48 protein-coding genes, 1 tRNA gene and 2 pseudogenes (1 of these 51 cut by a window edge) are annotated in these 56,705 nt (G+C 64.0%); 23 read left to right on the forward strand and 28 right to left on the reverse strand.

From position 1 onward, the window contains the following. Positions 1-284: 284 nt before the first annotated feature. The 3 genes from AC0L23_RS21345 to AC0L23_RS21355 all read left to right on the forward strand — a co-directional run bounded on the left by AC0L23_RS21345 (position 285) and on the right by AC0L23_RS21355 (position 5,608). Positions 285-1,667, forward strand: coding sequence for an HlyD family secretion protein (locus AC0L23_RS21345; RefSeq protein WP_143273909.1), 1,383 nt, complete (start codon positions 285-287; stop codon positions 1,665-1,667). After that, on the forward strand, positions 1,664-3,607 hold the full coding sequence (locus tag AC0L23_RS21350) for a glycosyltransferase (protein ID WP_085361226.1): 1,944 nt from the start codon (positions 1,664-1,666) through the stop codon (positions 3,605-3,607). The genes AC0L23_RS21345 and AC0L23_RS21350 overlap by 4 nt, the downstream gene beginning before the upstream one ends. Before the next feature lie 777 nt (positions 3,608-4,384). Next, on the forward strand, positions 4,385-5,608 hold the full coding sequence (locus AC0L23_RS21355) for an ABC transporter substrate-binding protein (RefSeq protein ID WP_085354376.1): 1,224 nt from the start codon (positions 4,385-4,387) through the stop codon (positions 5,606-5,608). Positions 5,609-5,839: 231 nt separating this feature from the next. Here the strand turns inward: AC0L23_RS21355 and AC0L23_RS21360 are convergent, their stop codons facing one another. Beyond that, complete coding sequence (locus AC0L23_RS21360) at positions 5,840-7,402, reverse strand: adenylate/guanylate cyclase domain-containing protein (RefSeq protein ID WP_085350683.1); 1,563 nt, start codon at positions 7,400-7,402, stop codon at positions 5,840-5,842. 178 nt (positions 7,403-7,580) lie between these two features. Here AC0L23_RS21360 and AC0L23_RS21365 point away from each other — a divergent pair, with 178 nt between their 5' ends. After that, positions 7,581-8,672, forward strand: a complete 1,092-nt coding sequence (locus AC0L23_RS21365) for an enolase C-terminal domain-like protein (protein ID WP_085350815.1) — start codon at positions 7,581-7,583, stop codon at positions 8,670-8,672. 68 nt (positions 8,673-8,740) lie between these two features. On the opposite strand, the gene AC0L23_RS21370 is transcribed toward AC0L23_RS21365, so the two are convergent. The 4 genes from AC0L23_RS21370 to AC0L23_RS21385 form a co-directional block, all read right to left on the reverse strand. Further along, positions 8,741-9,163 (reverse strand): RidA family protein, encoded by a 423-nt coding sequence (locus tag AC0L23_RS21370; protein ID WP_085361225.1) that lies wholly within the window; start codon positions 9,161-9,163, stop codon positions 8,741-8,743. A 67-nt stretch (positions 9,164-9,230) separates the two neighbouring features. Next, the gene (locus AC0L23_RS21375) at positions 9,231-9,464 is read right to left on the reverse strand and encodes a hypothetical protein (protein WP_162496402.1); all 234 of its coding nucleotides are present in this window, start codon (positions 9,462-9,464) and stop codon (positions 9,231-9,233) included. A gap of 94 nt (positions 9,465-9,558) precedes the next feature. Next, on the reverse strand, positions 9,559-9,819 hold the full coding sequence (locus tag AC0L23_RS21380) for a hypothetical protein (protein WP_018453352.1): 261 nt from the start codon (positions 9,817-9,819) through the stop codon (positions 9,559-9,561). Beyond that, positions 9,816-10,301, reverse strand: coding sequence for an L-2-amino-thiazoline-4-carboxylic acid hydrolase (locus AC0L23_RS21385; RefSeq protein ID WP_018453351.1), 486 nt, complete (start codon positions 10,299-10,301; stop codon positions 9,816-9,818). Before AC0L23_RS21385 ends, AC0L23_RS21380 begins: the two co-directional genes overlap by 4 nt. Positions 10,302-10,517: 216 nt before the next feature. Between AC0L23_RS21385 and AC0L23_RS21390 the strand changes: the two genes are divergently transcribed. Further along, positions 10,518-11,042 carry a Cif family virulence factor gene (locus tag AC0L23_RS21390; RefSeq protein WP_085361224.1) on the forward strand — a complete coding sequence of 175 codons (525 nt, stop codon included), beginning with the start codon at positions 10,518-10,520 and terminating at the stop codon, positions 11,040-11,042. 188 nt (positions 11,043-11,230) lie between these two features. Here the strand turns inward: AC0L23_RS21390 and AC0L23_RS21395 are convergent. Both AC0L23_RS21395 and cpdR read right to left on the reverse strand, forming a co-directional pair. After that, positions 11,231-11,305, reverse strand: a tRNA-Val gene (locus AC0L23_RS21395). 73 nt (positions 11,306-11,378) lie between these two features. Continuing rightward, positions 11,379-11,738, reverse strand: a complete 360-nt coding sequence (gene cpdR / locus AC0L23_RS21400) for a cell cycle two-component system response regulator CpdR (protein WP_007597092.1) — start codon at positions 11,736-11,738, stop codon at positions 11,379-11,381. 363 nt (positions 11,739-12,101) lie between these two features. Here cpdR and AC0L23_RS21405 point away from each other — a divergent pair, with 363 nt between their 5' ends. From AC0L23_RS21405 to AC0L23_RS21415, 3 genes are all read left to right on the forward strand, one after another. Beyond that, entirely contained in the window at positions 12,102-12,992 is an 891-nt protein-coding gene (locus AC0L23_RS21405; RefSeq protein ID WP_018453348.1) for an N-formylglutamate amidohydrolase, read from the forward strand. Positions 12,993-13,528: 536 nt separating this feature from the next. Beyond that, complete coding sequence (hisN, locus tag AC0L23_RS21410; RefSeq protein WP_018453346.1) at positions 13,529-14,311, forward strand: histidinol-phosphatase; 783 nt, start codon at positions 13,529-13,531, stop codon at positions 14,309-14,311. Positions 14,312-14,328: 17 nt separating this feature from the next. Continuing rightward, positions 14,329-15,294, forward strand: a complete 966-nt coding sequence (locus AC0L23_RS21415; protein ID WP_085361223.1) for a Bug family tripartite tricarboxylate transporter substrate binding protein — start codon at positions 14,329-14,331, stop codon at positions 15,292-15,294. A 42-nt stretch (positions 15,295-15,336) separates the two neighbouring features. Here AC0L23_RS21415 and AC0L23_RS21420 read toward each other — a convergent pair whose 3' ends face one another. Continuing rightward, entirely contained in the window at positions 15,337-16,227 is an 891-nt protein-coding gene (locus AC0L23_RS21420) for a LysR substrate-binding domain-containing protein (protein WP_018453344.1), read from the reverse strand. Positions 16,228-16,316: 89 nt separating this feature from the next. On the opposite strand from AC0L23_RS21420, the gene AC0L23_RS21425 reads away from it, so the two are divergent. Continuing rightward, on the forward strand, positions 16,317-17,069 hold the full coding sequence (locus AC0L23_RS21425) for a sulfite exporter TauE/SafE family protein (protein ID WP_018453343.1): 753 nt from the start codon (positions 16,317-16,319) through the stop codon (positions 17,067-17,069). A gap of 6 nt (positions 17,070-17,075) precedes the next feature. On the opposite strand, the gene AC0L23_RS21430 is transcribed toward AC0L23_RS21425, so the two are convergent. Then, positions 17,076-17,708 carry a LysE family translocator gene (locus AC0L23_RS21430; protein ID WP_473357426.1) on the reverse strand — a complete coding sequence of 211 codons (633 nt, stop codon included), beginning with the start codon at positions 17,706-17,708 and terminating at the stop codon, positions 17,076-17,078. 245 nt (positions 17,709-17,953) lie between these two features. Between AC0L23_RS21430 and AC0L23_RS21435 the strand changes: the two genes are divergently transcribed. Together AC0L23_RS21435 and AC0L23_RS21440 are read left to right on the forward strand one after the other, a co-directional pair. Further along, a complete protein-coding gene (locus AC0L23_RS21435; protein WP_162496403.1) occupies positions 17,954-19,750 on the forward strand; it encodes an adenylate/guanylate cyclase domain-containing protein in 1,797 nt (598 codons plus the stop codon). A 174-nt stretch (positions 19,751-19,924) separates the two neighbouring features. Next, positions 19,925-22,690, forward strand: a complete 2,766-nt coding sequence (locus AC0L23_RS21440; protein WP_085350689.1) for a di-heme-cytochrome C peroxidase — start codon at positions 19,925-19,927, stop codon at positions 22,688-22,690. 79 nt (positions 22,691-22,769) lie between these two features. On the opposite strand, the gene AC0L23_RS21445 is transcribed toward AC0L23_RS21440, so the two are convergent. Further along, positions 22,770-23,717, reverse strand: coding sequence for an alpha/beta fold hydrolase (locus AC0L23_RS21445; RefSeq protein ID WP_018453339.1), 948 nt, complete (start codon positions 23,715-23,717; stop codon positions 22,770-22,772). Between the two features lie 219 nt (positions 23,718-23,936). Between AC0L23_RS21445 and AC0L23_RS21450 the strand changes: the two genes are divergently transcribed. Together AC0L23_RS21450 and AC0L23_RS21455 are read left to right on the forward strand one after the other, a co-directional pair. Further along, the gene (locus tag AC0L23_RS21450) at positions 23,937-24,398 is read left to right on the forward strand and encodes an Hsp20 family protein (protein ID WP_007597127.1); all 462 of its coding nucleotides are present in this window, start codon (positions 23,937-23,939) and stop codon (positions 24,396-24,398) included. 316 nt (positions 24,399-24,714) lie between these two features. Then, on the forward strand, positions 24,715-25,485 hold the full coding sequence (locus AC0L23_RS21455; protein WP_085350691.1) for an alpha/beta fold hydrolase: 771 nt from the start codon (positions 24,715-24,717) through the stop codon (positions 25,483-25,485). A 241-nt stretch (positions 25,486-25,726) separates the two neighbouring features. Here the strand turns inward: AC0L23_RS21455 and AC0L23_RS21460 are convergent, their stop codons facing one another. After that, complete coding sequence (locus tag AC0L23_RS21460; RefSeq protein WP_018453336.1) at positions 25,727-26,476, reverse strand: hypothetical protein; 750 nt, start codon at positions 26,474-26,476, stop codon at positions 25,727-25,729. 492 nt (positions 26,477-26,968) lie between these two features. Between AC0L23_RS21460 and gltB the strand changes: the two genes are divergently transcribed. Together gltB and AC0L23_RS21470 are read left to right on the forward strand one after the other, a co-directional pair. Beyond that, a complete protein-coding gene (gene gltB, locus AC0L23_RS21465) occupies positions 26,969-31,702 on the forward strand; it encodes a glutamate synthase large subunit (protein WP_026232514.1) in 4,734 nt (1,577 codons plus the stop codon). Positions 31,703-31,847: 145 nt separating this feature from the next. Next, a pseudogene (locus AC0L23_RS21470) lies at positions 31,848-33,293 on the forward strand (glutamate synthase subunit beta); the annotation flags it as partial. A 214-nt stretch (positions 33,294-33,507) separates the two neighbouring features. On the opposite strand, the gene AC0L23_RS21475 reads toward AC0L23_RS21470, so the two are convergent. Next, the gene (locus AC0L23_RS21475; RefSeq protein WP_085361222.1) at positions 33,508-35,277 is read right to left on the reverse strand and encodes an outer membrane beta-barrel protein; all 1,770 of its coding nucleotides are present in this window, start codon (positions 35,275-35,277) and stop codon (positions 33,508-33,510) included. A gap of 190 nt (positions 35,278-35,467) precedes the next feature. Between AC0L23_RS21475 and AC0L23_RS21480 the strand changes: the two genes are divergently transcribed. Continuing rightward, the gene (locus tag AC0L23_RS21480; RefSeq protein WP_085385456.1) at positions 35,468-36,475 is read left to right on the forward strand and encodes a KpsF/GutQ family sugar-phosphate isomerase; all 1,008 of its coding nucleotides are present in this window, start codon (positions 35,468-35,470) and stop codon (positions 36,473-36,475) included. A gap of 95 nt (positions 36,476-36,570) precedes the next feature. Here AC0L23_RS21480 and AC0L23_RS21485 read toward each other — a convergent pair whose 3' ends face one another. Then, positions 36,571-37,128 carry a carboxymuconolactone decarboxylase family protein gene (locus AC0L23_RS21485; protein WP_018453330.1) on the reverse strand — a complete coding sequence of 186 codons (558 nt, stop codon included), beginning with the start codon at positions 37,126-37,128 and terminating at the stop codon, positions 36,571-36,573. Between the two features lie 72 nt (positions 37,129-37,200). Here AC0L23_RS21485 and AC0L23_RS21490 point away from each other — a divergent pair, with 72 nt between their 5' ends. Further along, positions 37,201-37,539, forward strand: a complete 339-nt coding sequence (locus AC0L23_RS21490; RefSeq protein WP_085350695.1) for a winged helix-turn-helix transcriptional regulator — start codon at positions 37,201-37,203, stop codon at positions 37,537-37,539. Between the two features lie 117 nt (positions 37,540-37,656). On the opposite strand, the gene AC0L23_RS21495 is transcribed toward AC0L23_RS21490, so the two are convergent. The 4 genes from AC0L23_RS21495 to hemH form a co-directional block, all read right to left on the reverse strand. Next, a complete protein-coding gene (locus tag AC0L23_RS21495; protein ID WP_007597152.1) occupies positions 37,657-38,103 on the reverse strand; it encodes an NfeD family protein in 447 nt (148 codons plus the stop codon). Positions 38,104-38,173: 70 nt separating this feature from the next. Further along, positions 38,174-39,175, reverse strand: a complete 1,002-nt coding sequence (locus AC0L23_RS21500) for an SPFH domain-containing protein (RefSeq protein WP_085350696.1) — start codon at positions 39,173-39,175, stop codon at positions 38,174-38,176. A 274-nt stretch (positions 39,176-39,449) separates the two neighbouring features. Further along, the gene (locus AC0L23_RS21505) at positions 39,450-40,424 is read right to left on the reverse strand and encodes an ABC transporter substrate-binding protein (RefSeq protein ID WP_018453328.1); all 975 of its coding nucleotides are present in this window, start codon (positions 40,422-40,424) and stop codon (positions 39,450-39,452) included. A gap of 25 nt (positions 40,425-40,449) precedes the next feature. Further along, positions 40,450-41,487, reverse strand: a complete 1,038-nt coding sequence (hemH, locus tag AC0L23_RS21510) for a ferrochelatase (protein WP_085361221.1) — start codon at positions 41,485-41,487, stop codon at positions 40,450-40,452. An 81-nt stretch (positions 41,488-41,568) separates the two neighbouring features. On the opposite strand from hemH, the gene AC0L23_RS21515 reads away from it, so the two are divergent. After that, positions 41,569-41,967, forward strand: a complete 399-nt coding sequence (locus AC0L23_RS21515; protein ID WP_085361220.1) for an MAPEG family protein — start codon at positions 41,569-41,571, stop codon at positions 41,965-41,967. A 153-nt stretch (positions 41,968-42,120) separates the two neighbouring features. On the opposite strand, the gene AC0L23_RS21520 is transcribed toward AC0L23_RS21515, so the two are convergent. The 3 genes from AC0L23_RS21520 to AC0L23_RS21530 are packed head-to-tail and all read right to left on the reverse strand — an operon-like array spanning position 42,121 to position 45,940. Continuing rightward, positions 42,121-43,230, reverse strand: a complete 1,110-nt coding sequence (locus tag AC0L23_RS21520; protein ID WP_085361219.1) for a nickel/cobalt transporter — start codon at positions 43,228-43,230, stop codon at positions 42,121-42,123. Beyond that, positions 43,221-43,859: a DUF1007 family protein gene (locus AC0L23_RS21525; protein ID WP_085350701.1), complete on the reverse strand. Its 639-nt coding sequence runs from the start codon at positions 43,857-43,859 to the stop codon at positions 43,221-43,223. The genes AC0L23_RS21520 and AC0L23_RS21525 overlap by 10 nt, the downstream gene beginning before the upstream one ends. Then, positions 43,859-45,940 carry a M3 family metallopeptidase gene (locus tag AC0L23_RS21530; protein ID WP_085361218.1) on the reverse strand — a complete coding sequence of 694 codons (2,082 nt, stop codon included), beginning with the start codon at positions 45,938-45,940 and terminating at the stop codon, positions 43,859-43,861. Before AC0L23_RS21530 ends, AC0L23_RS21525 begins: the two co-directional genes overlap by 1 nt. 135 nt (positions 45,941-46,075) lie before the next feature. Here AC0L23_RS21530 and AC0L23_RS21535 point away from each other — a divergent pair, with 135 nt between their 5' ends. The 5 genes from AC0L23_RS21535 (at position 46,076) to AC0L23_RS21555 (ending at position 50,889) form a co-directional block, all read left to right on the forward strand. Beyond that, on the forward strand, positions 46,076-46,330 hold the full coding sequence (locus AC0L23_RS21535; RefSeq protein WP_018453322.1) for a hypothetical protein: 255 nt from the start codon (positions 46,076-46,078) through the stop codon (positions 46,328-46,330). Positions 46,331-47,002: 672 nt separating this feature from the next. Beyond that, positions 47,003-48,145 (forward strand): type III PLP-dependent enzyme, encoded by a 1,143-nt coding sequence (locus AC0L23_RS21540; RefSeq protein WP_018453321.1) that lies wholly within the window; start codon positions 47,003-47,005, stop codon positions 48,143-48,145. Positions 48,146-48,277: 132 nt separating this feature from the next. Further along, on the forward strand, positions 48,278-48,865 hold the full coding sequence (locus AC0L23_RS21545; RefSeq protein ID WP_473357427.1) for a GNAT family N-acetyltransferase: 588 nt from the start codon (positions 48,278-48,280) through the stop codon (positions 48,863-48,865). Between the two features lie 143 nt (positions 48,866-49,008). Continuing rightward, the gene (locus AC0L23_RS21550) at positions 49,009-49,398 is read left to right on the forward strand and encodes a RidA family protein (protein WP_085350702.1); all 390 of its coding nucleotides are present in this window, start codon (positions 49,009-49,011) and stop codon (positions 49,396-49,398) included. A 48-nt stretch (positions 49,399-49,446) separates the two neighbouring features. Further along, the gene (locus tag AC0L23_RS21555; RefSeq protein WP_007615186.1) at positions 49,447-50,889 is read left to right on the forward strand and encodes a homospermidine synthase; all 1,443 of its coding nucleotides are present in this window, start codon (positions 49,447-49,449) and stop codon (positions 50,887-50,889) included. Positions 50,890-51,101: 212 nt separating this feature from the next. On the opposite strand, the gene AC0L23_RS21560 is transcribed toward AC0L23_RS21555, so the two are convergent. The 8 genes and pseudogenes from AC0L23_RS21560 to AC0L23_RS21595 form a co-directional block, all read right to left on the reverse strand. After that, a complete protein-coding gene (locus AC0L23_RS21560) occupies positions 51,102-51,437 on the reverse strand; it encodes a hypothetical protein (RefSeq protein ID WP_026232509.1) in 336 nt (111 codons plus the stop codon). Between the two features lie 122 nt (positions 51,438-51,559). Beyond that, complete coding sequence (locus tag AC0L23_RS21565) at positions 51,560-52,579, reverse strand: WD40 repeat domain-containing protein (RefSeq protein ID WP_085385463.1); 1,020 nt, start codon at positions 52,577-52,579, stop codon at positions 51,560-51,562. After that, entirely contained in the window at positions 52,579-53,619 is a 1,041-nt protein-coding gene (locus AC0L23_RS21570) for a CobW family GTP-binding protein (protein ID WP_085350704.1), read from the reverse strand. Before AC0L23_RS21570 ends, AC0L23_RS21565 begins: the two co-directional genes overlap by 1 nt. Before the next feature lie 54 nt (positions 53,620-53,673). Further along, positions 53,674-54,537, reverse strand: coding sequence for a metal ABC transporter substrate-binding protein (locus AC0L23_RS21575; RefSeq protein ID WP_085385465.1), 864 nt, complete (start codon positions 54,535-54,537; stop codon positions 53,674-53,676). A gap of 5 nt (positions 54,538-54,542) precedes the next feature. Continuing rightward, complete coding sequence (locus AC0L23_RS21580; protein ID WP_007597190.1) at positions 54,543-55,412, reverse strand: metal ABC transporter permease; 870 nt, start codon at positions 55,410-55,412, stop codon at positions 54,543-54,545. 6 nt (positions 55,413-55,418) lie between these two features. After that, on the reverse strand, positions 55,419-56,174 hold the full coding sequence (locus tag AC0L23_RS21585; protein ID WP_007597191.1) for a metal ABC transporter ATP-binding protein: 756 nt from the start codon (positions 56,172-56,174) through the stop codon (positions 55,419-55,421). 2 nt (positions 56,175-56,176) lie between these two features. Next, the gene (locus tag AC0L23_RS21590; protein WP_039798633.1) at positions 56,177-56,413 is read right to left on the reverse strand and encodes a hypothetical protein; all 237 of its coding nucleotides are present in this window, start codon (positions 56,411-56,413) and stop codon (positions 56,177-56,179) included. A 43-nt stretch (positions 56,414-56,456) separates the two neighbouring features. Next, positions 56,457-56,705 (reverse strand): annotated as a pseudogene (locus AC0L23_RS21595) (hypothetical protein) (it continues 251 nt past the right edge of the window).

Below are 56,705 nucleotides of genomic sequence, written 5' to 3' on the forward strand. Positions count from 1 at the left end.
CCCCCCCCCCCCCCCCCCCCCCCCCCCCCCCCCCGCCCCCCCCCCCCCCCCCCCGCCCCCCCCCCCCCCCCCGCGTGTTTCTCCTGCCACGAAGCTGCACCTCGTCAACACATCGGCTGAACGGTAGCACGGACCCGTGCCTCTATCGGCCCAATGCGACTCTTGGCGATCCGCTATCGCAGACAATTCTCATGTTTCAGTTAGCCTTTGCAACACCAACATCGCATTTGGATTCGGCCGGCCGTATCTCGCGCGGAGGTTGCGAGTTGACTCTCAGGTGTATGATGCAAAACAAAACGCGTTTCGATTCGACATTCGAAGGCGGCGGCGGTCCAGATATCGCAAAACCTCTCGCGGTGGACGGAAACCATGACGCGCACGGTTTGCAACGCGCGTTGGATGCGCGTCTCAGTCCCGGCAATGCCGATGCCCCCGCAACCGGCGGCGATGCCGCCGCGGATGTAGCGCAATCCAAGCCGAGCCGGACGCTTCTCCGATTTGTGAAGGCCGCGGCGGGCATCGCCATCGTCGCAGTATTCGGCTGGCTGCCGCTCAGAGCGCTTTTCCAGACGTCAAGCGTCGAAGCCGTCGTCAATTCGAGGCTCGTGACGTTGAGGTCGCCGATTGACGGGAAGATTTCAGCCGGGGCCAGTCTGTCAGGCGATTTAGGCACCGTCGGTGAGGGCACTTTCATCCTCCGTGTCGTCAATCCGCGCGGCGACCGCGTGCGGCTCGATGACCTGCGCAGTCAGATGTCTCGCCTCGAAAACGAAAGGCCGAGCCTCGTTTCGAAGATAGCTTCAGCCCAGGCGGGGCAGAAGGATCTGGCGCGTCAGGCGGCCCTGTTCACAGCGGGGCGCATTCGTCAGCTCGAGGCGCGCATCGCAGAAATCCAAACATCAATCGAAGCGGCCGCAGCGCGTCGTGAAGAGGCGGCAGCCGCGGTGGAACGAGCATCATCGCTCATCAAATCGGGCAGCGTTTCGTCTGTCGAGCTTGGGCGCCTGACGCGGGATCAAACCATTGCTCAGCAGACCGAAATCGGCGCGCGACGCCGTCTGGATGCAACCCAGGTCGAGCTCACCGCCGCGCGCGAGGGCACTTTCCTCGGCGACAGCTACAACGATCGTCCGAGCTCGGTGCAGCGTGAGGAGGAAATGCGGCAGCGGGCTGAAGGCCTCACCGCGGACGTAGCGCACGCCGATGCGCAAATCTCGTGGCTCGTCGGCGAGATAGAATCAGAGCGATCTCGTTACATCGGCCGCTCCGAGGCGGACATCAAGTTCCCCGTCGCCGGCCGAATATGGGAGGTCATGACGGCACCTGGAGAGGACGTCCGGGCCGGACAACCGCTCATTCGTCTACTCGATTGTTCCGGCGCCGTAGTGACGGCGAACGTCACTGAGAGCGTGTATAACGGGCTGCAACTGGGATCTCTCGCACATTTCCGGCCGAGCGCCGGCGGCCCCGAATTGACTGGCACCGTCGTCAATCTCACCGGCTCCGCAGGGGTCGCAGCGAACCTCGCCATTAATCCCGATGCGCTGAGCAAGGAACCGTATCGTGCGACGATTTCGGTCCCCGACCTCAACGATGGCTCCAACGATTGTCCAGTCGGGCGAACCGGACGCGTCATCTTCTCGCCAGACACTGCGAGAAAGCCATGATCGCCGCGCTGACACCGGGCCTTATTGCGCTCGGGTTCTGCGTTGCCGTCCTTCCCTGGTTGCGGCACGAGAACTCCACGGCGCGCTCGCTGATGATCTCAATCGCATTGCTGCTCATGATCCGCTATTTTGGATGGCGCATGACAGCCACGGTGCCGCCCGTCGGCTGGACCGCCGACTTCGCCGTGGGATCCGTGTTCCTCTTCGTCGAGGCTGTATCGCTTGCGGCGGGTGCACTGACACTGGTGTTTCTCAGCCGCTCGACCAATCGAACGCCGCAAGTCGAAGTCAACAGGCGGTGGCTTGCCGGACGGCAAGCTCCGCTGATCGACGTATTCATTTGCACCTACAACGAGGAAACGTCGATTCTGGAGCGCACAATCATCGGCGCCACGGGAATGAACTATCCCAACTACCGCGTCTGGGTTCTGGACGACGGACGGCGTGACTGGCTCGAAAAGCTTGCCGGCCAACTCAGCTGCCGGTATCTGGCGCGCCCGGACAACAAGGACGCCAAGGCCGGCAACATCAATCACGCCCTGAGGCATGTGGCGGAGCTCGCCGATCCCCCAGATTTCATTTCGATTCTCGACGCCGATTTCGTGCCTATGCCCGAATTTCTCAGCCGCGCGACGTGCCTGTTCCGCGACCAGGGCGTAGGCGTGGTACAGACACCTCAGCATTTCATCAATGCGGATCCGATCCAAACCAATTTGGCCGCGACCAAGGTCTGGCCGGACGAGCAGCGCTTTTTCTTCGATATCCTGATGCCATCGAAGGACGCTTGGGGCGTGGCGTTTTGTTGCGGCACGTCGTCGGTCATCCGATTCTCGTCCCTCGTGAAGATCGGCGGCTTTCCGACCGATTCCGTGACGGAGGACTACTTGCTGACGCTGCGGCTGACGGAAATTGGATCACGCACGGTGTACCTGAACGAGCGTCTGACCTTGGGGCTGGCCCCGGAGGGACTCAAGGAGTACATCACTCAGCGCAGCCGATGGTGTCTTGGCTTCATGCAAATCTTTCGGGGGCGCAGTGGTCCCTTTTCCCGAAGATCGCAGCTGGACGTTGTCGACAGGCTTTCTCTCATCGAAGCATTCATGAGTTGGACCTCGACCTATGTCGTCAAGGTCTTCGGTCTCGTCGTTCCAAGCCTTTATCTTCTCTTCGGCATCAAAGCGGTCCAGGCCGATCTTTTCGAACTCCTCGGATATTTCCTGCCGTTTTATGTCTGGTATTCGCTCACCATGGCCTGGATTTCCCGCGGACGCTCCATGGCGGTGATGTCGGATGTCGCTCAATACATTGCACTGCCGGCGGTTCTCAAGGCCGTGGCGGCGGGACTGCTCCAGACGCAGGGACACACATTCAAGGTCACGGCGAAGGGCGGGGATCGCGACCAACGCTTCGTCGAATGGCCACTGCTCAGGGTATACGGCACCGCATTGGCGATTACGCTCGCGGGTATCGTCTATGCCTTCGTGCTTCATGTGCAAGGTGACATGATCGCCTATGGCGGTCTGGCGCTCGCCTGGAGTTTGTACAACGCCATCATTCTGTTGATCGTCTGCCTGGTGTCCATCGAGCAGCCGCGGCGACGGAAGGCCGAGCGGTTCGAGCGAGATGAGCCTGTCCTTTTCAATATCGGTTCCCGGCAGTGCATCTACCGTTTGGCAGACATGTCGATCACGGGCGCTCGCTTCGTGAGCGACAATCCACCACCTGTCGGGACCGCGGTTCGCTGCACCCTCCAGGAGAGAAACGTCGCGGCCCTGGTCGTGCGACGCACGGGGAATGGCTTTGCAATCCGGTTTGATGAAACCCTCAACACCCGCATCGCTCTCATTCGCGCTTTCTATTCCGGTGACTACGTCAGCGCATTCACCGGCATCCACGCCGCCCCGATCGGCAAAGCATTAATGATGCGGATTTTCGGGTGACTACCTCTGCTGATGAAGCGCAGCACCAAGCTCGCTGAACGTCACCGTCGTTGCCAAGCCGAGCGCTGCAACCGGTTCTTCTCGACCAATGCCTACGTCCAGGCCTTCGGCGCTCGTTCGTTCCAGGTAGCGCGCGCCCTATGTAGGCGCCCGCAATTCGCCCTGAAACCAAGCCAAGGTATCAGACGATCTCATTGGGTCGACCAGCACGACCGCGATCTGGTCGACGAAATCGCAAGCGGGACATTCGAAGGTCCAAATCTCAGAACCGGCGGAGCTTGGCGTGATGCGCGCCAGCGTCGTTGTTATCCGGCATGTAGGACAAGGTGGTCGCTGAATGGCCATGAGGCTCGCCTGAATCCGGCGGGAGCGCGATACTCTCAGTCACCGATGGGCGCCGATGCGGGCGGTGATGGACCATCATGGAACCGAGAGCTCTGCCGCCACCGGTCAATATTGACCACCATCCAAATTACGGCCCGCTATCCCAAACATGATCTTTCACAGATCGGTTCATTTTTCATCGGACGAGTGCGGAACAGCGAGCGCACCCGCGCTATATCGCCCGATTTCACGACCGCCGGGTCGAGATGGAGTCCAATGTCCGCGGGCTGCCCTAGCGGCGCGCCACACTCGGCGCGTCAGCACGCCTGCCGTTTCGTCCGGCCCTCCAGCTGCGCACCGCGCCACAGCTTTGACAAACGCTTGACCTAGATCAAGCAGCCTTGGTGCGGATTGAGCCGACCTCGATGAGGGGCCAACGTCAAGGTATCGGGCATGCGCGTCTCCGGCAGGATGCTGTTCGTGTTGATGGTTGCCCTGGCATCGCTCGGGGCGATGTCGCAGGAGCGCGCCGATCAACCCACCGCCGACAACGAAATCCGTATCGGCAATGTCATGCCGTATTCGGGACCGCTGTCCGAATTCGGCGCCATCGGCCAGGCGGAAGCGGCCTATTTCGACATGGTCAACGCGCGCGGCGGCATCAACGGCCGCAAGATCCGCTTCATCACGCGCGATGACAATTCCGATCCGACGACCGCGCTGGAGCTGACGCGCAATCTGGTCGAGACGGACGACGTGCATTTGATGTTCGGATCGTTCGGCACGCCCGGTAATCTCGCCACGCGCTGGTATCTGAACGCGAAGAAGATCCCACAACTGTTCGTCGCCTCCGGCGACGAGGAGCTGAGCCAGGCCAAGGCGTTTCCCTGGACCATGGGCTGGCAGCCGTCGTTCCGGTCGGAGGGGCGCATCTACGCCAACTATCTCCAGGCCTATTATCCCAGGAAGAAGATCGTGGTGCTCTGGCAGAACGACCAGTTCGGGCGTGCGCTTCTCAAGGGCATGGAGGAAGGTCTTGGCGATCTGAACCGTCTCGTCCTCGTCGACATCGCCTTCGACATTGCCGATGAGCATCTCGACGGACACGTCTCGATCCTCAAGCGCGCCGGCGCCGATATCTTCGTCTTTCTCGGTGTACCGTCGACGGCGTCCAAGGTGATCAAGCTGGCGGCGGCAATGAAATGGCGCCCGGTCTTCATCGTCAACGACGCCTCCGCCTCGATCGCCAATGCGATGGCGCCCGCAGGCCTGGAGAATTCCTCCGGCGTGATCTCGGCGGCCTTTCTGAAGGACCCGAGCGATCCCGCATGGAAGGACGATCCCGCCATGAAGGACTGGTTCACTTTCATGGACAAATACCATCACGACGAAAGCACCAACAGCAGCGCCGCGCTCTATGGCTACGCCGCGGCAGAGGCGCTGACGCAGGTGCTGAAGCAATGCGGCGACGACCTCTCGCGCGAGAACATCATGCGTCAGGCGGCTTCGCTGAGGAATTATCAGCCTTCGGTCGCCCTGCCCAACATCAGGATGAACACCTCGCCGAACAGCTACCTGCCGATCCGGCAGATGCGGCTGGTCCAGTTCGACGGCCGCTCCTGGCAACCCTTCGGCGACGTGATCGAAACCGCCTTCACGGAAGGCGCGGCGCGGTGAGTTGACTCGGGCCCACCTATTGCTGGGCTACCCCTCTCCCCCGCCCTCCCCCACAAGGGGGAGGGAGCCGAGCGGAGAACGGAGCAGCGTCGCACCATGATCGACTTTCCGCGAAGTTGGACAAAGTCGCCACGTTAAAGATGTGTTTCCCTCCCTCCTTGTGGGGGAGGGCTAGGGAGGGGGTGCCACACGGCACACTCTCTCAATGAGAGACGGCAACGCGCGTGCTCCTCACGCCGGGTTCAGAGAGGCCAGCGCATTCTCCAGCAGCGAGCGCACCCGCGCCGCGTCGCCGGATTTGACCACGGCGGGGTCGAGATACAGCTCCAGCCCCGGCGCTCGCTCGGTGATGATCCCGCTCCTTTCGGCGGCCGCGTCGTTCAGCGCGTCGACCGAATAGGGAATGATTTCGCGGCTGATGCCCTTCATCGTGATCGCGGGCAGCGCGTGGGCGCGGACGATGTCGCTGACCAGCGCGAAGGTCTCGTAGCTCAGCACGATGCCGCCGGGCTCGGCGATCGATTGCAGGCGCGCGGCGAGGTTCGCCTCCGCGCCGATGATGGTGTAGTCCATGCGATCGCTGCTGCCGAAATTGCCGACATTGCAATAGCCGGAATTGATGCCCATGCGGGCCTTGAACGGCAGCTCGATGCCGGAGGCGCGCCATTTCGCATTGAGCTCGGTGAGCCGGTGCTGCATGCGCCAGGCCATCTGGAGACAGGCCTGCGCGTCGGCGCGGTCGCCTTTGGTCTCGGGGTCGCCGAAGAAGATCAGCATGGCATCCCCGATGAACTTGTCGATGGTGCCGCCAAATTCGTGGGCGACCGCCGACATCTCGGTGAAATATTCGTTGAGGAGCTGGGTCAGCAACTCCGGCTGCAGCCGCTCCGCCGTCGCGGTGAAATTCTGGATGTCGGAGAAGAAGATGGTGAGCTTCTTGCGCTCGGTGTGGATGGTAACGTCCTTCTGGCCGGAGAAGATGCTCTTGTAGACCTGCGGCGGGATGTAGCGCGAGATTTTCATCGATAGCGAAGCCAGGAAGTCGTTGGTGGATTCGAGCTCCTTGTTCATGCCCTTGATGCGGCTCGCCTGGCGGCGCTGCAGCGAGAGGAACGACAGGCCGCTGCCGGCGGCGATCAGGAAATAGGCCAACAGGAACTTGAACGAGAAGATGTTGGCGGCGATCGGCTGGGCGATGATCACCTCCTGGATGCCTCTGACGTCACCGACCTTCCAGTCCTTCTTCGGGCTCTCGGGGTGACTGTTGTGGCAGCTGACGCAGGCCGGGCCCATCGTCACCGGAGCGATCAGCCGGACCTTGTCGTTGAACAGCGAGGTCTCGGTCTCGACGATCTTCTGCTCGGGATCGTTGCGAAGCGATTCGAGCGCGGCCTTCTCGAACTTGTCGAGCTGGTGCGGGGCGCGGTTCTGGAACGGGAAGTCCGAGACGAAACGGTAGGTGATGTTTTCCTGCTGCGCCCCGATCACCCGCCCTAGCTCCAGCGACAATGTCGCCGGGATCGGGATCGCGCCGGGGATGGATTCGTAGTTGTGAATCACCCTGGTCGTACCGTTCGGATTGGCGATGATGCGCCCGACCACGTTGGTCGCGTAGTAGCTGCGCACGCTCGTGATCACCGAATTCAGGTCGATCGCCTGCCGGCGCAGCGCGGTCTTGCTGAGTTCGGTCAGGTCCAGCCACACCGCGAGCGGCAGGGCGAGCAGCAGGAAGGCGATCGCGGCACCGGTCAGGATGCCGCTCTTGCGCTGTTCTTCGGAGATCTCTTGCTTCACTCTTTGGCTCCGTGATGAGCGTTCTTGTCTCGAACTCGGGGGATTTGCGGAACAGAGCCAATAAACGCGCTCCCGCGCAACCCCATTTTATGGTGGTCGCGCCAAGCGGCTTTTCGTTTCATGGCGAATGTTTAAGATCGGCATTAATCTGCATTCACTCCGCCAGGAGATCCACCAAATGACCGAGACCATCTGCATCAAGCGCTTCAATGCGCGCTCCGTCATCGTGCCGATGAACCTCCCGCTCCAGACCTCGACCGGGGCTGTCGCAAAGGCACCGCTGGTGCTGATCGACTGCGAGACCGACCAGGGCGTCCAGGGGCACGCCTATCTGTTCTCGATCACGCCATCGGCCTTGAAGCCGTTGACGGCGATGGTCGCGGAAATGTCGGAGCTGCTTGCGGGCGACGAGCTGCTACCGTTCGAGATCGAGCGCAAGCTGACCCAGCGCTTCACCCTGCTGGGGCTCGCCGGCCTGCAGCGGCTGGCACAATCCGGCATCGACATGGCGGCATGGGACGCACTGGCGCGCGCACGCGGCCTGCCGCTAGCGCGGCTGCTCGGCGGCGCGCCGAGACCGGTCAGGGCCTACAATTCGAAGGGGCTCGGCATCATGCCGGCGGGTGCCGCGGTGGAGGAAGCCCACAAGCTGCTGGCCGAGGGCTTTCAGGCCGCAAAGATCCGCGTCGGCCGTCCCGATGCACGGGAAGACCTGAAGGTGGTGCGCGCGGTGCGCAAGGCCGTCGGCGACGACGTGACCTTGATGTGCGACTATAACCAGGCGCTGACGGCCACCGAGGCGATCCGCCGTGGCGAGATGCTCGACGATGAGGGCCTGACCTGGATCGAGGAGCCGATCCGTCACGACGATTATGAGGGTAACGCCCGCATCGCGGATGCGCTGCGCACGCCGGTCCAGATCGGCGAGAATTTCGACAGCGCCTTCGCGATGCAGACCGCGCTCTCAGCGGAAGCCTGCGACTACGTGATGCCCGACGTGCAGCGCATCGGCGGCGTCACCGGCTGGCTGCGCGCCGCCGCGCTGGCGCATGCCGCCGGGATCGAGATGTCGACGCATCTGTTCTCGGAAGTCAGCGCGCATCTTTTGTGCGTGACGCCGACCGCGCATTGGCTCGAATATGTCGACTGGGCCGACGCAGTGCTTTCAACGCGGCTGATCATCAAGGACGGCTTTGCCCTGCCGAACGAGGAGCCCGGCAACGGGATCGCGTGGGACGAGGCTGCGGTGAAGAAGTATCTGGTCGAATAGACCGCGTGTCGTCGCGACGTATCGAAGTGCGAACGTCGAAGCTGACGATCAGCGAACGGCATGCCTTCCTACGACCGAACAGCGGCAATCATACTCAGCTCGACCGGTGCACCCCGCGGCAACTCGGCGACGCCGACAGATGTACGCGTGTGACGACCGCGATCGCCTAGGCGCTCGATCAACCGGTCGGAAGCGCCGTTCATGACTTGCGATTGCTGAGTGAATCCAGGGGCCGAGGCGATGTATCCAACGAGCTGCAAGACGTGGACGATCTTGTCCTCTCCACCTGTTGCGTGATTGATGGCCGAAATGCAGAGATCTGCGCAGAGGGCTGCCGCCCCCTGTGCGGCGGCGACATCGACACCTGCGCCGACCTTGCCTGAGTACAGCAGCTCTTCGCCGCGACGCGGCAACTGACCACTGACATACGCAATTCCACTATGGATGATGACGGGCAAGTAGTTGCCGCCTGGTTTGTTCACGCTGCTCATCTCGATAACCTGCCTTCATTTCTCGCTGGCGTGGGTGGGCGGACAATGGCAGGCGGGGAGTCGCGGATCAAGCTGCGCATTGCACCGAGGTGGTGCACGATAACGATCCCTCATGACCACATGGCGCCTTCATTCGCACATCCGCGTCGTCGCGATCGGCGGCGAGGATCGAGTTCGGCGAGAGCTGGCAGGCCGCGCTGGTGCGTAAGTTCCACGAGGAGCTCGGTATCGGAATCTCCATCGTGAAGGCGATGAGCTGAACACGTTGCTGCTTCCACATCGTCATTGCGAGCGCGGCCAAGCAATCCAGAATCCCTCCGCGGAAACAGTCTGGATTGCTTCGTTGCGCTCGCAATGACGGAGTGTGAGACAGCAGCGCTGCATGACTAGCTACGCTACCAAACCTCCGCGCCGGGAATCTTCCTGCGCACCGCGATGCGCTGGATCCAGATGCAGCGGCGGATGGATCTGTTGGAGCGGCCGACGGCCGAGATGCCCTCGCCGGCCTGAAGCAGCGGCGCCACGCTTTCGCGCAATGCGCGGCAGCGCTGCAGTTCGGCCTGCCAGTCGATGACCGCAGCAGCGGCGCGCGACGACATCAGCGCCAGCACCATCAGGGCAACATAGCTCGCCCGCATCACCCGCATTCCCTTCATTTTGATCCGCGCTCGTCGCGCCAGTAGCGGAAATCGCAATGGGACGCGCCTTGCATGATGGTTTGCGTGCGCGTGAGCCTGACGTCGGCGCCAAATCCATCAGCGGTCGCGAAGTCGGCGGTGCAGACCAGCAGGAAACCGAGCTCCGGCTCGCCCAGCGCCTTGTAGAACTCGGCATAGGCGCATCGCGTCACGTCGAACGCAAAGGCGTCCTGGGTCTGCTCGATGATGTCATAGGCGAGCGCGTCGTCTCGGGCATAGGTCTTGAACGCCGACGCGACGGCCTTGCCGAGATCGGCTTCGTTGTTCGTGCTGTTCTTTGCCTTCCAGAATTCCTCGCCGAAGCCGCGATAGAGGTCGCCAAGCGCCTTGCGCACCAATGCATTGGCGCGCGCCTCGCCGAGTTCGGCCTGCAACGCCTTAACCAGGGGCACCAGCACCTGCGCCTGGATCTTTGCCTGCTCGATGACGGACACGCTCATGGGCAACCTTCATCCGGGTTACTTCACACCACAAGACGATAACTCAACTCGCTGCTCGCGGCGAGGGTTTGCTTGCCTGGTCCCGTGGCATCCGGAAGTCTACGTTTCCGTGATGTCGGGGTCATCGCCGATCGTGCAATCCTGAAAACATCGACCTGGCCACAATGGTATGACGCTCACCATTCAAATTCCGCCGGCAAATGACCAGAGGTGACCATGATCCGACCCAAAATGCCTTCAGGCAATTTCACGCCACGAGTGTTTTCACGGCGCCCTCAAGTTGCGGCGTTTGCCGCAGCGCTGTTTCTCGCCGCAACGTTCTGGCCGGCCGGAGGCGCGCAGGCTGCCGCAAATGATGCCGAAGCAGGAACCATCTTCGAGAAATTCATCGCGGCGCAGAATGCGCATGATGCGGACGCCATGAAGGCCATGCTCCTGAATTCACCCGGAACGCTGTTGTTTGCCAGAAACATCGAGACGCGCGGTCGCGATGAGGTCGCCGAACGCTTCAAGACCTATTACGAGGGCACCTGGCACCTCGAACCCGACATGTCGAAATTCCGCGTCGCCGTGATCTCGAACGAGATCATGCAGATCCTCGTGCCGATCGTCTTTACGCGCGGCCTTCCGGGCAAGCCGCCACAACAAAATACGTTTCTGATCAGCCAGACCTACGTTCAGGATGCGGACGGCTGGCACGTCGCCTCAATCCTTCCGGTCGCGAATACGGAACTGAAATAGGGGATTTAGTGGCTGTGTGTCGGCGCAGGAGGCTGCCGCTCCAGTCCGTGTCCGCTCTTCGAGCTACGCCGGACACGCTTCGCCAAAATGAGATTGGTGGCTTCCGAGCCGAAGCTCGCGGCGGCAGCCCGCCTGCGCCCGTTGGGCTTCGGCGTGGCATCCTTCACTCGGCTATCGCGAGCGAAGGATGGTGGGCGCGACAGGGATCGAACCTGTGACCCCTACCATGTCAAGGTAGTGCTCTCCCGCTGAGCTACGCGCCCTAGATGTCTCTAGATCGGGTCGGGTCCCTATAACGGCTCACGGGAGCCGGTGCAAGGACGGAAGGGGGCCGATTTAGGCCGCCAGCATCTTGTTCACTTCGCTGACCAATTCGCGCAAATGCACGGGCTTGGACAGCACCTTGGCGTTCTTGGGGGCATCCGAATCGGAGTTCAGGGCGACCGCGGCGAAGCCCGTGATGAACATGATCTTGATGTCGGGGTCGAGTTCCGAGGCCCGGCGGGCGAGTTCGATGCCGTCCATCTCCGGCATCACGATGTCGGTGAGCAGCATCTCGAACGGCTCTTCCCGCAGCCGCTGATAGGCGGCCATGCCGTTATCGTGGGACGAGACCTGAAAACCGGCGTTTTCCAGCGCCTTGACCAGGAAACGGCGCATGTCGTTGTCGTCTTCGGCGAGCAGGATCTTTGGCATGGCGGAAATGTCGAATCCCCAGAGGATATCAGCGGAGGTCACTAAGCCCGACGGAGGGTAAATTTGGGGTGAAAATCTTTACCCTCCGCAGCTCGCGCTGCCGGACTCTTGTGAACCGGAATACGGCACGAAGCAATCGAGCCGTACCTGCCGGTCCCCACCCGCTGCCCGCAGGGTTAAGACATGTTCCAGCGCAGATCGCATCTTTTCGCTTGGCAGGATGGTTGCGATTCCGGACAATGACGACACATAAGGGCCGCCCGATCGGCCGAATCAATGCGCCAAGGGCGAAGCCTGATACCGAGAGGCGGAGCCTGATTACCAAGGGGCGAAGCCTGACACCAAGGGACGAAGCCTGAGAAGATGACCCGGTTTGACGGCGACAAGTCGCCAGCCTTCGAGATCGTTGAGCCCGCGCAATGGCGCGCGCCGGTTATCTTCAACTCGCCCCATTCCGGCTCGACCTATCCGGACGAATTCCTCAGCGCCTCCAGGATCGACCTGCCGACGCTGCGGCGTTCCGAAGATTCCTTCATGGACGAGTTGATCGGCCATCTCAGCGAGCGCGGCTTTCCGACCGTGCGGGTCAACTTTCCCCGCTCCTATGTCGACGTCAATCGCGAGCCCTACGAGCTCGATCCCCGGATGTTCACCGGGCGCCTGCCGAGCTTTGCCAACACCCGCTCAATGCGGGTCGCCGGCGGACTTGGCACCATTCCGCGCGTGGTCGGCGACGGCCAGGAGATCTATCGCGAGCGCATCCTGGTCGACGACGCACTGGGGCGGATCGAGACGCTGTACAAGCCCTATCATCGCGCGCTGCGCCGGCTGATCAACAAGGTGCACCAGATGTTCGGCACCGTCGTGCTGGTCGACTGCCATTCGATGCCCTCGGTCGGCGTCTCCCGCGACGAGCCGCGCCGGCCCGACATCGTCATCGGCGACCGCTACGGCACGAGCTGCACGCCGCTATTGCCCGACCGGGTCGAGGAGACCATGGCCGGCCTCGGCTATTCGATCGGCCGCAACAAGCCCTACGCCGGCGGCTTCATCACCGAGCATTACGGTAACCCGGCCAGTGGCCTGCATGCCGTGCAGCTCGAGCTCAACCGCGCAATCTACATGGACGAGCGGCGGCGCGAGCGCAGTCCGCGCTTTGCACAAGTGGCGTCGGACTTCGGCGTGCTCGCAGACGTGCTGGCGACCACGGTCCCGTTCGGCGATCTCGGCCCGTTCCAGGCCGCGGCTGAATAGGCGCGACGTTTTCTTCGAACAATTGTGTTGGGTGCGATCAGCGCGAATGCGTTTCGCGGCGAGCATCGAAATGAAAGCCGATGCCGAGAGAAAGCAGAGGCTGAAAGAAAAAAGGGCCGCTTCTAATGAAGAAGCGGCCCAAGTCTAGGGAGGAAACGCCCAAGGAGGGCAGCAGTAACGCGAGAAGCGCTACCGCACCGCAACAATATGCGGCCGCGCCGCACAAAGTGCAAGGGCTTTCGAGCGGTTTCCCATGCAATGAGGACATAGCTCGGTTGCTTCTAGAGAAACCCGGATTCAGTTCCTTTGATAAGGAAATTCAATGGGTTGATAGTCATTTGCATACGAACGAGGCAGATCCGGAACTAAGGTTTCAACTCAATGATCGATTTTTGGCCGGCCTAGTTCTTTGAAGGGGGGACGCATCCGGCATCCAAAATACCAGGGTGCAAAAGCAAGACAGCGCTGCACGATTCTTCCGATTTGAGCTAGGCAGGAGTGAGCTTCACCCGACTTTCGCTTTTTGAGGATACGCCGTGACGGTGATCGATTTCTCCGCCTTCATCGGACGGCTCGCCACCGCCTCCGGCGAAACCATCCTACCGTTCTTCCGCACCTCGCTGTCGATCGAGGACAAGAGCAAGACCAAGGATTTCGACCCCGTGACCGAGGCCGATCGCGCCGCGGAGGCGGTGATGCGGCGTCTGATCAAGGCCAACTTTCCCCAGCACGGCATCGTCGGCGAGGAATTCGGCAACGAGCGCGAGGATTCGGACTATGTCTGGGTGCTCGACCCCATCGACGGCACCAAATCCTTCATCGGCGGCTTTCCGATCTGGGGCACGCTGATCGCGCTCCTGCACAAGGGCACGCCGGTCTACGGCATGATGCACCAGCCCTTCATCGGCGAACGCTTTTCCGGCGACAGCGGCTCGGCTCATTATAAAGGCCCGTCCGGCGAGCGCCGGCTCCAGGTCCGGCGCTGCGCCTTGCTGTCGGAGGCGACGACCTACACCACCAGCCCGCTGCTGATGAGCGAGCGCGACCGCGCCATCTTCGGCCGCATCGAAACGGGCGCGCGGCTGTCGCGCTATGGCGGCGACTGCTACTCCTATTGCATGCTGGCGGCAGGTCACGTCGATCTCGTGGTCGAGACCGAGCTGAAGCCTTACGACATCGCAGCCCTGATCCCGATCGTGACCGGTGCCGGCGGCGTCGTCACCACCTGGGAAGGCAAGCCGGCCCAGGGCGGCGGCCGCATAGTCGCGGCCGGCGACGCCAGGGTTCACGAAGAAGCACTGAAACTGCTCAACGGCTAGGCGATCTAGGAGCCTGCATGACCAACCGGCGTACGCTCCTTCTCGCGGCCTTGCTTCTTTTTCCGACGCTCGCCTCCGCCCAGAATTTCCCGGCCAAGCCGATCAAGCTGATCGTGCCGTTTCCGGCCGGCGGCCCCAACGATATCATCGCGCGGGTGATCGGCCAGCGCATGTCGGAACTGTCAGGGCAGCCGGTGCTGATCGACAATCGCGGCGGCCAGGGTGGCGTGCTCGGCACCGATGCCGTCTCCAAGGCTGCACCTGACGGCTACACCATCGCGATCTCCAGCGCCGGCGCGCTGGCGATCAGCCCGAGCATGGAAAGGGTCGCCTACGATACGCTCAACGACCTCACGCCCGTGACGTTGGTCGCAACCGTGCCGGAAATGTTGGTGGTCGCCACCAACGTCCCCACAAAGGACATCGCGGAATTGATCGCGCTCGCCAAGGCGCAGCCGGGAAAACTCAACTTCGCCTCCTCCGGACCCGGCAGCCTGCCGCATCTCGCCGGTGAATTGTTCAAGCTGACGGCCAAGATCGACATCGTGCACGTGCCCTATCGCGGCGCGGCGCCCGCCGTGAACGATCTGCTGGGCCAGCAGGTGCAGATGACGTTCCTGGACCTCCCCGTGCTGCTGCCGCAGGTCAAGGCGGGCGCCCTGCGACCGATCGCGGTCGGCTCCGCCGAGCGTTCGCCGACGGCGCCTGACGTGCCGACCACCACAGAAGCGGGCTTTGCGGATCTGCGCATCGAGAACTGGTACGGCATGGTCGCGCCGAAGGGCACGCCGAAGGAGATCGTCACCGCGCTACATGATCTGGCCACGAAGGCGATGGCGGATCCGGCGGTGAAGGAAAAGCTCGCTGCCCAGGGCGCGACGCTGGTCGGCGATGAGCCGGAGCATTTTCGCACATTCATCGCGGACGAGACGAAGAAATGGGCGAAGGTGATCAAGGACGCTGGCGTGGAGACGGCGAAGTAGCTGCGTCTTAACCTCTTCTAAAGGGAGGGGAAATCCCAGAACTCACACCGCCGCAGACCGCAAATGCTCCACCAGCATCTTCGCCGGGCGCGGTAGTGTCTTGAAGCTTCGCGCGCAGATCACGAGTTTGCGGTTGGCCCAGCTATCGCGCAGGCGGACCATGGCGAGCGGCATCAGTTTTGCGCAGCGGCGGGCCGCGGCTTCGGGCACCAGCGCGACGCCGACATCGGCGGCGACCATCTGGCAGATCGCATCGAAGTCGCGCAAGCGTGCGCGGTAATGCGGCCGCATGCCGAGCCGGGCGGCGTGCTTTGAAATATGCACCTGAAGCGCGGTGGCGCTGGTGAGCCCGACGAAGTCGCAAGCGCCCGCCTCCTGGAAATCGATCGCGCGGCGGCCGGCGAACGGGCCGCGCCTAGACGTCACCAGCGTCAGGCGATCCTCGCTGAAGGCGAATCGCTCGATATGATCGGGCAGCGCGTGCTCGGCGGCGAAGCCGAGATCGGCCGCGCCCGCAGTGATCGCGGCCGCGATGTCGGTGCTCTCGCGCTCCTCGATGTCGATGGCAACGTCGCGATGCTCGCGCAGGAAGCCGGCGAGCGCCTTCGGCAGATGCTCCGAAAGCCCCGAGGTATTGGCGAGGAAGTGCACGCTGGCGCGCACGCCGCTGGCAAAGCCGGCGAGATCGCCGCGCATGGCGTCGATCTGGTGAATGACGAGACGGGCGTGATCGAGCAGGCTCTCGCCGGCCGAGGTCAACTCAACGCCGCGGCGCCCGCGCTTGAGCAGCGCGACGCCGAGCGCATCCTCCAGCCCCTTGATGCGCGCGCTGGCTGAGGCCAGCGCCAGATGCGACCGCTCCGCGCCGCGGGTGATGCTGCGCTGGTCGGCGACCGCGATGAACAGCTGGAGGTCGACGAGGTCGAAGCGCATCGGGGGTCCCTTCAGCCTTCGTTCGAAACGAAGGCTTTCTCCGTAAGCTACAGATTGTGCCGGCGCGCTGCATCGGTCAATGTGCAGATATGATCGACCCGCTCCTCATTCTCATCGCCGCCGTTTTCCTGATCGCCGGATTCGTCAAGGGCGTGGTCGGGCTCGGCCTGCCGACGGTCTCCATGGGCCTGCTCGCGGTGAGCATGGCGCCGAGCCGCGCGATCGCCATCGTGATCGTCCCCGCCATCGTCACCAACATCTGGCAGACCTTCGTCGGCCCCCATTTGCGCGATATCCTGAGGCGGCTGTGGCCGCTGATGATCGGCACCGTGATCGGGTGCTGGCTCAATGCCGGCGCGCTCACCGGCCCGCATGCGCGCTACGGCACGATCGTGCTCGGCGTGCTCCTGGTCATCTACGCGATCATCGGGCTGAACAAATTCCAGTTTCATGTTGCGCCAAAGAACGAGAAATGGGTCGGCGGCGTGGTCGGCGTGGTCACCGGCGTGATCTCGGCCTCGACCGGCGTGCAGGTGATCCCCTCGATGCCGTTCATGCAGGCGATCGGCATGGAGAAGGACGAGCTGGTGCAGGCGCTCGGCGTGTTTTTCACGACAGCGACACTGGCGCTCGCCTTCAATCTCACCGCGGGCGGATTGCTGACGCCGGCCAACGCGGTGCCGGGCGCCGTGGGCATGGCATGCGCGTTTGCCGGCATGTATATCGGCCAAACGGTGCGGGCGCGGATGCCGGCGGAAGCTTTTCGCCGCTGGTTCCTGATCGCGATGATCCTGCTCGGCCTCTATCTCGCCGGCAGCGCGCTGCTGAAGGAATTCGCGTAAAGGACGTTACCGCGTCTCCAGCATGGCGACGCGGATGCCGAGATAGATGAAGAGGCCGCCGAGGGCACGGTTGACCCAGGCGACCGCGCCTTCGGAGCTCCGCAAGCGGTGGGCGGCCCTTGCCGCGAACGCCGCCAGCACCAGGCACCACAGCGTTCCCGTGCAGATGAAGATCAGGCCAAGCGTCAGGAAGGCGAGCGGCTTGTGCGCCGAGTCGGCTGCGACGAATTGCGGCAGGAAGGCCAGGAAGAACAGCGCGACCTTGGGATTGAGCGCGTTCGTGAAGACGCCCTGGAGGAAGACCCGCCGCAACGAGCTTTGCACAGGCGCGTCGATGGCCGAGGCCAGTACCGGGCGCGACCACAGCATCTGAAGCCCGGTCACGACGAGATAGGCCGCTCCGACCAGCTTCAGGATCGAGAACGCGGTCGATGAGGCCATCAGCAGGGCCGAAAGGCCGATTGCCGCGCCCGCGACATGGAAAAAGCAGCCGCAACTGATGCCCAGCGCGGCCGCGGCGCCACCTCGCCAGCCCAGCTGCATGCTGCGGCCGATCACATAGACCGTATCAGGCCCCGGCTTGATGTTGAGCAGCACGCCCGACAGGACGAAGAGCCAGATTTCGTGAATGCCCAGCATGTGTGACGTGCCTCCGCCGCCCAACCGTAGCCCAAGAGGTCGGCTTAGTGCGTTCGCTCGTCCCCGTCCACTGCCGGATTGCCGAGGATTTACCTCGAATTTGCAATGCGGATCATACTTTCGCTCGGCCTCATCTGCTCTATAAGGAACGGGTTCTTTGAATGCGGGATTCGAGGCGACTGCCACGCCGTGGCCGGTCCTCGATCTCTTCCAAGTCTCTTGCAAGTCTCTTGGAGCTCCGGAATATGGAAAGACGTCTGGCCGCCATTGTCTGCGCCGATGTCGCCGGCTATTCGCGCATGATGGGCACCGATGAGGCCGGCACCCATGCCGCCTTCAAGGCCCATCGCAGCGCGATCCATCCCATCATCCTCAATCACGGCGGCCGCGTCGTCAAAAACACCGGCGACGGCTTCCTGCTGGAATTCCCCTCGATCGTCGGCGCCACCGAGGCCGCGATCGCGATGCAGACCCTGATGGCGGAGCGCAATCACCATCTGCCCGCCGATCGCGCCATGCAGTTCCGCCTCGGGATCCATATGGGTGACGTCATCGCCGACGAGGACGAGGTCTTCGGTGACGATGTCAACATTGCCGTCCGCCTCGAAGCCGTGGCGAGCCCCGGCGGCTTCGCCATCTCGGCCAAGGCCTACAAGGAGGCCAGCAAGCATCTCACCGTGCCGCTGGTCGATGCCGGCAACCACCGCTTCAAGAACATCAAGGATCCGATCGGGGTCTGGACCTGGACGCCTGAAGGTGCACCGGCGCTTGCGCCCGCGCTGAGGGAGGCATCCGCCCTCTCGCAGCAGTATCGCACCGCGATCGTCGGCGTGCTCCCTTTCGCCAATCTCAGCGACGCACAGGACGAGTATTTCTCCGACGGCCTGACCGAGGATCTGATCCACGCGCTGTCGCTGCAATCCTTCTATCGCGTGCTGAGCCGCAACTCGACGTTCGTGTTCAAGGGCAACAACGCCAGCACCCGCCTGATCGCGCGGGAGATCGACGCCACCTATCTGATCCAGGGTTCGGTGCGGCGTGCCGGAGCCAAGATCCGCGTGACCGCAGAGCTGATCGCGCCGGAGACCGGCGAGCAGCTCTGGACTGGCCGCTACGACCGCGACATCGGCGATCTCTTCGCGATGCAGGACGAGATCACCACCAACCTGTCCGCCGCCATCGCCACCGAGATCGTCCGGGCCGAAGCCTCGGCGCCGGCGCGGCTCTCGACCGACGTCACCGCCTGGGACCGCTTCCTCAAAGGACTGTCGCACTATTATCGGCAAACCAAGGAAGACCTGGCCATCGCCGTCGACCTGTTCCGGGAGGCCATCAGGCTCGAGCCCAAGCTGTCGATTGCGCACGCCTATCTCGCCACGATCCAGATCCAGAGCATCCAGTTCGGCTGGGTCAAGGGCACGCGCGAGATGTGGGCCGAGGCGATGAAGCTTGCCGAAACCAGCGTTCGGCTCGATCCGCGCTCGTCATTTGCGTTCTCGATCCTGTCCTGGACCCACGCGCTGGAGGGGCATTACGAGGCCGCGATGGACGCCGCCAAGCGCGCCGTCGCGCTCAACCCCTACGACAACGGCGCGCGCGGCGTGCTCGGCATCTGCCATTTCGTCATCGGCGAGCACCGCGAGGCGATCGAGCTGTTCTCGATGGCCGCACAGCGCGACAACAGCGATCCGCGCTACCAATGGGCCGCACTGAACGCCTTCAGCCATTATCTGCTGGGCCAATATGACGCGACTCTGTCATGGGCTCGAGAACAGCTCTACATCAACCCGAACCATTTGCAGGCGCTGGCAATCCGCGCCGCGGCGCTGGCGCAATTGGGACGCGGCGACGAGGCGGTCGAGGCGACCCGCGTGCTCATGGCTAACTACCCGACTCTCAATGTCGACCGCCATTTGCGCAATTTCCACTGGAAGCGGCCCGAGGACCTCGCCCATTACCGCGCCGGACTCTTGAATGCGGGCGTGCCGCTCGGCAAACTGACCCTGGTTTCGAGCGACGTCAAACGCGTCGCCGAATCCTGAGAGCCAGCCGCGGCCACGCGGCAATGTCCCCTCCGCCTTTATTGACACGACAGTGAATTCAGCCACACTCGGCTACACGCTGAAGTAGTATAACGTGTTGTCGGTTTGTCAGGACTTTCCGCGCTCTATCGCCGCGTCTGTATTTCACGATTCGCCGTTTTCAGGATTTGGGCCATGCATGACTCCGCTCCGAAGCCCTCCTTAGACCCTTCGATCCAGGTCTCCCCGAACAATCCCTGTCCATTCCTCCGCGGCCTCGTCGGCGAGGGGTTTGTTGACGGCAGAACCGTTCCGCTCGGCACGCTGTCGCAAACGATCGCGAATGCGAGCGGCGAGACCGGGCTGAAGAAGGTCTCGGCCCGCATCCAGGTCCGCGGCGTTGCGCTTATCGCCAACGGGCTCGGTCACATCCTGAAGAGCATATTTTCGGGCGCACAGCTCGACGCGTTGCGTGGCGGCCCTCTCGACAAGCGCGGTGCCGGCTCGCGCGTCCTCGGCGTCGACGGCAAGGTCGATGAGGACGAGCTTGCGCGGTTTGCGAGCTTCGGCCGGGACTACCGGGATCCGAACGGCGGCGGCTCTGAGCCCGGTCTCAACGCCTCGGAAATCGGCGTCTTCATGCGCGACAACCTCAAGCGCGCCGGCAGCGCCGCGCGCTGGTACTACCCCCTGCTGATGAAGTTCGAGTGGCCGATCCTCCTGAAGATCATGGGCAAGGGCGCGGGTGAGGACCGCTATCTCAGCGTGGCCGACGTGCGCACTCTGTTCAACGAGCGGCAATTCCCTGCTCGCATCAACCAGCGGCTGGTATCGCAGCCGGTGCTGTCCACCTGCCAGCGTGTGGTGCGGGGCGCCCTCAAGGTTGCGGCCCTGCTGCTCGCCCTCGGTCTCGCCTTGCTCGTTGCGGTCGCCGAATTTCCCGACCAGGTGCGCGCCATGCTGCCGCAAAAGGGAATTCTCGTGAATCTCCTGCCGCCACCCTTGCCCACGGTCCCGGAGACGAAGGCGGCCTTTTGGCTCGAACAGAATTGGTCGCTGAAGGACAGGCACTGGTTTCACCATGCCAGCCAGGGCACAGCGACCTTCCCGGTGCCCTATGAATGGTTCATGGCCCTGGAGCAGCCGCGCCTGCATCTGTTCTCGGCGCCGGGCATGATGACGGACGGCACCTATCTCGAGCGCTTCGGGTTCATCCCGAGCCCGCAGTCGATCCAGACTGACGCGACGTCACTGCGCCGCTTCGGCTATGCCAATGTCTACGAGACGACACAGGTGCCGGACTGGTCGACCAGGTGGACGCCGGCGGAGAACGTCGACGGCCTGCCGGTCGGCTTCGCACGGATGACCGGTGTCGTCGATCCCGCGACCGGCCGTCGCGAAGAGGACAAGATCGGGCTGACCTGCGCGGCCTGCCATACCGGCCAGATCCACTACCAGGGCGTGGACGTGCGTTTCGACGGCGGCCCGGCCATGACCGACCTGAAGAAGCTCGAGGTCTCCACCGGCCTGTCGATCGCCTACACGCTTTACGTGCCGTTCCGCTTCCAGCGCTTCGCCGATCGCGTGCTCGGCCCCGATGCCAGCAAGGCTGACCGCGCCGCGCTCAAGCAGAAGCTCAGCGCGATCGGCAACTTCCTGATCGACTGGGCGCAAACCCAGCAAAAGACGATTGAAGGCAAGAAGACCTGGAACGGCAGGCAGCAGCAGGACACCGAGGAAGGGTTCGGTCGCCTCGACGCTCTCAATCGCATCGGCAATCAAGTTTTTTCGCAGGATCTCGCGCTGAGCGGGATCAAGGGATTCGAGAAGAACCTGCACGCCCAGGACGCGCCGGTCAGCTATCCCCCGATCTGGACCGTGCCCTGGTTCAAGTTCGCCCAGTACGACGCCTCGATCGAGCAGCCGCTGATCCGCAACGCCGGCGAAGCCCTCGGCGTGACGGCGCTGCTCAACCTGTCCGACGCCTACCCGGAGGACAGGCTGTGGCGCTCCTCGGTTCATATCAACACGCTCGGCTGGATCGAGGACATGCTCAGGGGGCCAGACCCGTTCAAGACGGCAGATCCCTCCACCGGCCCGAAGTTCGGCGGCCTGCTGGCGCCGAAATGGCCCTCGCAGATCCTTGGCGACAATTGGAGGCTCGATCAAAAGAAGGTCGACAATGGCCGCAAGATCTACGCCGAGATGTGCTCCGGATGCCATCTGCCGGCGATCGACACCCCGGCTTTCTGGTCGTCGGGACATTGGGAGCCGAGCGGCGACAGCAAGGTGCTGAACGCGGTGACGATCCCCCTCGACGAGATCAAGACGGATCCCGAACAGTCGCTCGTGCTCAGCAACAGGATCGTCGATCTGCCCGGCTTCCTGAAGGTGAATACGGCCGACCTCCAGAAATGGTGGCAATGCGACGTCTCGACCGCAAGCTCGCCGACCGAGATGGTTTATGCGCTCGGGTTGATGACGGTGGTGGATCTCGTCGCCCGCAAATGGATGGACGACGAGAAGACTCCGGACGCCGAGCGGTCGAAATTGTGGAATCTCGCGCGCAAGAACTGCCTCAATCCGGTGGGGGGAGCACGCTATCGGGCACGGCCGCTGAACGGCGTCTGGGCCACGGCACCCTATCTGCACAACGGTTCGGTGCCCTCTCTCTACTGGTTGCTGAAGCCTGCAAGCGAGCGCCCGCAAAAATTCTGCATGGGCCGCCGCGACTATGATCCCGTGACCGTCGGCTTTGCGGTCACCGCCAACGAGAAGTGCAAGACGGGTGAAACCGAGTTCTCGGCCGGGTCGGACAAGGATCCGATCCAGGGCAACAGCGTGCTCGGCCATTCCTTCGAGCGCAAGCCGGGCGAGGAAAAACGTCCCGGTGTCATCGGCCGCGTGTTCAAGGACGACAACGAGCGCTACGATCTGATCGAGTATCTGAAGACGCTGTAGTGGGTGATGCTACTTCCTCGTCATGGCCGGGCTTGTCCCGGCATGCCGGCGTGTGGTCGCAGGGCAGCATCGCCTCCCCTCACTTGAACAGCGGCGTGCCTGGCACGAAGGCGTCGAAGGCTGCCCAGAATTGGGAACGGTAGCGGTCCTGCTCCTGGAGAATCTCGTGCTTGGCACCGGCGATCACGAGATGGGAGCCTGCGCGCAAATGATAGGCGAACTCCTCGATCGCCGCGATCGAGACCACGGTGTCGCTGGAGGCCGCCAGCATCAGGATCGGCTGACGGATCTCGGACGGGTAGTTTTTGCCCTTGAAGGTGTTCATCGCGCGGAAGGCGGTATCGGCCCAGGCGACCGTTGGTGACGCGAGCCCGAGGGTCGGATCCTCCTCCAGGATTGCGGCATTGCGCGCATAGCGCACGGGGTCGCTGGTCAGCGGATTGTTGATGAAGGGATTGAGCCCGGTGATCTGGTCGCTGCCGCCGGGGACATAACGGCCGCCCATCCCCAGCACGCGCATCGTCTTCAGCAGAGCCCGCGCCGGAAACGAGGTGGCGCGGCCGGGGAGGTCGATCATCGGCGCAGACAGCACCATGCGGTCGAACCAGCGCTTGCCCGCATGCGCCACCCGCAGCATCACGGTGCCGCCCATGGAGTGGGCGAGCGCGAAGAAGGGCGGCGGGCAATCCGGCAGCACCACCTGCTGCACGAAGGTCTCGACGTCGATCTCGAAATCAGCGAAGTCGCGGACATAGCCCTTGCGCGGATCGCGCAGGCGGCGCGAGGAGTGGCCCTGCCCGCGCCAGTCGATCATCGCCACCGCAAAACCGCGGTCGCGCAGGTCGCGCACGGTCTCGAAATACTTCTCGATCTGCTCGCTGCGTCCGGTGAAGACGCAGACCGTGCCCTTGCGGTTCGCCGGCGGTGCCCAGCGCGCAAAGCGCAGCTCGACGCCATCAGGGGTCTTGATGGTGCCGCTGACGACGTCTTCGGGAACGGGATTGGACGGTATCGAGACCAGCGTCATGATGGGGAGGGCTTGGGCACGAAGAGCTGCAAATCAGGGGCGGGAGCGCCGAAAAGGCTGAGTATCCGCCCTCTTGAACGCCGTTCCCCTGAACCCATATCACCTTGGTGCAGGCCGCTACCAGTGTTTCGGAACCGGAACATCAGGCTGCACACAGACGAAAGCCCGGCCCGATTGGCGGGCGGGTTACTCAACAGTCGCTCAATGGAGGACTTGACCATGCGTACCTACGACCTGACCCCCTTCTACCGTTCCACCGTCGGCTTCGACCGTCTCTTCAACCTGCTCGACCAGGCCGGTTCGGACGGCAGCCCCGGTTATCCCCCCTACAATATCGAGCGTACCGGTGAGAACGATTACCGCATCACCGTTGCGGTTTCGGGCTTTGCCAAGGATGAGCTCTCCATCGTCGCGAAGGAAAACACGTTGACGATTAAGGGCGAGAAAGTCGCCAACGAGAACTCGAAGGCCGAAGTGCTGTACCGTGGCATCGCCGCGCGTGCCTTCGAGCGCGCCTTCCAGCTTGCCGACTTCGTGCAGGTGAAGAACGCCTCGCTCGAGAACGGGCTGCTTCACGTCGACCTCGTCCGTGAGATTCCCGAAGCGAAGAAGCCCCGCCAGATCGCGATCAACACCGGTGCGCAAGGCGCACAGGTGATCGAGAACTCGGTAGCCGCGTAAATCACGTCGGCCGCTTCCAGGTTGCGAAAACGCCCCGGTGCCCCGGGGCGTTTTTTTGTTGGGCTCTCCTCGTCCCGGCGAGAGCCGGGGAATCCTGCCGCGAGATCGATCAATCGTGCACGGAAGAAATACCGAACGACGGATCTGCCATACCTTACCAGAGAGGATGGTCTCGGTCGTCGCCGGGACGTCACCGATTGCTGAACGGCCGTGCTGGACTGTTGCGCCGCATCACAGAGCGGTGAAATGGCGTAACACCGCCGCCCCGCGCATCGTCTTTTGGATATCGAACCCAAAAACAAGACGGAGAACAATCATGACTTTCTGGCGCAGCCTTTTCGTCGCCGCGAGCCTGCTGGCGGCCCCTCTCAGCCTCGCTCACGCGCAGACGCCGCAGACCGTAAAGGCCAAGAACGTCGTGCTGGTGCACGGCGCCTGGGCCGACGGCTCGAGCTGGTCGGAAGTGATCCCGATCCTCCAGGCCGCAGGGCTCAACGTAACTGCCGTGCAAAATCCGCTGTCGTCGCTTGCGGATTCCGTCGAGGCGACCAAGCGCGTGCTGGCCGAACAGGATGGTCCGACCGTGCTGGTCGCGCATTCCTGGGGCGGCACCGTGATCAGCCAGGTCGGCACCGACCCGAAGGTCACCGGCCTCGTCTATGTCGCCGCCCGTGCGCCCGATGCCAACGAGGATTTTGTCGCGCTGTCGAAGCAGTTTCCGGCGGGACCGGCACGCGCCGGCGTCGTCGAGCGCGACGGCTACACCAAGCTGTCAGAAGACGCCTTCCTGAAGTACTTCGCCAATGGCGTTAAGCCGGAGCAGGCCAAGGAGCTCTACGCCGTGCAATGGCCGACGGCCGCCTCGATCTTCGCCGGTCGCACCACGGAGGCGGCATGGCATTCCAAGCCGAGCTGGTACGCGGTGTCGAAGGACGACTACACCATCAATCCCGATCTCGAACGCTTCCTCGCCAAGCGCATGAACGCAACCACGATCGAGCTCGACGCCGGCCATCTCTCGCTGGTGTCGCATCCGAAGGAGGTGGCGAATTTGATCCTGGAAGCGGCGGGATATGGCCGGAGCTGAGCCGCGCTTGTCATGGTTCAGAAGGCGCCTGAGTGCTGAGACGCCTTCTGTTTGCGCTAACTCTCTCCCCAACGTCATCCTGGCGAAGGCCAGGACCCATCACCACAGGGAGGAGTTTGGCGAATATTCGGAGTTCGGTACTCCCGCGTCACTCATATGATGCACCTCGCGGTATGGGTCCTGGCCTTCGCCAGGACGACACCGTTGGGGTGATGCGGGCCATCGCCTCAAACGCCCGCGCTTAGTCCAGCCCCTGTGCCGCCGGCATCTCCTGCGTAGGCAGGATAGTCGCGGCAGGCTTGACCTGACCTACGGTTGGCGCGGCGGCTTGCGGTGCGACCTCAGCGGGCTTGGACGGCACGGCGGCCGCGGTCTGCGTCACAGGTTGTGCCTGCGGCACCTGGGCCTGCGGCGTCGCAGGCTCGGCCGGCTTGGCGGGGACGCCCGGGGCCTCGCGCGGCGGAGCCGCCTTGGGCAGCGGCACGGAGCGGCTGGCGACATGCGGGATCGGGGCCGGAGGGCGGGGCGGACCACTGCGGACCATGGTCGGCGGCGGCAGCGCGCTTTGCGGGCGGTAAGGTGCAACCGCAGGCTGCTCGTAGCCGGGTGCCATGCCGTAGGCGTCGGCAGCCGGCATGAAGCGCAAAATCCTTCCGTCGCGGGCATCGATCACGAGCCGGCCGTCCTCCCCCCGGCGGTCAATCACCGCGATGGTGTAGACGCCGCCGCGCAGGCGCGGGATGCCCAGTGGAGAGAAGCCGTTCTCGCGCAGCACCGCGTAGACCTCGGTCGATGGCAGCAGCACCGGGGCCGGCCCGCGTTCTTCGTAGCCATAGCCGTAGCGCGGCGGCGGCGCGGCCTCCGACGGCGCATAGGGGGCGTCGAAATCCGAGACCGCGATCATCGCCCCTCGCGCTGGAACCTGCGCTTGAGCCGCGGTCGCGGCCAGCGCCAGCGTGGCGGCGGCCACACATCCTGTGAAAAACTTCATGGTCGAGACGCTCCTGTCAGGCCCCCGGATGGATCGCGCTCTTTCGCTTCTTGCGGCGTGGCGGGTCTTCCAAAGGGTTGATCCGAAGCTTCATTGGGGATTCCGGCGTCGGCAGGGCCGGATCAGGGCGCGTTTGCTTCAAAACCGGGGCCGCGCAACTTTTGGAAAGCGATTGATTGACATATGGGGAATCGGGACTTGCGCGCGCTTGTGTGATAGACAAAAATTTGGCAAGGTGATGGTTAGGACAGGAAGACTGTCTCAATTTTGCTTGCGGTTCCGGCATAGGGATTGCAACGAAAGTCGGTGCTTTCGAGCGCCAAGAAGGCAACAGGCAAAGCCGTTCTCGGGGACGAAGAACGCCTTGGCCTGAATTTAAGAAAATGCGGCTCGCGAGCGGACGAGCGGTGACCCAGAAGCGGGTGCCGCGGGACGCCCAAGGTGCGCCGAAGATGGCGGTGAGGCAGCTTGCCGCATGAAGAGGACGAGAACATGAACGGGTCGCAAGTCGAGCGCGGAAACATCGTGGCAGAACAACTGTCGGCGACGGTCGCCTCGAAAACGACCGATCCGATTCAGGAACACAATTCACGGCCGCCGGCCGTAGGCCTGTACGATCCGAGCCTGGAAAAAGATTCCTGCGGCGTCGGCTTCATCGCCAACATCAAGGGCCAGAAGTCGCACGAGATCGTCGCGGACGCGCTCAGCATCCTCTGTAACCTCGAGCACCGCGGCGCCGTCGGCGCCGACCCGCGCGCCGGTGACGGCGCCGGCATTCTGGTGCAGATCCCGCATGCTTTCTTCAGCCGCAAGGCGAAGGAGCTCGGCTTCGTGCTGCCCAATCCGGGCGAATACGCCATCGGCGCGTTGTTCATGCCGCGCGACACTGCCTGGCGCAACGTCATCAAGAGCATCATCGCCGACCAGATCAAGGAAGAGGGCCTGACGCTGCTCGGCTGGCGCGACGTGCCAACCGACAATTCCTCGCTCGGCGTCACCGTAAAGCCGACCGAGCCCGCCTGCATGCAGGTGTTCATTGGCCGCAACGGCACCGCCAAGACCGAGGACGATTTCGAGCGCCGGCTTTACATCCTGCGCAAGTCGATCTCGCAAGCGATCTATCAGCGCCGCGACCGCGGCCTCGCCGGCTACTATCCGTGCTCGATGTCCTGCCGCACCGTGATCTACAAGGGCATGTTCCTCGCCGACCAGCTCGGCAAGTACTATCCCGATTTGCACGAGAAGGATTTCGAGAGCGCGCTGGCGCTCGTGCACCAGCGTTTCTCGACCAACACCTTCCCGGCGTGGTCGCTGGCGCATCCCTACCGCATGATCGCGCATAATGGCGAGATCAACACGCTGCGCGGCAACGTCAACTGGATGGCGGCGCGCCAGGCCTCGGTGAGCTCCGAGCTGTACGGCAAGGACATCAACCGGCTCTGGCCGATCTCCTACGAAGGCCAGTCGGACACCGCCTGCTTCGACAACGCGCTCGAATTCCTGGTGCAGGGCGGCTACTCGCTGCCGCACGCCGTCATGATGATGATTCCGGAGGCGTGGGCCGGCAATCCCTTGATGGATGAGAAGCGCCGCGCCTTCTACGAATATCATGCAGCCCTGATGGAGCCGTGGGACGGCCCCGCCGCGATCGCCTTCACCGACGGCCGCCAGATCGGTGCCACGCTGGACCGCAACGGCCTTCGGCCGGCGCGCTATCTCGTCACCAAGGACGACCGCATCGTGATGGCGTCCGAGATGGGCGTGCTGACGATTCCCGAGGACCAGATCATCACCAAGTGGCGCTTGCAGCCCGGCAAGATGCTGCTGGTCGACCTCGAGCAGGGCCGCCTCATCCCCGACGACGAGATCAAGGCCGAGCTCGCAAGGAGCCATCCTTACACGGAGTGGCTGGAGCGGACCCAGATCGTGCTGGAAGAGCTGCCGAAGGTGCCGACCACCGGCGTGCGCTCCAACCTGTCGCTGCTCGATCGCCAGCAGGCGTTCGGCTACAGCCAGGAAGACATCACCATCCTGATGACGCCGATGGCCTCCACCGGCGAGGAAGCCGCAGGCTCGATGGGCAACGACACGCCGATCTCGGCGCTGTCGGCCAAGGCCAAGCCGCTGTTCACCTACTTCAAGCAGAACTTTGCGCAGGTCACCAATCCGCCGATCGATCCGATCCGCGAGGAGCTGGTGATGAGCCTCGTCTCCATCATCGGACCGCGGCCGAACCTGTTCGACCTGCAAGGCCTAGCCACTACCAAGCGCCTCGAAGCGCGCCAGCCGATCCTGACCGACGCGGACCTCGAAAAGATCCGCTCAATCTCCGAGGTCGCCGAGTCGCACTTCAAGTCGCGCACGCTGGACACCACCTTCCACGCCGGCCTCGGGGCGGCCGGCATGGACCAGGTGCTGGACGAGCTCTGCGCGCGCGCCGAGAGCGCGGTGCGCGAGGGCGTCAACATCATCATCCTGTCCGACCGCATGGTCGGCACCGACCGGGTTCCGATCCCGTCGCTGCTGGCCTGCGCCGCCGTGCATCATCATCTGATCCGCACCGGATTGCGCACTTCGGTCGGCCTCGTCGTCGAATCCGGCGAGCCGCGCGAAGTGCATCACTTCGCCTGTCTCGCCGGCTACGGCGCGGAAGCGATCAATCCGTATCTGGCGTTCGAGACCATCATCGCGATGAAGGACCGCCTGCCCGGCTCGCTCGACGACTACGAGATCGTCAAGCGCTACATCAAGTCGATCGGCAAGGGCCTGCTCAAGGTGATGTCCAAGATGGGCATCTCGACCTACCAGTCCTATTGCGGCGCGCAGATCTTTGACGCCATTGGCCTGAAGGCGGAATTCGTCGGAAAATTCTTCGCCGGCACGCACACCCGCGTCGAGGGCGTCGGTCTTGGCGAGATCGCCGAAGAGGCGGTGCGCCGTCATGCCGACGCGTTCGGCGACGCGCTCGTGTACAAGACCTCGCTCGATGTCGGCGGCGAATATGCCTATCGCAGCCGCGGCGAGGACCATGCATGGACCGCCGAGTCGGTGGGGCTGCTCCAGCACGCCGCGCGCGGCAATTCGCTGGAACGCTACCGCGCCTTCGCGAAGATCCTCAACGAGCAGTCGGAGCGTCTCCTGACGCTGCGCGGCCTGTTCCGGATCAAGAATGCGGACGAAGAGAAGCGCAAGCCGGTACCGCTCGACCAGGTCGAGCCGGCCAAGGACATCGTCAAGCGTTTCGCCACCGGCGCGATGAGCTTCGGCTCGATCTCGCGCGAGGCGCACACCACGCTCGCGATCGCCATGAACCGGATCGGCGGCAAGTCGAACACCGGCGAAGGCGGCGAGGAAGCCGACCGCTTCAAGCCGATGCCGAACGGTGACAGCATGCGCTCGGCAATCAAGCAGGTCGCCTCGGGCCGCTTCGGCGTCACCACGGAGTATCTCGTCAACTCCGACATGATGCAGATCAAGATGGCGCAGGGTGCAAAACCCGGCGAAGGCGGCCAGTTGCCCGGCCACAAGGTCGATGCCACCATCGCAAAGGTCCGGCATTCGACGCCGGGCGTCGGCCTGATCTCGCCGCCACCGCACCACGACATCTACTCGATCGAGGATCTGGCGCAGCTCATCTACGACCTCAAGAACGTCAACCCGGACGGCGCGGTCTCGGTCAAGCTCGTCTCGGAGATCGGCGTCGGCACGGTGGCCGCGGGCGTCGCCAAGGCGCGCGCCGACCATGTCACCATCGCGGGCTTCGAGGGCGGCACCGGCGCTTCGCCGCTGACCTCGATCAAGCACGCCGGCTCGCCGTGGGAGATCGGCCTCGCCGAAACCCACCAGACGCTGGTGCGCGAGCGGCTGCGCAGCCGCATCGTGGTCCAGGTCGACGGCGGTTTCCGCACCGGCCGCGACGTCGTGATCGGCGCGCTGCTCGGCGCCGACGAGTTCGGCTTCGCCACCGCGCCCCTGATCGCGGCCGGCTGCATCATGATGCGCAAGTGCCATCTCAACACCTGCCCGGTCGGCGTCGCGACCCAGGACCCCGTCCTGCGCAAGCGCTTCACCGGCCAGCCCGAGCATGTGATCAACTACTTCTTCTTCGTCGCCGAGGAGGTCCGCGAGATCATGGCCTCGCTCGGCTTCCGCAGCTTCAACGAGATGATCGGCCAGGTGCAGCTGCTCGACCAGACCAAGCTGGTCGCGCACTGGAAGGCTAAGGGGCTCGATTTCTCCAAGCTCTTCGTCAAGCAGAAGGAAGAGAAGGGCCAGAAGATCTATCACTCAGAGCGCCAGAACCATCATCTGGAAGCGGTGCTCGACCGCACGCTGATCGAGCAGGCGACGCCTGCGCTCGACCGCGGTGCGCCGGTGAAGATCGAGGCCAAGATCAACAGCACCAACCGCTCCGCGGGCGCGATGCTGTCGGGTGCGGTCGCCAAGATCTACGGCCATGCCGGCCTGCCGCATGAGACCATCCATGTCAGCCTCAAGGGCACCGCCGGCCAGGCCTTCGGCGCCTGGCTGGCGCAAGGCGTCACCTTCGAGCTCGAAGGCGAAGCCAACGACTATGTCGGCAAGGGCCTCTCGGGCGGCAAGATCATCGTCAAGCCGCCGGCCAACAGCGGCATCGTGCCGGAAGAGAGCATCATCGTCGGCAACACCGTGATGTACGGCGCCATTCAAGGCGAGTGCTACTTCCGAGGCATCGCCGGCGAGCGTTTTGCCGTGCGCAATTCCGGCGCCGTGGCGGTGGTCGAGGGCGCCGGCGACCATTGCTGCGAATACATGACCGGCGGCATCGTGGTCGTGCTCGGCAAGACCGGACGCAACTTCGCGGCCGGCATGTCCGGCGGCATCGCCTATGTGCTTGACGAGACCGGCGACTTCGACAGGCTGTGCAACATGGCGATGGTCGAGCTCGAGCCGGTGCTGTCGGAAGAGCTGATCAACGCCGGCACCTATCACCACTCCGGTGACCTCGAAGCGCACGGCCGGGTCGACGTGTTCAAGGACCTGCTCGCCTCCGACGTCGAGCGGCTGCACGTCCTGATCACGCGCCATGCGAAGGCGACCGGCTCCAGGCGTGCCGCCGACATCCTGGCGAACTGGAAGGACTGGCTGCCCAAATTCCGCAAGGTGATGCCGGTCGAATACCGGCGCGCTCTGCGCGAAATGGCTGCCAACGCGGACGCCGAGCCGAAAATCGCGATCGGGGCCTGAGCATCACACCCCGTCATTGCGAGCGTAGCGAAGCAATCCAGACTTTCTCCTCCGATGCGGACTGGATTGCTTCGAAGCTCACGCTCCTCGCAATGACGACGAGAGAGAAACACAACGAATTTAAGCGGCAGGGACTTCGGGTTTAATGGGCAAGATCACGGGTTTTCTCGAAATCGAACGGCATGACCGCAAGTACACCCCGGTCGCCGAGCGCGTGAAGCATTTCCACGAGTTCGTCGTTCCCCTCTCCGAGAAGGAAACGCGCGACCAGGCCGCGCGCTGCATGAATTGCGGCATTCCCTATTGCCACGGCACCGGCTCGGTCTCGCCCGGCACGCCGGGCTGCCCGGTCAACAACCAGATCCCGGACTGGAACGACCTCGTCTATCAGGGCAACTGGGAAGAAGCCTCGCGCAATCTGCACTCGACCAACAATTTCCCGGAGTTCACGGGGCGCATCTGCCCGGCGCCGTGTGAAGCCTCCTGCACGCTCAACATCGACGACAACCCCGTCACCATCAAAACCATCGAATGCGCGATCGTCGATCGCGCCTGGGACAATGGCTGGCTGAAGCCCGAAATCGCCGCCCACAAGACCGGCAAGAAGGTCGCGGTGATCGGCTCGGGTCCGGCCGGCATGGCCTGCGCGCAGCAGCTCGCGCGCGCCGGTCACGACGTGCATCTGTTCGAGAAGTTCGCCAAGGCCGGCGGCCTGCTGCGCTACGGCATCCCCGACTTCAAGATGGAGAAGGGCATCATCGACCGCCGCGTCGCGCAGATGGAAGGCGAAGGCGTCACCTTCCACTACAACAGCCATGTCGGCGCCGACGGCAATGTCGACCCGCGCGAGATGCTCAACGAGTACGATGCCGTGGCGCTGACCGGCGGCGCCGAAGCCCCGCGCGACCTGCCAATCCCCGGCCGCGACCTCGCCGGCATCCACTACGCCATGGACTTCCTGCCGCAGCAGAACCGCCGCGTCTCCGAGGAACCGCTGGGCGGCGTCCAGGAGATCTTGGCCGGCGGCAAGCATGTCGTCGTCATCGGCGGCGGCGACACCGGATCCGACTGCATCGGCACTTCGCTGCGCCAGGGCGCGCTCTCCGTGACCCAGCTCGAGATCATGCCCGCACCGCCAGAGCACGAGAACAAGGGCCTGACCTGGCCGAACTGGCCGCTGAAGATGCGAACGTCCTCGAGCCAGGCCGAAGGCGCGATCCGCGAATTCGCGGTGCTGACGCAGAAGTTTTCGGGCGAGAACGGCAAGGTCAAGAAGCTGCACTGCGTGCGCGTCGACGACAAGTTCAAGCCGATCGCCGGCACCGAGTTCGAACTCGACGCCGACCTCGTCCTGCTCGCGATGGGCTTCGTCCATCCCGTGCACGAGGGCCTGCTCAAGATGCTCTCGGTCGAGCTTGACCCTCGCGGCAACGTCAAGGCCAACACGCTCGACTACCAGACCTCGCGCCCGAACGTGTTCACCGCCGGCGACATGCGCCGCGGCCAATCGCTGGTGGTCTGGGCCATCCGCGAGGGCCGGCTGGGCGCCTGGTCTATCTATCGTTTCTTTAGGGGCAACACGGATCTGCCGGGTTTGGCGCTACGTGAAACGCTTTCCCGAATATTTTACACTCGGCGTCATCGCCCGCGACGGGGGGCGATCCAGTATTCCAGAGACCGCAGTGATTGGGCCGAAACGCCGCGGCGTACTGGATGCCCCGGTCAAGCCGGGGAAGACAGCTGAGTGAGTGGTCCGAGCGGAGTCAACTAAGCCACGTACGCTCAAAAGGCGGCCGTCGCCCCCTCTAATTCTGCAACCTCACCCCGACCATCACGACCGTCGCCTGCGAGCTTGACCCCGGCTGGTTCGAATCCAGGATGTCGTGTCGGAGCGTGCCCTTGATCCAGATGTTGCGGTTGAGCTTGTAGATCAGATTGCTTTCGAACGAGTAGGTCTTGTCGTTGCGATTCTGGCCCTGGTAGTCGTAGGTGCCGTAGGTGAATTTGCCCACTGCCGTAAGCCAGCGGCGGAAATCGTGATCGACTTCGGCGGCGTAGGTGTGCACCAGCACGCCGGAGGAGCCGGGGACGGTGGTCTCGGCGATCTGCGTGTCGGTGGCGAATTTCACGGTGGTGAGGCCGCTTGCGTTCCAGATCAGCGAGCCCGAGGTGAGGAAGCCCGCGAGCTGGCTGAGGCGCGGATCGACGTAATTGCGCGCGGAATAGCCGACCGAGACCTCGCCGGTGAGGATACGCGAGAACTCGAAGGACGTGCCGACCTTGGCGTAGCCGCCGTCCGAATCGCGGAAGTAGCCGTTGCGGTCGGCGGCCCGGTCGTGCACGCGGGTGTCGCCCTGGATCTCGACGAACGGCTTCAGACCCGGCTTGAGATCGTAGGAGAAGCGTCCGACGCCGCCATACTGGTTGAAGTCGCGATCGTCGTTGCTGAAGGTGGCGCCGTCGGTGAGCTTGGAGTTGGTGTAGGCGGTGCGATCGACAGTGGCGCCGGCCGCGACCTGGAAGCGGTTGAAGCTCTGGTCGAAGCCGACGGTCGTGCCATAGGCGGCATAAACAGGATATTTTTGCAGGCCGGCCTGCACGTTCGGGCTGCCGGGATTGTCGGTGGCGAGCCGCAGGCGCAGCTGCGTGGTCAGCTTGAGATCGCGATTGACGTCGAGGCGGCCGTCGACATGGCCGTTGAAGTCGGGGCGGTCGACCTCGACCGGCGAAGGCGAGGCAAAGCCGTCGATCGTCGCCGGCATGTTGTTGGTGTAGCCCGAGAACGAGCCGCGCAGATCCGCGACCAGCGCGTGGCGCTCCCAATCGGACGCCACGAGGAGATCGGGTGCAACCACATAGGCCGGCGAGCCAACCGGCTTGTTCAGACGCGCCGGATTGGTGTCGTAACCGGTGGAGAGCTCGAGCCCGCCCTTGATCAGGAAACTGCCGGCATAGTCGCCGACCGCGCCGAACGCATCGTCATCGGCCTTGAGGCGGCGGCGCAGCGGCTGGCCGGGCACGGTGCCCGCCATCGCCGCCGGCACGGGCGCCTTGTTGGCGGAGGCGGACGGGGGCGGCGCGATCTTCGGCGAACCGAGCGTGGATGGCGGCGGCGTAGTGGTCGGCGCCCGCGAGCCGGGACCAGCAGGGCGCTTCGGCTTGGGCTGACCCGGATAGAACTTCGGCTGCTGCCGCTTGCGGTTCAGCGAGTCGTAGCCGGAGCTGCTCGCACCGTTGGCGGCAGGCAGGCCATAGGTCGGGACCTGGCTGGTCGCGTTTTGGTTCGTCGGGTTCTGCCATGGGCGCGCCGGCGCCTGCTGGCGCTTGCGAAAGTCGGAGTTGGGATCGGGCAGCGCCGGCAGCGCATCCGACGGTGCCTGCGGAACGCCCGCGGTGCGGCGCGTCGGCAGCGTGTCGGGCGAGGCGAAGCCACCGCGGTTGGGACTGAACAGGTCGGGGGTGAGGCTCTGGGCGGCCACGGGGGCGCTTCCGAGGACCGTCAGCGCAAAGCACGGCAAAGCCGCGCGCAGGAAATGCGCGCGTTTGCTCCGGCTCGTGCCTGGAGACGACCCCACGATGGAAGAACTCCAACGAAATCAAACACTTTCGCGATTGTCCCCACCGATCGGCGGGAACTATCGTTAATGGAGTTAAAACAATTATGGTTAACGACCGGTTGAGGGTCGGGTCGGGCTCGTCGCCTCGAAGGCCGCGGCGTGTTAAGCAGGCGCCAACGGGCGAAGGCCCCTCCTCCTGGACCAGAACATGCCGAGTTCGAAACCGCTGATGACCCAATCATCCGGCCCCATTCCCGACAGCGTCGAATCCGCACTCCGCACGCTGGAAACGGAGAGCGGCGGTATCAACGCGCTCGCCGCCGCCCTGCGCGGCCCGCTTGGCGCGAGCTTCGCCCAGGCGGTCGATCTGATCCGCAACGCGAAGGGCCGCGTCATCGTCACCGGGCTCGGCAAGTCGGGCCATATGGGCCGCAAGATCGCGGCAACGTTGGCCTCGACCGGCACGCCCGCCTTCTTCGTGCACACCGCCGAAGCCGCCCATGGCGACCTCGGCATGATTACCACCGACGACGTCATCATGGCGCTGTCCTGGTCCGGCGAGCAGCCGGAGATGAAGACTCTCGTGAACTATTCCGCAAGGTTCGCAATCCCGATGATCGCGGTGACGTCGAACGCGGCATCCTCGCTGGGACAAGCGGCCGACGTCGTGATCGAGCTGCCGAAGGCGCGCGAGGCCTGCCCGCACAATCTGGCGCCGACCACCTCGACCCTGATGCAGGCCGCGATAGGCGATGCGCTTGCGATCGCGCTGCTCGAAGGCCGCGGCTTCACCGCGCTGGAGTTCGCGCATTTCCACCCCGGCGGCAAGTTAGGGGCGATGCTGAAATTCGTCCGCGACTACATGCGCACCGGTGCGGAAATCCCGGTCAAGCCGCTCGGCACCAAGATGTCGGACGCGGTGATGGAGATGTCCGCCAAGGGTTTGGGGTGCGTCTGCATCGTCAACGAGGCGAACGAGGCTCTCGGCATCATCACCGACGGCGATCTGCGCCGCCACATGCGGCCCGACCTGCTGACGGCGTCGGTCGACGACATCATGACCAGGCAGCCGAAAACCGTACCGCCCTCGATGCTGGCCACGGAGATGATCGAGGTGCTCAACACCCGCAAGATCACGACGCTGGTCGTGACCGAGGCGGACAAGGTGGTGGGCATCGTGCACCTGCACGATCTGCTGCGGGCAGGCGTGGCGTAGGGAGCCACTCACCGTCATTGCGAGCGCAGCGAAACATCCAGAGTGCCAGCGCGGAAAGACTCTGGATTGCTTCGCTACGCTCGCAACGACGGCGGCTAGAGCGGCGCAGGAAATCTTGCCGCCGTCTCCTCCAGCGGCAACCGCAGTCCGTTCGCCAGATACGAGACCGTGCGGTAGAAGCCGCACAGCAGCATGATCTCCAGGATCTGCGCCTCGTCGTAATGCGCCGACAGCGCAGCGAACTCAGCGTCGTCAAACGTCGCGCTGTGATGCAGCGCGTCGACGGCGGCGATCAGCGTCTGCTCGGCCGGGGACCAGCACGACGACGCCGCATCACCCTGCACGGTGGCGCGCACTTCCTCCTCGGTGAGTTTCGCCGGCCCGGCAAAGACCGCGACATGCACGCCCCATTCATATTCGCATTTGTTCAGCGCGCAGGTGCGGTCGATCACGATCTCGCGCTGGCGCAGCGACAGCGGTCCGGGATCGAGCAAGCCGCCGGCGCGAAACTTGTCCCAGGCGCGGGTGTGGCCCGCCATGACCCGGAACAGCAGCAGTGGCGGCGCGCCGCGCATGATGCGGTCGAACTGGGCCTGGATCTCCGGGGGATAAGGCGGGGTGAGCGGGGCAATGCGCGCTGTGACCGGGGACATTGGCCGCCTCTCTTGCTACATTTAACGTAGCATAAAGCTACACTATTTGTAGCACCACGCAAGAGGGCGACGATGGCGAAACAGACCACTTCGAGATCGCGCGGCGTCCGTGGCTCGCGCAGCGGGCGGCCGATCATGGTGCTGCTCGACCTCCTCGGACGACGCTGGAGCCTGCGAATCTTGTGGGAGCTACGCGACGCCCCCCTCACCTCGCGCGCATTGCGAACGGCCTGCGACGAGGCCTCGCCGACGGTGCTGCAGGCGCGGCTGGACGATTTGCGCGAGGCCGGGTTCGTGGAGCTCGGCGAAGCCGGCGGTTACGGGCTGACGGCGCTCGGGCGGGACTTGTGCGAGACGTTCATGCCGCTGCATAGGTTTGCGGAGCGGTGGCGCAGCAAGAGCGGCGCGTAAGTCTGGCGATGCCGTCCCGACTAGCTCGTCATTGCGAGCGAAGCGAAGCAATCCAGAATCTTTCCACCGGCAGCAGTCTGGATTGCTTCGCTTCGCTGCGCTCGCAATGACGGTGGACTAAGCCGCCGCCACCGTCAGATTCGCACCGTCCACTTGCACCACCTTCACACGCGTGCCCGCCGGCGTATCGGGACCTGCGACGCGCCAGACGGTGTCGCCGATGCGCATGGTGCCGTTGCCGTCGACGATCGGCTTCTCCAGCGTGAACTCGCGGCCGAGCAGCGCATCCGCGCGCTTGTTGAGGAAGGGGCTGGCGGCAATTGCATCCGGCTTCGGCCGGGCGAGCCGACGCCAAACCGGCACCGCGGCGGCGGCGAAGATCGCGAACATCACGAGCTGGATCTGCCAGGATATCGCCACTCCGAACGAGATCAGCCCGACCAGCAGCGCGGCGAGCCCGAGCCAGAACAGGAAGACTCCCGGCGCCAGCACCTCCAGCGCCATCAGGATGAAGCCGAAGATCAGCCAGTTCCAGGTGCCGAGCGATACGAACATGTCGGTCATGACACGACCTCTTTGAAATGGCGCATGCCCTTGTCGGAAAACCGGTGTCCACTTTTCCGGGGCATGCGCTTTACCCCTGCCGCGGCGGCACCGCCGGGGGCGTGCTCCCAGTCGTCGGCACCGAACCGCGACGAGCGGCGGCAGCGGCGGATGCCGCACTCTCGCCGAACGTTGCCTTGGCGATCTCGCCGATGCCGGCGAGCGAGCCGAGCATGCTGGTGGCCTCGATCGGCAGCATGATGATCTTCTGGTTCGGCGAGTCCGAAAACTGCCCGAACGCCTTGATATATTTGTCGGCGATAAAGTAGTTCAGCGCCGCGACGTCGCCCTTGGCAATGGCTTCACTGACCATCTGCGTCGCCTTGGCCTCAGCTTCCGCCGACCGCTCGCGTGCTTCGGCGTCGCGGAAGGCGGCCTCGCGGCGACCTTCCGCCTGGAGGATCTGGCCCTGCTTGGCACCCTCTGCGCGCAGGATCTCGGACTGGCGTGCACCTTCGGCCTGAAGGATGTCGGCGCGTTTGACGCGCTCGGCCTTCATCTGTCGGCCCATGGCTTCGACGAGGTCCGCCGGCGGCACAATGTCCTTGATCTCGATACGATTGACCTTGAGGCCCCAGGGCGAGACGGCGGCATCGACTACACGCAGCAGGCGCTCGTTGATTTCGTCGCGGTGCGACAACACCTGGTCGAGATCCATCGAACCCATCACCGAACGGATGTTGGTCATGGTCAGCACGGTGACGGCTTGGGTCAGGTTAGAGACCTCGTAGCTCGCCTTGGCGGCATCGAACACCTGAAAGAAGGCGACGCCGTCGACCGTCACGGTGGCGTTGTCCTTGGTGATCACCTCCTGCTCGGGAATGTCGATCACCTGCTCCATCATGTTGATCTTGCGTCCGACGCGATCGAAATAGGGCACGATCAGATTGAGCCCGGGGCTCAGCGTCTGGGTGTATTTGCCGAACCGCTCGATGGTCCAGTCATAGCCCTGCGGCACCGTCTTCACGCCGGCCACCAGCGTGACGATGACGAGCAAGACCAGAACAATCGCGAAAATGTCGAAACCGCTCATATTTCCTCCAAGGCGGAAAAGATTGGCGGGAAAAGGCCTTTTCCGCGCTGTCATTGGTCGGGATCACGACCCCAAGGGTTCAGTAAAGCGTTCAGTAAAGAGTTCAGAAGGATTCAAGGCTCAGCGGTCGTGCCTGATTTCGGCATCGGTAGGATTCTACACAAGACACCGGGAGAGGGAATGGTCGCGATTATGTATTTGCGAGGCGCTCTTGAAAGCGTGCTGGCGCACACCTAGCGACGACGTTAACGAATCCGGCGGTCGCAGCCAAATCCTACTCGATGACCTCGTTCGCGGTTGCGAGCAGGCTTGGCGGAAGCGTGACGCCGATCGCCTTGGCCGTCTTCAAGTTGATCGCCAGCTCGAACGTGGTCGGATTCTGGACCGGCAAGTCGGCCGCTCGCGCACCCTTCAGGATGCGATCGATATAGGTGGCGGCGCGGCGGAGCTGCTCGGCGCTGTCGGTGCTGTAGGACATCAAGCCACCCTCGTCGACGAAGGTCCGGCTCCAGAACACCGCCGGCACGCGCGCTTCATTGATGGCTGCCAGGAGAAGCGCACGGTTGGACATGGTGAAGAAATCCGGCAGCACCAGCAGGCCGCCGTCTTTCCGCAAGGCCAGGGCGGCGATCGAGGCCGTGTCATGGACCGGCGCGGGCACCACCGTCACATCGAGCGCGCGGCCGGCGTCTTCGATCGTCCGCAGCATCAGCGGCGCGAACGGCGCGGTGGCGGGATTGTAGACGACGGAAACGCGTGACGGCTTTGGCACGACCTGCGTAAGCATCTCCAGCCATTTGCCGGCCAGCGGGCCGTCGTAATCGGTGAAGCCGGTGATATTGCCGCCGGGATGGGCGAGATTCTGGACAAAGCCCTGGCTGACAGGATCGGTGACGACGGCGAAAACGATCGGGATCGTCGTCGTGCGCTGGCGCAGCTCCTCCACTGAGGGCGTGCCGACCGCAAGCAGGATGTCGGGCTTGAGCGCCACGAGTTCGTCGGCGAGTTGCGCGATCCGCGCGCGGTCGCCGCCGCCGTTGCGCCAATCGATCTCAAGGCTGCCGTCCTCCTTCCAGCCATGGCCGGCAAGCGCCTCGACCAGGACCGCGCTACGCGTCTGCCCGATCGCATCGTCCGCCGCAGTGACCGAGAGCACGCCGAGCCGGCGCGTCGCATTCGCTTGCGCCAGCACCGAGGCCGGCAGCATCGTGGTCACCCCAAGAAGCGCCAGAACCTCGCGGCGGTTCATGGGGCGCTCCTCGGATCCAGGCTCACTATATCCAGCCCTGGAGCTCGCGCAGCACCAGCGTTCGGATCACATCCATGCCGGGGTCGCTGTCGTTGAGGCAGGGGATCGCGGAAAACTGCTCCCCGCCATTGTGCTTGAAGATCTCGGCATTCTCCTGCGCGATCTCCTCCAGCGTCTCCAGGCAGTCGGCGGAAAAACCCGGCGTGATCACCGCGATACGGCGCACGCCCTCTTTCGCCAGACGCTCCATGGTCTTGTCAGTGTAGGGCTGCAGCCACTCGTCGAATCCGAAGCGCGACTGGAAGGTCAGCAGCAGCTTTGTCTCGTCCATGCCGAGCCGGCGCCGCAGCGCCTCGGTGGTCGCCACGCATTGGTCCTGATAGGGGTCGCCCTTGTCGACATAGGCCTTCGGCATGCCGTGGAAGGAGGCGACGATCAGCTCTGGCTTGAACGACAGGCTCGCCAGATGCGTCTCGATCGAGGTGGCGAGCGCCTCGATATAGGCTTCGTCCTCGTAGTAAGACGGCGTCACCCGCAGCGTCGGCTGCGCGCGCAGCCGCGCAAGCACGCGAAACACCTCATCGCAGACGGTGGCCGACGTCGCGGCGGAATATTGCGGATAGAGGGGGACGGCAAGAATGCGATCGCAGCCCTTCGCAATCAGCGCATCGACGCCCGACTTGATCGAGGGATTGCCGTAGCGCATAGCCCATTCCACCGTGACCTGGTCGCGGTCCGACAGCATGGCTCCGAGCTTGTCGCTCTGCGAGCGCGTGATGGTCTTGAGCGGCGACTCGTTCTTCTCGGTGTTCCAGATCTTGAGATAATCGCGCGCCTTGGCGCGGGGGCGGGTGCGCAGGATGATGCCGTTCAGCACCAGCTTCCAGATCAAGCCCTGATCCTCGATGACGCGGGCGTCCGAGAGGAACTCCTTCAGATAGACCCGCACGCCGCGCGTGTCGGCGGTATCGGGCGTGCCGAGATTGACCAGGAGTACGCCGACGCGCGGCTGGCCGGACTGAGGCAGCGGCTTCGTGGTCTTGAGAGGGGCTAGGGTTGTCATGCTCGTTGGGTCGCGCGTTGCCCCGAGCTTGTCAAGATCAGGCCGGTTTCGCTAGGGTCGCACCGAGGCGGGGGAGGAAAGATGACACTCGCGGAATGGTGCGTCTTCGGAGCGTTGCTGCTCTATTTGGTGACGATCGTCTCGGTCAAATGGATCAGGTTTCGCGGGTTCGACAATTCACGCCCGCGCGATCCCGCCTTCTACGAAGAGGCCATCGCGCAGCGCGCGCTCGGCGCCCACCAGAATGGTATCGAGACCTTTCCGTTCTTCGCCTTCGCGGTGCTGCTGGCCGAATTCCGGGACTCGCCGCAGCGGATGATCGACGAGCTCGCGGTGCTGTTCCTGATCGTACGGATCGCCTATGTGCTGACCTATCTCGGGAACCGCCCGACGCTGCGCTCCATCCTCTGGAGCATCGGCTTTGCGATCAATCTCGGGATCTTCTTCATGCCGGCGTTGAAGCAGTTCTTGCCGGTGTGACTCTCCCTTTGTGGGAGAAGGTGGCGCGAAGCGCCGGATGAGGAGTTCTATCGGCGAACGCAGCTGCAAGAGGATCGCTCGCGGAGACAACCCCTCACCCGTCTCGCCGCTACGCGGCGAGCCACCCTCGCCCACAAGGGGAGAGGGAAAAACTCAGAAACACGTCGTCCGTTCGGCCGCGATGTAACCCAACAACAGGCCTGCACCGAACAGCAGCACGAGGCCGGCGGCGGCGATTTCGATGCCGCGCATGAACAGCGCGCCGTTGCCGTCGCGTCCGGCGCTCAGGCGGGCGGCGATGTCCTGGGCGGAGACGGCGACCACGGCAATGACCGCGACGGTGATCGCGGTGCCGAGCCCCATCAGCAGAGTTGCGGCGATGCCGGCCCAGAACAGGCCTTGGGCCAACGCGAACACCAGCACCAGGATCGCGCCCGAACAGGGACGGATGCCGACGGTCAGGATCGCGGTAAAGCCGCGTCCCCAGCCTCCGGGGCCGGCGAGCTCGCTCGGCATGGCGCCGTGGGAATGGCCGCAATGCTCGTCATGAACGTGGTGATGCGCGTGGTGATGATGGGCGTGCGCATGATCGTGACGATGATGATCATGCGCATCATGATGGTGGTGACCGTGATCATGATGGTCATGCGGCACGCCCGCGATCGCCGGCACCGGCTGAACCGCCTGCAGCGCACGGATGAAGGTGCGGCCCTTGACCCAGACCAGGCGCAGGCCGAAAAGCGCGATCAGGGCGTAGCTTGCGATCTCGATCGCGCCTTCCGCCTTGCACATGGTCCTGGCGGTCGCATTCAGCACCCAGGCCGAGATGCCGACAATCAGGATCGCCACCAGCGACTGCATCAACGCCGATGCAAACGACAGCACGATGCCGCGCCGGGCAGTCTCGCGATTGGCGACGAGATAGGAGGCGATCACCGCCTTGCCGTGGCCGGGCCCAGCGGCGTGGAAGATGCCGTAGGCAAAGGAGATGAAGAGCAGCGTCCACACCGCCGAGCCGTCGGACTTGGCGGCGCGAATGGTCGCCGACATCTGGCGATAAAATTCCGATTGTTTTGCCAAGAGCCAGCCGATGAGGCCACTGGCCTCAGGCTCGGCCGCCGGGGCTGGCCGCGGCGCGCCGAACGGGTTCTGGGCAAGGAGATCATGCAGCGCGGCATCGGCCACGCCCAGCACGACAATAACGGCGGCGCAGGCGAGAAGCCCGCGGGCAAGCGGCGAACGAAGACGACCGATCAAGGGCAATCCACCGTGATCTTGTTGGCGAACATCATGCCGAAATTGGAGTTCTCGCCGTTCATGAAGGTCTGCTCGTTGAGCTTCTGCGCACTCGCGGTGCCGTCGCTCGGCCGCTCAAGTTTCATCTGGCAGCCGGCGGGCGCGCCGACCAGCTTGATCGGGTTGTCCTTGGCCATCTGGAAGTCGATGAAGAATGAGCGGTCGAACACTTCGAGCATCAATTGCTTGGGCTTGACCGGATTCTTCAGCGGCAGCGTGAAGTGCAGGGTCAGGACCGTATCCTTGTAGTCGAGGAAGTAGTCGACCGGCTCCTGGAATCGCTCCTTCTTGCCGTCGGCTCGCGCGAAGGTGAAGTAGGCATATTCCTTCAGCGACTCGACATTGGTCTGCGCCAGCGGTCCGAGCTCCTCGCGGGTATAGACGCCCTTGGTCTTGCTCTCGAGCCCCTGCACGGCATAGGCCGAGAACATGTCGTCAAACGTCCAGGCGTGGCGCACGCCGGTGATGGTGCCGTCCGCGGCATAGAGCAACTCGCTGGTCGCGGTGATCCAGACATGCGGGTGCGCCTGCGCCGCCCCGGCCACAAAGGTGAGGCCAGCGGCGAGCAGCAGCCCGAGCAGGGCGCGCACGCCCATCAGCCCGCCTTCGGGGCGTCAAGCAGACCTCGGCGACGCAGCAGCGCATCGGGCTCCGGCGGGCGGCCGCGGAAGGCCTCATAGGCGGCTTCCGGATCGACCGATCCGCCGCTCGAGTAGATGTCGTCGTGCAGGCGTTTTGCGACGGCGGGATCGAAGATGTCGCCGGCTTCCTCGAATGCGCCGAAGGCGTCGGCGTCCATCACCTCCGACCACATGTAGCTGTAATAGCCGGCGGCATAATGATCGCCGGTGAAGATGTGACCGAATTGCGTCGGACGGTGACGCAGCGAGATCTCCTCGGGCATGCCGATCTTCTCCAGCTCGCGTCTCTCGAAGGCGCGGACGTCCTGCGCGGCGGAGGCCGGCTGGGTGTGGAATTCGAGATCGATCAGCGCCGAGGAGACGAACTCGACCGTGGCGAAACCCTGGTTGAATTTTCGCGCGGCCAGGAACCGTTGCAGCAGATCGTCCGGCAGCGGCTCGCCGGTCTGGTAGTGGCGGGCAAACTTTTGCAGCACCTCGGGCCGCTCCTGCCAATGCTCGTACAGCTGGGAGGGCAATTCGACGAAGTCGGTGAACACGGAGGTGCCCGACAGCGACGGATAGGTCACGTTGGAGAGCATGCCGTGCAGGCCATGGCCGAACTCGTGGAACAGGGTGCGGGCATCGTCGGGCGACAGCAGCGAGGGTTCCCCGTCCGCGCCCTTGGAGAAGTTGCAGATGTTGAGGATCAGCGGCGCGACCTCGCCGTCGAGCTTCTGCTGGTCGCGCAGCGAGGTCATCCAGGCGCCGGAGCGCTTCGACGGCCGGGCGAAGTAGTCGCCATAGAACAGCGCCTTGTGCTTGCCGTCCCGCCCCTTCATCTCCCAGACCCGGACGTCCGGATGCCAGACCGGCACGTTCTTGCGCTCCTCGAAAGTGACGCCGAACAGGCGCGTGGCACAGTCGAAGGCGGCGGCGATCATGTGATCGAGCGCGAGATACGGCTTGATCGCGGCGTCGTCGAAATTGGCGCGCTGAAGGCGCAGCTTTTCGGCATAGAAGCGCCAGTCCCAGGGGGCGAGCTTGAAATTGCCGCCCTCCTCCGTGATCAGCGCCTGCATGTCGTCGCGGTCGGCGAGCGCCCGCGCCCGGGCCGGCTTCCAGACCCGCTCCAGAAGGCCGCGCACCGCTTCCGGCGTCTTGGCCATGGAATCCTCGAGCCGGTAGGCCGCGAAGGTCGGATAACCCAGGAGATTGGCGCTCTCCTCGCGCAGCTTCAGGACCTCGACGATGGTCGCGTTGTTGTCGTTGGCATTGCCGTTGTCGCCCCGCGCGGTGAAGGCCTTGTAGACCTTCTCGCGCAGGTCACGCCGGGCCGAGCTCTTCAGGAACTGTTCGACCGAGGAGCGCGACAGGGTGACGATGGCCTTGCCGGCCATGCCGCGTTCTTCCGCCGCAGCCTTGGCGCTGGCGACAAAACTCTCCGGCAGGCCCTGGCGGTCGGCTTCGCCGAGCTCCATGAACCATTCCTGCTCGTCGCCGAGCAGATGATGACTGAAGCTGGTGCCGAGCTGGGCGAGTCTCTCGTTGATCTCCGCCATCCGCGTCTTGGCCTCTTCGGAGAGGCCGGCGCCGGAGCGGTGGAAGCGGGTGTAGGTGCGCTCGAGCAGGCGGAGCTGTTCCGGTGTCAGACCGAGATTGGCGCGGTTCTCGTGTAGCTGGGCAATGCGGCCAAACAGCACGGCGTTCATCATGATCGGATTCCAGTGCCGCGCCATCCGCAAGGAAACCTCCTTGTCGATCTCCAGAATGGCCGGGTTGGAATGCGCCGAGACGAGGTCGTAGAAGACCGACGCGACCTTGCTGAGCAGCTTGCCCGAGCGCTCCAGCGCCGTGATGGTGTTGGCGAAGTCGGGCGCGGTCGGGTCGTTGGTGATCGCTGCGATCTCGGCGGAGTGGTCGGCGAAGGCCTGCTCGAAGGCCGGGAGGAAGTGCTCCGGCTTGATTTCGTCGAAGGGCGGGGTCGCAAACGGCGTCACCCACGCCTTCAGCAGCGGGTTGGTCTCGGAGTCCGTAGTTTGGCGGGGTTCTGACATTACAAGTCCCGATTTGTGGCTCGATTGTTGCGGCCAGCTATAGCACGCGATAGGGCTTTTTTGGGCCGTTTGCCCTTGCTCCCGGCTGCCTTTTCGGTGAGATTGCGGCCCTCCAAGCCTAGGACCCCTGAGCTCATGAACGCGACCTCCTCGTCTTCCCGTCGGATCGTCTGGCCGAGCGTCATCACCGTCGTCAGCGCCGCCATCCTGATCGGCGCCGAGGTGTTCGGCGCGGCGTTTGCCGGCGGCTGGGCGCTCGCGATCCTGTTCGGGCTGGGCGAGCAAGGCACGCACATCCTTCAGGCCACGCTGTTTGCGCTCGGCGTGCTCGTGATGACGGCCTTCATCCGCGCCGCTCAACGCGTCGAGCCGTTCACGAAGCGCGGCTGAAGCGCGGACGCTCGCGAGTGACGCGCGCCGCGCAGAAAACTTAACGCGCGTTCATCTTTCGCGTCGCGCGCGCAACACTGCGCAAGCAGATGTTAGGCAATTCTGTTCGCAGCCTAAAAAATCTCTTGCGAAGCAGAGTCAAAACACTTATGTGCGGATTGCCCAATTTCGCACGTGCCTGTGGTCGTGTGTCAGTCGGTAGGTATCCGGACAAGAGGCCGGACAGCCGCCAAGGGGTGAAGAAGCCGAGGGGCTCTTCGGAAGTGTGGAAGTCGGAAGGCTCATCGCCGGAAGACGAAAGCAAACCCGGAGCGTCCAGCATCTCTCTCAAAGAGATGCCTTGTCGAAGGTGACTTTGCTCTTTGCAACCGTGACTGGCAGCCGGAGGCGAACCGGCGCACCCCGCTCTCAACGGGGGACGCGACTTAAAGCAACGACGGATCGGGCTTTTTTGGTCTCTACCGGCAGTCCAACGCCGGCGCGGGCTACTGAAAAGGCTTGTCCTTCATTGCCAGGTGTGCGGGCGGGAACATTCCCAACCAATCCACGGCAGCACAGTCTGATGTGAGTCTTTGGCTCGTCGCGCCTCCATCGCGCGATCTGGCCGGAGCGCTCTTATCCGACGTCATTTTTTGAACGGATCCCCGTCGCTGGGCCGTTTGGGAGAGTGCTATGACCGACCGTATCCAGGAATTCCTGCGCAACCGCCGCAGCGAGGGCCTCGACACCGAGCCGTGCCTCGTCGTCGACCTCGAAGTCGTGCGCGACAATTACCAGACCTTTGCCAAGGCGCTGCCCGACAGCCGCGTGTTCTATGCCGTCAAGGCGAACCCGGCGCCGGAAGTGCTGGCTTTGCTCGCCTCCATGGGCTCCTGCTTCGACACCGCGACGGTCGCCGAGATCGAGATGGCGCTGGCCGCCGGTGCGACGCCCGACCGCATCTCCTTCGGCAACACGATCAAGAAGGAGCGCGACATCGCGCGCGCCTTCGCGCTCGGCATTCGGCTGTTCGCGGTCGATTGCGCCGCCGAAGTCGAGAAGGTCGCCCGTGCCGCGCCCGGCGCAAAGGTGTTCTGCCGCATCCTCTATGACTGCGCCGGCGCCGAATGGCCGCTGTCGCGCAAGTTCGGCTGCGACCCGGAGATGGCCGTCGACGTGCTCGACGTTGCCAAGCGTCTGGGCCTGGAGCCGTGCGGCATCTCCTTCCATGTCGGCTCGCAGCAGCGCAAGGTGAAGGCGTGGGACCGTGCGCTGGCAATGGCCTCGCAGGTGTTCCGCGACTGCGCCGAGCGCGGCATCAACCTGACCATGGTCAACATGGGCGGCGGTTTCCCGACCAAGTACCTGAAGGACGTACCGCCGGTGGTGACCTACGGGCGCTCGATCTTCCGCGCGCTGCGCAAGCACTTCGGCAACCAGATTCCGGAGACCATCATCGAGCCGGGCCGCGGCATGGTGGGCAACGCCGGCATCATCGAGTCCGAAGTCGTGCTCATCTCGAAGAAGAGCGACGAGGACGAGGTGCGCTGGGTTTATCTGGACATCGGCAAGTTCGGCGGTCTCGCCGAGACCATGGACGAGTCGATCCGTTACGCCATCCGCACCCCGCATGACGGCGCGGACATGACGCCGTGCGTGCTCGCGGGCCCGACCTGTGACAGCGCCGACGTGCTGTACGAGAAGAACCCGTATCCGCTTCCGGTGACGCTCGAGATCGGCGACAAGCTGCTGATCGAAGGCACCGGGGCCTATACGTCGACCTACTCGGCGGTGGCTTTCAACGGCATCCCGCCGCTGAAAACCTACCACATCTGATCCGCCTCGCGTCTGAGGCCTGACGAACCCGGGAGCCGGCTTGCCGGCTCCCTCCCTGACATTTCGATCTCTGACGACGCCTTGAACTGGCGTGCTTTGCGCACGTCAGTTTCAAGCGGGGACTGACGCGCCATGACTGCTCTTCGGAAGACACAAATTGACCCCACTTCGAAAGCCGCTCCGTTCGCGATCCGTGCGGAGCGTGCTGTCGACGTTGCGATGCGTGAAGCGCTGCTCGATGCGTCCTTTGGCGAGAACCGCCATGGCCGTACCTGTCAGCGCCTGCGTGACGGACGCGCACCCGCTGCCGGCCTTGCGCTGGCCGCGATGCGCGAGGGGAAGCTCGTGGGAACCGTGCGGCTGTGGCACGTCAGCGCCGGAGGCAGGCCCGCTCTGGTCCTCGGACCGCTGGCAGTGGACCCTGCCTGCCGCGAGCTCGGGATCGGCGCCGCGCTGATGCAACAAGCGCTGGCTGCCGCCCGGGCGCGCGGGCATGCCGCCGTGATCCTGCTCGGCGATGCCCCCTATTACGCCCGCTTCGGCTTCTTGGCCGCCAACACCGGCGAGCTGTCGCTGCCCGGTCCGTTCGAGCGCGACCGCCTGCTGGCGATCGAATTCACAACAGGCGCGCTGGACGGCGCCGCCGGGATGATCGTCCCGACTGGTGCGGCCCTGCCCAAACGAAGGGTAGTTCGCGCCCTCCAGGCGCGCGCGGCTTAAGGATCGCCATGATGGCGACGACCTAGCCGCGTTAAGCGGCAACGCCCGGCTGTGCCTGCGTTAAGCTCCATTCCTTTGGGGTTGCGCAGGCCGGCAAATTGCGTAAACCCCACGAAATTCCTCTTCAGTCGAGGCCTACGACCATGTCCCGCCGCCTGATTTCCACCGGCTCCCCGTTCGAGAAGACCGCCGGCTACAGCCGCGCCGTGATCGACGGCGAGTTCGCCTTCGTCGCGGGAACCACCGGTTACGACTACACCACCATGACGATGCCGGCCGATGTCACGAGCCAGTCACGCAACTGCTTCAAGACCATCGAAGCTGCCCTGAAGGAGGGTGGCTTCGAGATGGCCGACATCGTCCGCGTGACCTACTACCTCACCAACATCAAGGATGCGGACGCGCATTTCGCGGTCTGCGGCGAAGTCCTCGGCGAGATCCGCCCGGCCGCCACGCTTCTCGTCGTCTCGGCGCTCTACAAGCCCGAGATGAAGGTCGAAATCGAAGCCACCGCCAAGCGCCGCAGCGCCTGAGCCATCCCTCACCATTTGTTCGCCAGCACGTTCCGGAGAAACCATCCCATGAGCCCCGCCTCGCAGATCTACGCGAAGATCACTGGTCCCATCGTCATGGTCGGCTTCGGCTCCATCGGCAAAGGCACGTTGCCGCTGATCGAGCGGCATCTCGATTACGACAAGTCGCGCGTTACCGTGATCGACCCAAAGGACGAGGGTCGCAAGGCTCATTGCGAGAAGCACAATGTGCGCTTCATCCAGAAGGGCGTGACCAAGGACAATTATCGGGAGTTGCTGACCCCGCTGCTCACTGAGGGCGGCGGCCAGGGCTTTTGCGTCAATCTCTCGGTCGACACCGGCTCCACCGACATCATGGAGCTCTGCAACGAGCTCGGCGCTCTCTATATCGACACCGTCAACGAGCCCTGGCTCGGCTTCTATTTCGACTCCTCGAAAGGCCCGGAAGCGCGCTCCAACTACGCCCTTCGCGAAGCGACGCTGGCCGCCAAGAAGGCGCGCCCTGCGGGGTCGACGACGGCCGTCTCCTGCTGTGGTGCCAATCCCGGCATGGTCTCGTTTTTCGTCAAGCAGGCGCTGCTCAACGTCGCCGCCGATCTGAAGCTCAATGCCCCCAAGCCGAAGACAAAAGCCGAATGGGCGGACTTGATGCGACAAGCCGGCATCAAGGGCATCCATATCGCCGAACGCGACACCCAGCGCTCCAAGAAGCCGAAAGAGCCCGATGTCTTCGTCAACACCTGGTCGGTGGAAGGTTTCCTGTCGGAAGGCGTGCAGCCCTCCGAGCTCGGCTGGGGCACCCACGAAAAATGGATGCCCGAGAATGCGCGGACTCACGAAGCCGGCTGCGGCGCTGCCATCTATCTGATGCAGCCCGGCGCCAACACGCGCGTGCGCACCTGGTGCCCGACCCGCGGCGCGCAGTATGGCTTCCTTGTCACCCACAACGAGTCGATCTCGATCGCTGACTATTTCACCGTGCGCGACGCATCGGGCACGGCGGTCTATCGGCCGACCTGCCACTATGCCTATCATCCGGCTGACGATGCCGTGCTGTCGCTGCATGAAATGTTCGGCCGCGCCGCGAAGATGCAGGAAAAGCACCACATCCTCGACGAGAACGAAATCGTCGACGGCATCGACGAACTCGGCGTGCTGCTGTTCGGCCATGACAACAATGCCTACTGGTACGGCTCGCAGCTCTCCATCGAAGAGACCCGCAAGCTCGCGCCCTATCAGAACGCCACCGGCCTGCAAGTGACCTCCGCCGTGCTCGGCGGCATGGTGTGGGCGCTGGAAAACCCGAACGAGGGCATCGTCGAAGCCGACGAGATGGATTTCGATCGTCTGCTGGAAATTCAGCTGCCGTATCTCGGCCCGGTGAAGGGTTTTTATACCGACTGGACGCCGCTGACGGACCGTCCGGGACTGTTCCCGGAGGACATCGACACTAGCGATCCCTGGCAGTTCCGGAATGTTCTGGTGCGGTGAGGCGGCGTCGCGCCACGGCCACTGCTGTCATGCCCCGCGACCCGGCTACGCCAAGGCTTAGCCGAGGTTGAGGTCCAGGCGCGCCGAACTTTAGCGTAAGCGGCAGGCGGGGCATCCAGTACGCCGCAGCATCTCCGTATCCACGCACAGCCTCTGGAATACTGGATCGGCCGCCTTCGCGGACGATGACAGCACCCGCGTAGATGCAGAACCTACTTCCTCTCGATCGGCGGCGCGATCTTCTCGGCTGGGGCTGGCGGCAATGCTGGTTTCGCCGCGCCGGCAGCGCCCTGCGTCTGCGGTTCGGGCCGCGCGGGCTCTGGGGCGGGCGTGGTCGGCCGGTCGCCGCCGGGCTTGGCTTCCGCGGGCTTATTCTGATCGTCGGACGGCGTGCCCTGAAGGGGTTGCGTCGCTTGGGCTGTCTGCATCCGGGTCTCGGCGCGGATTTGCGCCAGCGACATGCCTGACACCACGACGCCTGCCGCGAACAGCGAGCAGGCGACCATCAAGTCGAGCTTCAGTCTGCGCTTGTCATATTGGCCGGGCATGTCGATCACCGCCTTTGTCTGCGGGATCAACGAAATTGCCGCTCTGCGGTTCCCGCCCGTGGCGGCCGGAACTCGACGGCTGCGCGCCACATGGCCCCATCCACGGTCGGAACGATGACAGATTAAAGCTCGAGCAGGCCGCCATCACCATTTTCGTCGGCGAACGCCAACAGCGTCCCCTTCGCGTTCCAGGCGAGCGCGGCGACTGCGGGCGTGGCGTTGCGGCGGACGAGGATCTCGGCGCCGTCCTCCAGACGGACCATCAGCACGGTGCCGTCGCTGTAGCCGGCGGCGAAGATGTCGTTCCTGGGGTGGCAGGCGACGACCGACACGCGCGCCTGCAGCGGCGCGAGCATCGCTGGCTCCTTGCCCATCGGGCCATCCTTGCTAGCGAACGGCCACAGGATCACCGTGTCGGCGCCCGAGGTCGCCAGCGCCTTGCCGCCCGCGCTCCACGACATCGAGCGGACGCGGCTGGGATAGCCGGTCATGCGCATGTGCCTGTTGTCGGCAAGCCGCCAGCCGTGCAGCGCCGATTCGTGCATCGTGGTGACCAGGAATTTGTTGTCCGGGCTGAAGGTGACGCCGAGATGCGAGCCGGCCCAAGGCAGGAATTCGGCCGACCCCGCCATGTTGGGAAACCACAGCGTCGCGCCGTTGTAATGGGCGATCGCGAGACGCTGGCCCTTCGGCGCAAACGCGAGGCCGCCGACGGTCGAGGGCACCTCGAGCGACTTCTCCTCGCTCTTGCCGCTCTTGAAGAAAGCAGTCTTGCCAGCCGACCAGGCGTAGGCACCGTCCGGATGCAGCGCCACCGCATCGATCCAGCGCCGTTTCGGGTCGGTCGCAAGCAGCGTCACTTCGCCTTTGGCCTCGAGCGACACGACTTTTCCATCGTCGCCGCCCATCACGAGGCGCTTGCCGTCGGAGGCGGCCGAGAGAATGCCGCCGCTGTGCACGGCGATCTTGCTGATCTCACCCTGGCTATCCACGAGCGCGACATTCTCCTCGCCGCCGACGAAGGCGGCGCGGTTGCCAAGGAAATGCACGGAGGTCACGACCATGCCGAGCGCGAGCGATTTGACGCGCTCGGTGACGGAGACGATCGAGGCGGAATCGGCGGGTGGCGTAAACTCTTTCATCACGAGACGATGCAGCTCTCAAAACCCTGGCGAATGAGGTCTTGCGGCAATTCGCGACCGATGAAGACGAGGCGGCTCTCGCGCGGCTCGCCGTCCTTCCATTTGCGCTGGTGGTTGCCCTCCAGCATCATGTGGACACCCTGAAAGACGTAGCGGTCATCATCGTCGTGGAAAGCAAGGATGCCCTTGGAGCGCAGGATCTTGCCGCCCTCCACCTGCACCAGGTTCTGAAGCCAGGGCATGAACACGTTCGGATCGAGCGGCTTGTCGGTCTTGAGTGACAGCGACTGCATGTCCTCGTCGTGATAGTGCTTCAGGCCGTGGCCGTGATCATGATCGTGATGGTCGTGACCGTGATGGTGATGATCATGGTCATGATCCTCGGCATTCAGGAAGTCCGGCTCGATGTCGAGGATGCGGTCGAGATCGAAGGCGCCGCGATCGAGCACGTCGGCCAAAGCCACCGAGCAGCGCTCGGTGCGATGCAGTTTCGCATAGGGATTGATGGCGCGGATGCGGGCCTCGACCTCGGCAAGTTCTCCCTTGGAAACGAGATCGATCTTGTTCAGCACGATGACGTCGGCAAAGGCGATCTGGTTCTTGGCCTCAGGTGCATCCTTGAGGCGGTCGGATAGCCATTTGGCGTCCGCAACCGTGACCACCGCATCGAGGCGCGCGTTCTTCTGCACGTCCTCGTCGACGAAGAAGGTCTGGGCGACGGGGGCCGGATCGGCAAGACCGGTGGTCTCGACGATGATGGCGTCGAACTTGCCCTTGCGCTTCATCAGGCCTTCCATGATGCGCACGAGATCGCCGCGCACGGTGCAGCAGATGCAGCCGTTGTTCATTTCGAACACTTCCTCATCGGCACCGATGATGAGGTCGTTGTCGATGCCGATCTCGCCGAATTCGTTGACGATGACGGCGTATTTCTTGCCGTGGTTTTCCGACAGGATGCGGTTCAACAGCGTGGTCTTGCCCGCACCGAGATAGCCGGTCAGGACGGTCACGGGAATTTTTGGGGCGGTCGCTTCAGACATAACAACTCCGGACTTCGGGCTTTTCGCGCGACGCGAGGCGGGGTGGCCCCTGCCCTAGTGGTCAAGCGCACTGGTCAGGGCCTTTATATTGTGCCTGACCATATCAATGTAAGTGGGTGCAGGCCCCTTTTCGCCGGTCAAACCGTCCGAAATCAGGGTCCCACCGACTTTTGAGCCGGTCTCCGCCGCGATCCGCCGGATCAGCCGGTCGTCGCTGATATTTTCCAGGAACACGGCGGGGATTTTTTGGGCCTTGATCTGGCCGATGATGGTGGCGATGTCCCGCGCGCTGGGCTCGGTTTCCGTGGAGACGCCCAAGGGCGCGATGAACTGGACGCCGTATTCGGCGGCGAAATAGCCGAAAGCGTCATGGGTCGAAATCACCTTGCGACGCTCCTGCGGGATCTTGGCCACGGCTTCGCGGACCTCGCGGTCGAGCGTTTCGAGCTTTTCCAAATAGGCCTTGGCCTGGGCGCGGAAGAACTCCGCATCGTCCGGGTCGACCGCGGCCAGCGCATTGGCGATGTCGGTGACGTAGATTTTGGCGTTGGGGACCGACTGCCAGCCATGCGGATCTGCGGCCGAGCCGAGCTTGAGCGGCGCGATGCCGGCGCTCACGATAACCACCTGCGCCTTGCTGCCCGAGGACTGCACGAGCCGTGGCAGCCAGCCCTCGAGACCAAGCCCGTTGACGATGACCAGCTTTGCGTCCGCGATCCGCTTCGCATCGCTTGGCGCGGGCGCGTAGACATGGACGTCGCTGTCGGCCCCGACCAACGTCGTCAGATTGATCCGGTCGCCGCCGACATTACGGACGAAGTCGGCCAGGATCGAGAAGCTCGCGACGACTTTCAGTTGCTCAGCGGCGTGCAGCGGCGAGGCGATCAGCATAAGCACACAAAGCAGGATGCGCCGCATCGCTATCACGCTTCCAAATGCCGGCCGGGAAACAGCTGCCTAACGACGCCGCCGACCCGGCCGAACAGGACGGAGACGGTGTAGAGCGCGCTTGCCACCAGAATGATCGCAGGACCCGACGGCACACGGGTCTGGAACGACAGCACGAGACCTGCATAGCCGGACACGGCGGCAGCGACGACCGCGATGCAGATCATGACGGTGAGATCGCGCGACCAGAACCGCGCGATGCCGGCCGGCAGGATCATCAGGCCGACCGCGAGCAGCGTGCCGAGCGCCTGAAAGCCGTTGACGAGGTTGATCACGACCAGCGCGAGGAAAGCGAGATGCGCAGGCCCGCCGGCCCGGCTGACGGTGCGCAAAAACAGCGGATCGACGCTTTCGATCACCAGCGGACGGTAGATCACGGCGAGCACCAGCAGCGTGACCGTGGCGTTGAATGCGACGACCAGCAGCGTCTGGTCGTCCATCGCGAGAATATTGCCGAACAGCACGTGCAGCAGGTCGATATTGGTGCCCTTGATCGAGACGATGGTGACGCCGAGCGCCAGCGAGGCCAGATAGAAGGTCGCGAGCGAGGCATCCTCCTTCAACCCGGTCGAGCGCGCGACGAGGCCTGCGAGGATTGCGACGGCAAAACCTGCGATCAGGCCTCCGGCCGTCATCGCGAACAGATTGAGACCGGAGAGCAGGAAACCGACAGCGGCGCCGGGTAGGATTGCATGTGCCATGGCGTCGCCGACCAGGCTCATCCGCCGCAACATCAGGAACACGCCGATCGGCGCACCCGCGAGCGACAGCGCGATAACGGCCGCGAGCGCACGTCGCATGAACTCGAATTCGGTGAACGGGCCGATCAACGCGTCATAGAGCATCGGATATCAAGCCGCCCGTGAGCGGGCATCATCGGCCGAGCAGGCGGCGGCGCTGTCGTCGAAGGCTTCGCACATCCGCATCGCCACCATCAGGTTTTCCGGCGTCAGCACCTCCGCCGTCGGGCCCCACGCCACGGGGCCGCGCGCCAGCACCAGCGTCTCGCTGAAATGGGTGCGCACCATCTCCATGTCGTGCAGTGCGGCGAGCACTGTGCGGCCCTCGCCATGCCAGTGCTTCACCAGCGCCAGCAGATCGGCCGTGGTTTTGCTGTCGATGGCGTTGAAAGGCTCGTCCAGCACGATCAGCCGGGCGTCCTGGAGCAGCACGCGCGCGAACAGCACGCGCTGCATCTGGCCGCCCGAGAGCGTTCCGATCGGGCGGTTTTCGAAACCGTTGAGGCCAACGGAAGCGATCGCGCGGAGGATCTTTTCGCGCGCCGCCTTGCCGATGCCGCCGAACAGGCCGGTCCCACGCCACAGCCCGGTGGCGACGAAATCCAGCACCGAGATCGGGAAGCTGCGGTCGATCTCCGCACTCTGCGGCAGATAGGCGATATCGCGGCTGTCGAGCCCGCCGAGATGGATGCTGCCGTCGAGCGGCCTGAGGATGCCGACGATGCCGCGCAGCAGCGTCGACTTGCCGGCGCCGTTCGGGCCGATCACGGCCAGCAGCGCGCCCGGCGCGACCTCCCCATTGAGGTGGTGCACGGCCGGATGGCGGTCATAGCCGAGCGTAACGTTGTGGAAATGCAGCGCCGCCATGGTCACCTCATCGCCAGGAAGACCACGCCCCAAAGCACGGCGCAGACCGCGAGCGCGGCCGCGAGACGGGCGGCCATCGTCATGCGCAGGATCGACCAGTGCGCCGCCTGAGCCGGATGCGGAGAGGCCGCACCGTGGACATGTGCGTGGGTGTGATCGTGTCCATGCGAATGCCCGTCGTCATGGGAATGGCTATGAGCATGATCGCTATGATGGGCTTGGGACGCGGCGGGAACCATTCCTGGATGTTATATTATAACATTACAGCTGTCCATGCCGGGCTCAGGGTTTGCCGATCAGCATGGCGATGGCGGCGGCGACGAACGGGAACGGCACCGAAACCGCGCAGCGGAACCAGACGAAACGGGCCGGCATGAACGGAACTTCCCACAAAATCACCCGTTGGAAGGCAAATAGCGCCCAAGCGACGACATAGGCGACCACCTGCGGCACCCCACCACCCGATTTCAGGGCCACCGTCCCGATCGAGAACCCGATTACCGGGCCACCGGGCGTCGCGGCCCCGGCGAC

The sequence above is a fragment of the Bradyrhizobium sp. MI1.4 genome (assembly GCF_055811315.1).

What these genes read in the sequence shown, in the direction of transcription:
- AC0L23_RS21345 (WP_143273909.1), top strand. Translation starts at nt 285, where the DNA reads ATGCAAAACAAAACGCGTTTCGATTCGACATTCGAAGGCGGCGGCGGT.
- AC0L23_RS21350 (WP_085361226.1), top strand. Translation starts at nt 1,664, where the DNA reads ATGATCGCCGCGCTGACACCGGGCCTTATTGCGCTCGGGTTCTGCGTT.
- AC0L23_RS21355 (WP_085354376.1), top strand. Translation starts at nt 4,385, where the DNA reads ATGCGCGTCTCCGGCAGGATGCTGTTCGTGTTGATGGTTGCCCTGGCA.
- AC0L23_RS21365 (WP_085350815.1), top strand. Translation starts at nt 7,581, where the DNA reads ATGACCGAGACCATCTGCATCAAGCGCTTCAATGCGCGCTCCGTCATC.
- AC0L23_RS21370 (WP_085361225.1), bottom strand. Translation starts at nt 9,163, where the DNA reads ATGAGCAGCGTGAACAAACCAGGCGGCAACTACTTGCCCGTCATCATC.
- AC0L23_RS21380 (WP_018453352.1), bottom strand. Translation starts at nt 9,819, where the DNA reads ATGAAGGGAATGCGGGTGATGCGGGCGAGCTATGTTGCCCTGATGGTG.
- AC0L23_RS21385 (WP_018453351.1), bottom strand. Translation starts at nt 10,301, where the DNA reads ATGAGCGTGTCCGTCATCGAGCAGGCAAAGATCCAGGCGCAGGTGCTG.
- AC0L23_RS21390 (WP_085361224.1), top strand. Translation starts at nt 10,518, where the DNA reads ATGATCCGACCCAAAATGCCTTCAGGCAATTTCACGCCACGAGTGTTT.
- cpdR (WP_007597092.1), bottom strand. Translation starts at nt 11,738, where the DNA reads ATGCCAAAGATCCTGCTCGCCGAAGACGACAACGACATGCGCCGTTTC.
- AC0L23_RS21405 (WP_018453348.1), top strand. Translation starts at nt 12,102, where the DNA reads ATGACCCGGTTTGACGGCGACAAGTCGCCAGCCTTCGAGATCGTTGAG.
- AC0L23_RS21415 (WP_085361223.1), top strand. Translation starts at nt 14,329, where the DNA reads ATGACCAACCGGCGTACGCTCCTTCTCGCGGCCTTGCTTCTTTTTCCG.
- AC0L23_RS21420 (WP_018453344.1), bottom strand. Translation starts at nt 16,227, where the DNA reads ATGCGCTTCGACCTCGTCGACCTCCAGCTGTTCATCGCGGTCGCCGAC.
- AC0L23_RS21425 (WP_018453343.1), top strand. Translation starts at nt 16,317, where the DNA reads ATGATCGACCCGCTCCTCATTCTCATCGCCGCCGTTTTCCTGATCGCC.
- AC0L23_RS21430 (WP_473357426.1), bottom strand. Translation starts at nt 17,708, where the DNA reads ATGCTGGGCATTCACGAAATCTGGCTCTTCGTCCTGTCGGGCGTGCTG.
- AC0L23_RS21435 (WP_162496403.1), top strand. Translation starts at nt 17,954, where the DNA reads ATGGAAAGACGTCTGGCCGCCATTGTCTGCGCCGATGTCGCCGGCTAT.
- AC0L23_RS21440 (WP_085350689.1), top strand. Translation starts at nt 19,925, where the DNA reads ATGCATGACTCCGCTCCGAAGCCCTCCTTAGACCCTTCGATCCAGGTC.
- AC0L23_RS21445 (WP_018453339.1), bottom strand. Translation starts at nt 23,717, where the DNA reads ATGACGCTGGTCTCGATACCGTCCAATCCCGTTCCCGAAGACGTCGTC.
- AC0L23_RS21450 (WP_007597127.1), top strand. Translation starts at nt 23,937, where the DNA reads ATGCGTACCTACGACCTGACCCCCTTCTACCGTTCCACCGTCGGCTTC.
- AC0L23_RS21455 (WP_085350691.1), top strand. Translation starts at nt 24,715, where the DNA reads ATGACTTTCTGGCGCAGCCTTTTCGTCGCCGCGAGCCTGCTGGCGGCC.
- AC0L23_RS21460 (WP_018453336.1), bottom strand. Translation starts at nt 26,476, where the DNA reads ATGAAGTTTTTCACAGGATGTGTGGCCGCCGCCACGCTGGCGCTGGCC.
- gltB (WP_026232514.1), top strand. Translation starts at nt 26,969, where the DNA reads ATGAACGGGTCGCAAGTCGAGCGCGGAAACATCGTGGCAGAACAACTG.
- AC0L23_RS21480 (WP_085385456.1), top strand. Translation starts at nt 35,468, where the DNA reads ATGCCGAGTTCGAAACCGCTGATGACCCAATCATCCGGCCCCATTCCC.
- AC0L23_RS21485 (WP_018453330.1), bottom strand. Translation starts at nt 37,128, where the DNA reads ATGTCCCCGGTCACAGCGCGCATTGCCCCGCTCACCCCGCCTTATCCC.
- AC0L23_RS21490 (WP_085350695.1), top strand. Translation starts at nt 37,201, where the DNA reads ATGGCGAAACAGACCACTTCGAGATCGCGCGGCGTCCGTGGCTCGCGC.
- AC0L23_RS21495 (WP_007597152.1), bottom strand. Translation starts at nt 38,103, where the DNA reads ATGACCGACATGTTCGTATCGCTCGGCACCTGGAACTGGCTGATCTTC.
- AC0L23_RS21500 (WP_085350696.1), bottom strand. Translation starts at nt 39,175, where the DNA reads ATGAGCGGTTTCGACATTTTCGCGATTGTTCTGGTCTTGCTCGTCATC.
- AC0L23_RS21505 (WP_018453328.1), bottom strand. Translation starts at nt 40,424, where the DNA reads ATGAACCGCCGCGAGGTTCTGGCGCTTCTTGGGGTGACCACGATGCTG.
- hemH (WP_085361221.1), bottom strand. Translation starts at nt 41,487, where the DNA reads ATGACAACCCTAGCCCCTCTCAAGACCACGAAGCCGCTGCCTCAGTCC.
- AC0L23_RS21515 (WP_085361220.1), top strand. Translation starts at nt 41,569, where the DNA reads ATGACACTCGCGGAATGGTGCGTCTTCGGAGCGTTGCTGCTCTATTTG.
- AC0L23_RS21525 (WP_085350701.1), bottom strand. Translation starts at nt 43,859, where the DNA reads ATGGGCGTGCGCGCCCTGCTCGGGCTGCTGCTCGCCGCTGGCCTCACC.
- AC0L23_RS21530 (WP_085361218.1), bottom strand. Translation starts at nt 45,940, where the DNA reads ATGTCAGAACCCCGCCAAACTACGGACTCCGAGACCAACCCGCTGCTG.
- AC0L23_RS21535 (WP_018453322.1), top strand. Translation starts at nt 46,076, where the DNA reads ATGAACGCGACCTCCTCGTCTTCCCGTCGGATCGTCTGGCCGAGCGTC.
- AC0L23_RS21540 (WP_018453321.1), top strand. Translation starts at nt 47,003, where the DNA reads ATGACCGACCGTATCCAGGAATTCCTGCGCAACCGCCGCAGCGAGGGC.
- AC0L23_RS21545 (WP_473357427.1), top strand. Translation starts at nt 48,278, where the DNA reads ATGACTGCTCTTCGGAAGACACAAATTGACCCCACTTCGAAAGCCGCT.
- AC0L23_RS21550 (WP_085350702.1), top strand. Translation starts at nt 49,009, where the DNA reads ATGTCCCGCCGCCTGATTTCCACCGGCTCCCCGTTCGAGAAGACCGCC.
- AC0L23_RS21555 (WP_007615186.1), top strand. Translation starts at nt 49,447, where the DNA reads ATGAGCCCCGCCTCGCAGATCTACGCGAAGATCACTGGTCCCATCGTC.
- AC0L23_RS21560 (WP_026232509.1), bottom strand. Translation starts at nt 51,437, where the DNA reads ATGCCCGGCCAATATGACAAGCGCAGACTGAAGCTCGACTTGATGGTC.
- AC0L23_RS21565 (WP_085385463.1), bottom strand. Translation starts at nt 52,579, where the DNA reads ATGAAAGAGTTTACGCCACCCGCCGATTCCGCCTCGATCGTCTCCGTC.
- AC0L23_RS21570 (WP_085350704.1), bottom strand. Translation starts at nt 53,619, where the DNA reads ATGTCTGAAGCGACCGCCCCAAAAATTCCCGTGACCGTCCTGACCGGC.
- AC0L23_RS21575 (WP_085385465.1), bottom strand. Translation starts at nt 54,537, where the DNA reads ATGCGGCGCATCCTGCTTTGTGTGCTTATGCTGATCGCCTCGCCGCTG.
- AC0L23_RS21580 (WP_007597190.1), bottom strand. Translation starts at nt 55,412, where the DNA reads ATGCTCTATGACGCGTTGATCGGCCCGTTCACCGAATTCGAGTTCATG.
- AC0L23_RS21585 (WP_007597191.1), bottom strand. Translation starts at nt 56,174, where the DNA reads ATGGCGGCGCTGCATTTCCACAACGTTACGCTCGGCTATGACCGCCAT.
- AC0L23_RS21590 (WP_039798633.1), bottom strand. Translation starts at nt 56,413, where the DNA reads ATGGTTCCCGCCGCGTCCCAAGCCCATCATAGCGATCATGCTCATAGC.